Source organism: Parabacteroides sp. AF18-52 (assembly GCF_003479145.1).
GTDB lineage: Bacteria > Bacteroidota > Bacteroidia > Bacteroidales > Tannerellaceae > Parabacteroides > Parabacteroides faecis.
In genome coordinates this window covers 230,686-288,356 of sequence record NZ_QUGR01000003.1, presented here as the reverse complement: position 1 = coordinate 288,356, position 57,671 = coordinate 230,686, and the positions used below count along the sequence as shown (strand labels likewise).

The 57,671-nt window shown below is 44.1% G+C and carries 45 protein-coding genes (2 of these 45 only partly in view); 27 read left to right on the top strand and 18 right to left on the bottom strand.

Annotated features, from left to right (window positions below):
- Positions 1-2,494, top strand: the 3' portion of a protein-coding gene (locus DWX23_RS07965; RefSeq protein WP_122374083.1) for an SUMF1/EgtB/PvdO family nonheme iron enzyme. Its footprint begins 839 nt before the window's first position; only the last 2,494 of its 3,333 coding nucleotides appear in the window; the start codon falls outside the window, past its left edge; the stop codon is at positions 2,492-2,494.
- Between the two features lie 498 nt (positions 2,495-2,992).
- Positions 2,993-4,210, top strand: a complete 1,218-nt coding sequence (locus tag DWX23_RS07960; protein WP_122374082.1) for a DUF4925 domain-containing protein — start codon at positions 2,993-2,995, stop codon at positions 4,208-4,210.
- A gap of 76 nt (positions 4,211-4,286) precedes the next feature.
- Here DWX23_RS07960 and DWX23_RS07955 read toward each other — a convergent pair whose 3' ends face one another.
- On the bottom strand, positions 4,287-7,259 hold the full coding sequence (locus tag DWX23_RS07955) for an AAA family ATPase (protein ID WP_122374081.1): 2,973 nt from the start codon (positions 7,257-7,259) through the stop codon (positions 4,287-4,289).
- Complete coding sequence (locus DWX23_RS07950; RefSeq protein WP_122374080.1) at positions 7,256-8,506, bottom strand: exonuclease SbcCD subunit D; 1,251 nt, start codon at positions 8,504-8,506, stop codon at positions 7,256-7,258. Before DWX23_RS07950 ends, DWX23_RS07955 begins: the two co-directional genes overlap by 4 nt.
- A 109-nt stretch (positions 8,507-8,615) precedes the next feature.
- On the opposite strand from DWX23_RS07950, the gene DWX23_RS07945 reads away from it, so the two are divergent.
- Entirely contained in the window at positions 8,616-9,923 is a 1,308-nt protein-coding gene (locus tag DWX23_RS07945) for a S41 family peptidase (RefSeq protein ID WP_122374079.1), read from the top strand.
- A gap of 54 nt (positions 9,924-9,977) precedes the next feature.
- Positions 9,978-11,648, top strand: coding sequence for a putative transporter (locus tag DWX23_RS07940; RefSeq protein WP_122352983.1), 1,671 nt, complete (start codon positions 9,978-9,980; stop codon positions 11,646-11,648).
- A gap of 3 nt (positions 11,649-11,651) precedes the next feature.
- Here DWX23_RS07940 and DWX23_RS07935 read toward each other — a convergent pair whose 3' ends face one another.
- Positions 11,652-12,548, bottom strand: a complete 897-nt coding sequence (locus DWX23_RS07935; protein ID WP_122374078.1) for a 1,4-dihydroxy-2-naphthoate polyprenyltransferase — start codon at positions 12,546-12,548, stop codon at positions 11,652-11,654.
- An 88-nt stretch (positions 12,549-12,636) separates the two neighbouring features.
- Here DWX23_RS07935 and DWX23_RS07930 point away from each other — a divergent pair, with 88 nt between their 5' ends.
- The 6 genes from DWX23_RS07930 (at position 12,637) to DWX23_RS07905 (ending at position 16,882) form a co-directional block, all read left to right on the top strand.
- A complete protein-coding gene (locus tag DWX23_RS07930) occupies positions 12,637-13,035 on the top strand; it encodes a hypothetical protein (RefSeq protein ID WP_122374077.1) in 399 nt (132 codons plus the stop codon).
- Between the two features lie 148 nt (positions 13,036-13,183).
- Positions 13,184-13,396: a hypothetical protein gene (locus DWX23_RS07925; RefSeq protein ID WP_122374076.1), complete on the top strand. Its 213-nt coding sequence runs from the start codon at positions 13,184-13,186 to the stop codon at positions 13,394-13,396.
- A 39-nt stretch (positions 13,397-13,435) separates the two neighbouring features.
- Positions 13,436-13,642, top strand: coding sequence for a hypothetical protein (locus tag DWX23_RS07920; RefSeq protein ID WP_122374075.1), 207 nt, complete (start codon positions 13,436-13,438; stop codon positions 13,640-13,642).
- 202 nt (positions 13,643-13,844) lie between these two features.
- On the top strand, positions 13,845-14,792 hold the full coding sequence (locus tag DWX23_RS07915; protein ID WP_122374175.1) for a calcium/sodium antiporter: 948 nt from the start codon (positions 13,845-13,847) through the stop codon (positions 14,790-14,792).
- An 82-nt stretch (positions 14,793-14,874) separates the two neighbouring features.
- Positions 14,875-15,576 carry a DUF5020 family protein gene (locus tag DWX23_RS07910; protein WP_122374074.1) on the top strand — a complete coding sequence of 234 codons (702 nt, stop codon included), beginning with the start codon at positions 14,875-14,877 and terminating at the stop codon, positions 15,574-15,576.
- Between the two features lie 10 nt (positions 15,577-15,586).
- On the top strand, positions 15,587-16,882 hold the full coding sequence (locus DWX23_RS07905) for an NCS2 family permease (RefSeq protein WP_122352976.1): 1,296 nt from the start codon (positions 15,587-15,589) through the stop codon (positions 16,880-16,882).
- Between the two features lie 75 nt (positions 16,883-16,957).
- Here the strand turns inward: DWX23_RS07905 and DWX23_RS07900 are convergent, their stop codons facing one another.
- Positions 16,958-19,003: a M13 family metallopeptidase gene (locus DWX23_RS07900; protein WP_122374073.1), complete on the bottom strand. Its 2,046-nt coding sequence runs from the start codon at positions 19,001-19,003 to the stop codon at positions 16,958-16,960.
- Positions 19,004-19,159: 156 nt separating this feature from the next.
- Here DWX23_RS07900 and DWX23_RS07895 point away from each other — a divergent pair, with 156 nt between their 5' ends.
- A complete protein-coding gene (locus DWX23_RS07895) occupies positions 19,160-21,499 on the top strand; it encodes a beta-galactosidase (protein ID WP_122374174.1) in 2,340 nt (779 codons plus the stop codon).
- 113 nt (positions 21,500-21,612) lie between these two features.
- Here the strand turns inward: DWX23_RS07895 and DWX23_RS07890 are convergent, their stop codons facing one another.
- The gene (locus DWX23_RS07890; protein WP_122374072.1) at positions 21,613-22,623 is read right to left on the bottom strand and encodes an AI-2E family transporter; all 1,011 of its coding nucleotides are present in this window, start codon (positions 22,621-22,623) and stop codon (positions 21,613-21,615) included.
- An 804-nt stretch (positions 22,624-23,427) separates the two neighbouring features.
- Here DWX23_RS07890 and DWX23_RS07885 point away from each other — a divergent pair.
- Positions 23,428-23,946, top strand: coding sequence for an HdeD family acid-resistance protein (locus DWX23_RS07885; protein WP_122352973.1), 519 nt, complete (start codon positions 23,428-23,430; stop codon positions 23,944-23,946).
- A 9-nt stretch (positions 23,947-23,955) separates the two neighbouring features.
- Here the strand turns inward: DWX23_RS07885 and DWX23_RS07880 are convergent, their stop codons facing one another.
- The gene (locus DWX23_RS07880) at positions 23,956-24,858 is read right to left on the bottom strand and encodes an AraC family transcriptional regulator (protein WP_122352972.1); all 903 of its coding nucleotides are present in this window, start codon (positions 24,856-24,858) and stop codon (positions 23,956-23,958) included.
- 237 nt (positions 24,859-25,095) lie between these two features.
- Between DWX23_RS07880 and DWX23_RS07875 the strand changes: the two genes are divergently transcribed.
- The 12 genes from DWX23_RS07875 (at position 25,096) to DWX23_RS07820 (ending at position 37,017) form a co-directional block, all read left to right on the top strand.
- Positions 25,096-25,713 carry a TetR/AcrR family transcriptional regulator gene (locus tag DWX23_RS07875; RefSeq protein WP_122352971.1) on the top strand — a complete coding sequence of 206 codons (618 nt, stop codon included), beginning with the start codon at positions 25,096-25,098 and terminating at the stop codon, positions 25,711-25,713.
- Positions 25,714-25,746: 33 nt separating this feature from the next.
- Positions 25,747-27,138 carry a TolC family protein gene (locus tag DWX23_RS07870; RefSeq protein ID WP_122352970.1) on the top strand — a complete coding sequence of 464 codons (1,392 nt, stop codon included), beginning with the start codon at positions 25,747-25,749 and terminating at the stop codon, positions 27,136-27,138.
- Between the two features lie 39 nt (positions 27,139-27,177).
- On the top strand, positions 27,178-28,200 hold the full coding sequence (locus DWX23_RS07865) for an efflux RND transporter periplasmic adaptor subunit (protein ID WP_122374173.1): 1,023 nt from the start codon (positions 27,178-27,180) through the stop codon (positions 28,198-28,200).
- 13 nt (positions 28,201-28,213) lie between these two features.
- Positions 28,214-31,339 carry an efflux RND transporter permease subunit gene (locus DWX23_RS07860; protein ID WP_122360594.1) on the top strand — a complete coding sequence of 1,042 codons (3,126 nt, stop codon included), beginning with the start codon at positions 28,214-28,216 and terminating at the stop codon, positions 31,337-31,339.
- A 114-nt stretch (positions 31,340-31,453) separates the two neighbouring features.
- The gene (locus DWX23_RS07855) at positions 31,454-31,747 is read left to right on the top strand and encodes a PG0541 family transporter-associated protein (protein WP_122360595.1); all 294 of its coding nucleotides are present in this window, start codon (positions 31,454-31,456) and stop codon (positions 31,745-31,747) included.
- A 5-nt stretch (positions 31,748-31,752) separates the two neighbouring features.
- Positions 31,753-32,310, top strand: a complete 558-nt coding sequence (locus tag DWX23_RS07850) for an STM3941 family protein (protein WP_122374071.1) — start codon at positions 31,753-31,755, stop codon at positions 32,308-32,310.
- Between the two features lie 19 nt (positions 32,311-32,329).
- Complete coding sequence (locus DWX23_RS07845; RefSeq protein ID WP_183670794.1) at positions 32,330-33,091, top strand: DUF1295 domain-containing protein; 762 nt, start codon at positions 32,330-32,332, stop codon at positions 33,089-33,091.
- A gap of 37 nt (positions 33,092-33,128) precedes the next feature.
- Positions 33,129-34,355: an NADH:flavin oxidoreductase gene (locus DWX23_RS07840; RefSeq protein ID WP_122374070.1), complete on the top strand. Its 1,227-nt coding sequence runs from the start codon at positions 33,129-33,131 to the stop codon at positions 34,353-34,355.
- Between the two features lie 2 nt (positions 34,356-34,357).
- Positions 34,358-35,209, top strand: a complete 852-nt coding sequence (locus tag DWX23_RS07835; protein ID WP_122374069.1) for an SDR family oxidoreductase — start codon at positions 34,358-34,360, stop codon at positions 35,207-35,209.
- Positions 35,210-35,341: 132 nt separating this feature from the next.
- Positions 35,342-35,932 carry a 50S ribosomal protein L25/general stress protein Ctc gene (locus tag DWX23_RS07830; protein WP_122374068.1) on the top strand — a complete coding sequence of 197 codons (591 nt, stop codon included), beginning with the start codon at positions 35,342-35,344 and terminating at the stop codon, positions 35,930-35,932.
- A gap of 90 nt (positions 35,933-36,022) precedes the next feature.
- Complete coding sequence (gene pth / locus DWX23_RS07825; RefSeq protein ID WP_122353103.1) at positions 36,023-36,586, top strand: aminoacyl-tRNA hydrolase; 564 nt, start codon at positions 36,023-36,025, stop codon at positions 36,584-36,586.
- A gap of 2 nt (positions 36,587-36,588) precedes the next feature.
- Positions 36,589-37,017: an RNA-binding S4 domain-containing protein gene (locus tag DWX23_RS07820; RefSeq protein ID WP_122374067.1), complete on the top strand. Its 429-nt coding sequence runs from the start codon at positions 36,589-36,591 to the stop codon at positions 37,015-37,017.
- 147 nt (positions 37,018-37,164) lie between these two features.
- Here the strand turns inward: DWX23_RS07820 and DWX23_RS07815 are convergent, their stop codons facing one another.
- The 3 genes from DWX23_RS07815 to DWX23_RS07805 all read right to left on the bottom strand — a co-directional run bounded on the left by DWX23_RS07815 (position 37,165) and on the right by DWX23_RS07805 (position 42,186).
- Positions 37,165-37,638: a toxin-antitoxin system YwqK family antitoxin gene (locus DWX23_RS07815; protein WP_122374066.1), complete on the bottom strand. Its 474-nt coding sequence runs from the start codon at positions 37,636-37,638 to the stop codon at positions 37,165-37,167.
- 117 nt (positions 37,639-37,755) lie between these two features.
- Complete coding sequence (locus DWX23_RS07810) at positions 37,756-39,351, bottom strand: Ig-like domain-containing protein (protein WP_122374065.1); 1,596 nt, start codon at positions 39,349-39,351, stop codon at positions 37,756-37,758.
- Positions 39,352-39,390: 39 nt separating this feature from the next.
- A complete protein-coding gene (locus tag DWX23_RS07805) occupies positions 39,391-42,186 on the bottom strand; it encodes a TonB-dependent receptor (protein ID WP_122374064.1) in 2,796 nt (931 codons plus the stop codon).
- 164 nt (positions 42,187-42,350) lie between these two features.
- On the opposite strand from DWX23_RS07805, the gene DWX23_RS07800 reads away from it, so the two are divergent.
- Positions 42,351-43,616 (top strand): DUF3843 family protein, encoded by a 1,266-nt coding sequence (locus DWX23_RS07800; protein WP_122374171.1) that lies wholly within the window; start codon positions 42,351-42,353, stop codon positions 43,614-43,616.
- A gap of 328 nt (positions 43,617-43,944) precedes the next feature.
- On the opposite strand, the gene DWX23_RS07795 is transcribed toward DWX23_RS07800, so the two are convergent.
- Complete coding sequence (locus tag DWX23_RS07795; RefSeq protein WP_122374063.1) at positions 43,945-44,970, bottom strand: Gfo/Idh/MocA family protein; 1,026 nt, start codon at positions 44,968-44,970, stop codon at positions 43,945-43,947.
- 35 nt (positions 44,971-45,005) lie between these two features.
- Complete coding sequence (locus DWX23_RS07790; protein ID WP_122374062.1) at positions 45,006-45,725, bottom strand: 2-phosphosulfolactate phosphatase; 720 nt, start codon at positions 45,723-45,725, stop codon at positions 45,006-45,008.
- 236 nt (positions 45,726-45,961) lie between these two features.
- On the opposite strand from DWX23_RS07790, the gene DWX23_RS07785 reads away from it, so the two are divergent.
- Positions 45,962-46,552, top strand: coding sequence for a DUF4251 domain-containing protein (locus DWX23_RS07785; RefSeq protein ID WP_122352958.1), 591 nt, complete (start codon positions 45,962-45,964; stop codon positions 46,550-46,552).
- A 136-nt stretch (positions 46,553-46,688) separates the two neighbouring features.
- On the opposite strand, the gene DWX23_RS07780 is transcribed toward DWX23_RS07785, so the two are convergent.
- The 3 genes from DWX23_RS07780 to DWX23_RS07770 all read right to left on the bottom strand — a co-directional run bounded on the left by DWX23_RS07780 (position 46,689) and on the right by DWX23_RS07770 (position 51,750).
- Entirely contained in the window at positions 46,689-48,683 is a 1,995-nt protein-coding gene (locus DWX23_RS07780) for a glucosamine-6-phosphate deaminase (RefSeq protein ID WP_122374061.1), read from the bottom strand.
- 128 nt (positions 48,684-48,811) lie between these two features.
- A complete protein-coding gene (locus DWX23_RS07775) occupies positions 48,812-51,223 on the bottom strand; it encodes an ABC transporter permease (RefSeq protein WP_122374060.1) in 2,412 nt (803 codons plus the stop codon).
- A 59-nt stretch (positions 51,224-51,282) separates the two neighbouring features.
- Positions 51,283-51,750, bottom strand: coding sequence for a nuclear transport factor 2 family protein (locus DWX23_RS07770; protein WP_158607058.1), 468 nt, complete (start codon positions 51,748-51,750; stop codon positions 51,283-51,285).
- A gap of 251 nt (positions 51,751-52,001) precedes the next feature.
- Between DWX23_RS07770 and DWX23_RS07765 the strand changes: the two genes are divergently transcribed.
- Complete coding sequence (locus tag DWX23_RS07765) at positions 52,002-53,414, top strand: PLP-dependent aminotransferase family protein (RefSeq protein ID WP_122374058.1); 1,413 nt, start codon at positions 52,002-52,004, stop codon at positions 53,412-53,414.
- On the opposite strand, the gene DWX23_RS07760 is transcribed toward DWX23_RS07765, so the two are convergent.
- The 4 genes from DWX23_RS07760 to DWX23_RS07745 form a co-directional block, all read right to left on the bottom strand.
- Complete coding sequence (locus DWX23_RS07760) at positions 53,406-54,602, bottom strand: PLP-dependent aminotransferase family protein (RefSeq protein WP_122374057.1); 1,197 nt, start codon at positions 54,600-54,602, stop codon at positions 53,406-53,408. The genes DWX23_RS07765 and DWX23_RS07760 overlap by 9 nt on opposite strands.
- Positions 54,603-54,773: 171 nt before the next feature.
- Positions 54,774-55,940: an N-acetylglucosamine-6-phosphate deacetylase gene (nagA, locus tag DWX23_RS07755; RefSeq protein ID WP_122352952.1), complete on the bottom strand. Its 1,167-nt coding sequence runs from the start codon at positions 55,938-55,940 to the stop codon at positions 54,774-54,776.
- A gap of 33 nt (positions 55,941-55,973) precedes the next feature.
- On the bottom strand, positions 55,974-57,140 hold the full coding sequence (gene nagA / locus DWX23_RS07750) for an N-acetylglucosamine-6-phosphate deacetylase (RefSeq protein WP_007658849.1): 1,167 nt from the start codon (positions 57,138-57,140) through the stop codon (positions 55,974-55,976).
- 154 nt (positions 57,141-57,294) lie between these two features.
- Positions 57,295-57,671: the 3' portion of an ABC-F family ATP-binding cassette domain-containing protein gene (locus tag DWX23_RS07745; RefSeq protein WP_122352951.1), read on the bottom strand. It continues 1,570 nt past the right edge of the window; the window shows 377 of its 1,947 coding nt (coding positions 1,571-1,947); its start codon lies beyond the right edge, outside the window; it ends in the stop codon at positions 57,295-57,297.

Genomic DNA, 57,671 nt, shown 5'->3' with positions numbered 1-57,671 from the left:
ATTCGACCAGGACGGAAACTGGGCACCGATCGTTATCCCGAACGGCCGCCTGATGTACACCCGCTGGGAATACACCGACCTGACACATTATTTCTCCCGTATCGTGATGCACATGAATCCGGACGGTACAGAAAATAAAGCCTTATACGGAAGTGGTTCTTATTTTCCGAATAGTACGTTCGATATGAAACCGCTTTCCAAATACAACAGCCGTTTTATCGGCATCATATCCGGCCATCACGGGACTTCACGTTCAGGACGGTTGATCATCTTCGATCCGGCCAAGAGTCGCAAAGAAGAAAAAGGAATGATACAGGAACTCCCTTTCAGCAAACGTCCCATCGTCCCGATCATCAAGGATGAACTCGTAGAAGGCGTTTGGCCCCAGTTCATGAAGCCTTATCCGTTGAATGAAAAATATTTCCTGGTAGCTTGTAAACCGGCACCCGATGCACTTTGGGGTATCTATCTGGTGGACGTATTCGATAACCTGACCCTGATAGCCGAACAGGAAGGCGAAGGCCTCACCGCCCCTATTCCTCTGAAGAAAACGGAAACGCCCCCTATCATCCCGTCCAAGATCAAACCGGGAGAAAAAGAGGCTACCGTATTCATTCAGGACATTTATGAAGGGGAAGGAACGCAGGGAGTACCCCGCGGAACAATCAAAGCGCTTCGTATCTTTGCCTACGAATATGCTTATATCCTCGCTCCGTCCGACCACGATGCGCAAGGTATCCAGAGCGGATGGGATATCAAACGTATCCTCGGCACGGTTCCGGTCGAAGAGGACGGTTCCGTCATGTTCAAGATTCCGGCCAATACGCCTGTTTCTATCCAGCCGCTGGACAAAAACGGAGCTGCCATCCAATGGATGCGAAGCTGGCTGACGGGTATGCCCGGCGAAATCGTATCCTGTACGGGCTGTCATGAAGACCAGAATACAATCGCTATGCCCAAGCGTACGATCGCCTCGACAATCACTCCGCATCAGTTGAAAATGCCTGAAGGAGGCATCCGGCCGTTCACTTTCCGCCTGGAAGTGCAGCCGGTGTTAGATCGTAACTGCGTTTCCTGTCATAACGGTACGATAGCTCAGCCGGACTTCCGCAAAGACCAGATGGTCACTTACAAACGAGGTGTCCTGACCAAGCTCGAACGTCCTTATGACCAGAGTTATCTGAACCTCCATCCATACGTATACCGCCAGGGACCGGAATCGGATATTTACGTACTCCGCCCTTATGAATATTACGCGAATAACAGCGAACTCATCCGTATCCTGCAGGCAGGCCATCATGGTGTAAAAATCCCGGAACAAGATATGAAGACGTTATATACCTGGATCGACCTGAATGCTCCTTATTTCGGTGCGTTCACTCAATTGGATTTAAAGAAGGAAGCACCAAAGAACCAGGTAGAACGCCGTATGGAACTGGCAGAAAAATACAGTGGCGTACGGGTTGACTGGCAACAGGAAATCAAAGATTACGCTGCCTGGTTAAAAAACAAAGAAGACAATGTTGTCGATGCGACTACCGGCGCGAGTACATCCGCAGAAACCGGTTCTTTGAAAGAGGCAAAGAAAATAAAAACAGTCAAAGTCAAAGGTTTTCCTTTTAGCCGGGAAGAAGCAGTAAAGAAGCAGACGGCAGATAACAAAGCAAACCGCCAGCTGACCGTAGCTCCCGGTATCACCCTCGACATGGTCTGGATACCTGCCGGTACATTTGTTATGGGTGATAACAATGATCCGTCAGCCTCCCCAGCTTTCAAGACACAAGTCAGGAAAGGATTCTGGATGAGTACAACGGAGATCACGAACGAACAGTTCGGTGCACTGTTTCCCGAACATGACAGTCGTTTCATAGGTCAGACCTGGAAAGACCATACAACTCCCGGTTATGCAGCCAATCTCCCCAAACAACCGGTTATCCGTATCAGCTGGGATGAAGCAAACGATTTCTGTAAAAAACTGGGTGAAAAGAATCAATGTAACGTCACCCTCCCTACCGAAACACAATGGGAATGGGCAGCCCGTGCCGGATCGGCAAACGATTTCTGGTTTGGAGACCGTCATGCAGACTTCGGTTCCTATGAAAACCTGGCAGACAGTACGACCGTCGACCTTGCCGTTACCGGTGTAAACCCCAAACCGATGCGCCCGAATGACCCAATGCGTAAATTCTGGGATTTTCTGCCGAAAGAGCTGGCTGTAAACGACCATCATCTGATCTCCGCAGATGTGGCATCGATGAAACCGAATCCCTGGGGTGTATATGATATGAACGGAAATGTGGCAGAATGGACACGTTCCGACTATGTTCCTTATCCGCTTAAAGAAAAAGCAGAGAAAGTGAAAGCAGAACAGAAAGTCGTACGCGGCGGTTCATGGCGCGAACGTCCGAAGTATTCCACTTCGGCTATCCGTAAGGCTTACTATCCGTGGCAACGTCCGTTCAATGTCGGATTCCGTATTATCATAGAAGATTAAAAGCACATCACTACAGTATAATTCAAAGTACCCTTCAGCCTTCAGGACATCGTTAAGCATTGTTATTCAAAGCTAGATACCTGAAGGCTGTTTTTTTTAAACGGATAACTATCCGTACATTCATCGACAGGCACCGGAACCATTTCCGGCAGGCAGCGAGAAACATAAGTCTTTTGAATGTAAACATATATGTTTTACATTCAAAAGACTTATGTTTTGTGATCTAAATACTTATGTTTTTGTAGACAAATACTTAAGTATTTTCATCAGAATATGCATTGTTTCCTTTCAGGTCAAAACGATTGTAAATCAACATTCTGAAAACAGCTGAAAGCTGAAAGGTCTATATGAAATAAACCGTAGGACAAGCACTATTTCTTAAATCTTAAATTTGGAACACTCATTCTTCAAAATAGCCATTGCCAGATAATAAAGAAAGCTGTTAATTTGTCATGTTTTTGATGAACTTTATTTTATAATTAATTAAACGAATTTATTATGAGCAAAAAATTACTGTATCTACTTACACTGATTTGTTCTATCAGTTTATTTACAGCATGTAGCGATGACGATGATGAGAAGAAAGAAGAAGAAGTAGATAATAGCTGGGAACAGGTAGTCGGCGATTACAACGGAGAAAAGCTGACATTCTCATACGGTGAAACGACTCTGACAGGAAAAGAAGTGAAATTTTCAGCAACAAACGGAACAAACGGCAGTCTTTTACTAAAGAATGTAATCCCGGGTGAAAACGAAACGACAATCTCTAATATAGCTGTTACCAAAGGCGAATTCTCCGGGACAGCGACTACAACCAATGCAAACGTCGAATATACCGGCTCTGTAAAAGATGAGGTTATGACGTTGAAACTGACTGTGGTTATGAATGATCCGAATGGATGGGCAAAAAAATATAATCTGGCGGACTATACCACAGGAGAACTTGAATATAACGGACATACAAATCCTAGCGCCGTTCTATCCGGTGCAGGTTATGTAAACTATGTTTGCGTGACTTCTTCTTCCGATTACGGTACTTCTTACGGAGCCATGTTCAGAGGATTGTTCGGCGTATTACTTCCACAGGTATTAAATTCTGTTACTTTAGGTGCAGACGGAACAATCACAGCCGAATATGTAAAAGGGAAAGGGGTTCAATTCGAAACGAACTGGATTTTCCAGTCTCCTGAAAAAGAAATAGCAGAAGCACTTTTCCCTACTTCCGGTTGGGAAGAAGCTCCTAAACACCTGGCCTACTGGTATCATAAAGATGGCAAATTCTATACAAAGCTTGATCTAGGAAACATCATAGGACAAGTAATGGGAAGCAACGCAGAAGGCATGTCTGCCATCATCAACTCTGTATTAACAAGCGAACCCGCTCAATTAAAACAGATATTGGCTGGTTTACTTGGTGTTAGCGAGATTCCGGTGAGTGATGAAACCATTGCTTTATTACAGAATTGGACTATTAACGGGATTCCTATGAATGTAAAAACAGCGAATGGTCATACTTATATTTATCTCGATAAAGCAACATTAACCCCAATTATGAAAATGCGTAGCGGATCTTCTGATTTGCAGAACCTATGGAATATGCTGAGTGCAGCAGGCGTCATTCCGGCAGAAGCCGCTATGGCAGGTATGTTGTTAACTGCGATCAGCAGCAATTGGGATGCTACGGAGACGTTCGATCTAGGTCTTGATCTACAGTAAAAGAATTTATCTTATCTAAATAAAACAAAAGGATGTGGCGCATACCACATCCTTTTGTTTTATTACCTCAATCTTTCTATACGACTTCCAGATAACTCCTTCCATTCCCTGCCCGATTCACGCGGATCTGTACCGGAATACGCTCCGTCATCTCCTGCACATGTGAAATCACACCGATTTTACGACCCTGGGTACGCAGGCTTTCCAATGCATCCATAGCAATACGTAACGTATCGGCATCCAAAGATCCGAAACCTTCATCGATAAAGAGACTTTCTACCTTCATCCGGTTTGAAGATAAAGAAGATAACCCCAATGCCAGCGCCAGCGAAACCAGAAATGACTCCCCGCCTGACAGACTATGTACCGTACGTATTTCATCGCACATATCACGGTCGATCACCTGCAAGGCCAACGTTTCGGGTACCCTCTCCAAACGATACCGACGGCTCAGGTCACGTAACTGGACATTGGCATAATTAAGCAAGACATCCAGTGTATAACCCTGCGCAATACGGCGGAACTTGGCTCCATCCGCAGAACCCGCCAGGTCATTCAGTTTCGCCCAACGTTCACTCTGTACACGGCATGCCTCCAGTTCCTTTTGCTGACTGGCTATTTTTTGTTTGTTCTCTGCATTGGAGCGGAGACGGAAAGCATACTCATTTTTCTCCTGGGTGACACGAGCCAATAAAGCATCCAGGGACTCCCCTCCGTGTTTCTCATTCCAGGATTCGGACCAATCGGACAACGCTTTCTGACGAAGCAACAAATCCTCCGATGCTTTTTCAAGATCACGGGCGATCTGGTCGGAAATTCCTTTCAACTGATCGGCAATGCCCGATTGTTCAGTCTGGACGGTTTGCAGACGTTTCAAACGTTCTTTTAATTCTTCTTTACGAAGGTTATACTCCTGTTCAACCTGATCGGCAGGTTTACCGGACAAGAGTTTTGAACGTTCCGCCTGTAGTGCGGACAACTCCGTTCGGTTTTTCTCATGGCGCAAGGTAGCCTCCTCCGTCTCCCTGATCAATGAAGGAAGAAAAGAAGCATACGATTCGCACTCGGCTTTCTGAGCGCTTTGCTCCCGTTGCAGTTGCTGTAACTTCTCCGTATTTTCATGCCACCCGCGAGCAAAAGTCGTTAATGTTTCCCGGAAAGAATCCGGGTCCTGTAACCATGCTTTCTGCCATTCATCATTCCCGAAAAGCCGGTTTGCGGCAGAGAGGGATTTATTGAGTGTTTCCTTGCTCTCCGCACAGATGGACTCTTCGCGGGTGATCTGGGTTTCAGCCAGTTTCTGTCGTCCCAGAATATCCGTACGGGATTGTTCAGCCTCGGTCAGTTCCTTATGGAGTTGCAAAAGCTGCTGACGTAATTGATTCAGCTGCTTTTCACCTGCTCCATAAGCCGCTTTACGAGCCGTCAACTGCTGAAGTTGCAAAGTCAAAGCAGCGATCAACTTCGGCATTTCAGATACGGCAGCATGTGTCACAGCAGGATGATGCAGGCTTCCACATACCGGACAGGGACTACCTTCCTGCAGTTTTTTCCGCAACTCCATGATATCGCCGCTGGCCGTTTGCCGTGCCTGTTCGATCAACAGATTTTCGCGCTCCACACGAACCGACTCTATCTGTTTATCGAGGATCTCCATATCCTGCGATTTCAGTTCTTGTTCCTGTTTGCCGATAGCTTCCTCCGTTTTCCGGAGAGCTACCTGCTTATTTCCGGCTGTCCTCTGAACTGTCTCCAACTGGACAACCAGGCGGGAGGCCGTTTGTTTAATGCTCTCTATCGTCTTTGTCGATTTCTCAATGGTTTGCCGTGCGCCAGAAGCTGTATCCAGATGCAGTAATAAAGCAGAAAGTTGTTCCGCGATACTCTCTTTACGCTCATATCGTTTCCGCCAGTCGGTCAAACGGTTGATCTCTGCCATGCTATGCTCCTGTCTGGTCCGGGCGGCTTTCAATTTATCCTCACCTTCCTTTTTCCGTTGAAGCGCATCCCGAAGACGAGTCTCCGTATCTTTGACGGAACGGATAGCTTCATCTAACCGGACATCCAACCTGCGAGCCTGTTGCAACTCCTGCTGCAAAGCTTTGAAGTCAGCATCCGAACGCTGTTCATCCTGAATACCTTGTTCATATTCTTTACGGGCAGTATTCAAAAGTTCCGTTGCCCGGAGCAGTTTACCGGCAGCCTCCTTTTGTTGTATCTGACGGGTAGCGATCTGTTGCCCGGTGGCTTTAACCCCTTCTTGTAACGCCTGTTGTTCAGCTTTCGACTTCTCCAAATCCGACAAGGCTGCTTCTGATTCTTTCAGGCGTGTTTGCAACTCCTGTTCCGCTTCTTCCGTCAGCAACTCGATGCCCTGGATACGGGCTTGTATCTTATCATAAGCCTCTTTGGCGACAGCATTCTTTTCAAAGATCAGACGGGAGACCGAAGAATAAAGTTCGGTACCAGTCAGCTTTTCGAGCAATGAGGCCTTTTCCCCCTGTTCCGCTTTCAGGAAAGTAGAAAAATCATTCTGTGCCAACAGGACAGAGCGGGTAAACTGTTCAAACGTCAAGCCGATCAGTTCAACCACACGCGATTGTAATTCCGAGCGGGTCCCCTGCTCCTCCTTTTCCTGATCTATATTATATAAGGCAACACGGGGACTTTGCAAACGTCCGTTCTCTTTGTCACGGGCACGTCCAACCGACCAGCGCGAACGGTAACGATGTCCGTTCAACGCCAGGAAATCGACTTCGGCATAACCGGAAGCCGTCCCTCTCCGCAACAAAAAGCGGGGGTCGCTTTGCGGAAGTACTTCCTCATTCACATCCCGTAGTTTCACATTGTTCTCTTTTGCCTGATCCGTACGTGGCGTACGGGCAAACAAAGCGAGGCACATGGCATCCAATATGGTAGATTTTCCAGCTCCCGTCGGTCCCGAGATAGCAAAGATCCCGGCAGACAACAAAGGTTCGACAGTAAAATCGACTTCAAATTCTCCTTCCAGCGAGGCCAGGTTACGGCCCCTTATCGCTAATACTTTCATAGAGAGACCTCCCGCATTACATCGTTGAACAATGATTCGATATCCTCCGGCAACTCCCCGCCATATTTACTGGTAAAAGCATGTCTCAGCATATCCAGCGGGGCAATCCGTTGCAGGTCGCCGTAAGACAACGGACGGACCGTATCTTCCCCCTCCCGTTTCGGGTAAGAAGGAACGATAGAAGTCAGACGAACCGCCTTACCGGCAAGCGTCTCCTCTACCCTATGACGAAATCCCGGGTCGGGTTCGGTCAGTAACACCCGTACTTCGACGTATGGCCAACGACTCGGATTATCGGAATCTTCCTCTTCGGCAACAGGCAATTCTGCCAGCCGGGCAATTACTTCTTCCGGGGATGCGGGATGTTCCGGAATCCGGTGCAAGTCGACAAGCAAGGGCACAGGCACCGGTTCGACCGCCGACAAGCATCCGTTATCGATTGTAACGGCAACAACCTGATGACGATAATTTGTCTCCGAAAAAGACATCGGTAACGGACTACCGGAATAACGCAGGTTCTCCCGGCCACCTATACGCTGTGCCTTATGAATATGTCCGAGAGCAGTATAAGCCAATCCCTCGTCGAATGTATCGGAAGATACAGATTCCAAGCCTCCCATAATGATACGTTCACTCCGGTCGTCTTCCGACAGTTCGGCTCCGGTTGCATGCAGGTGCCCCATAGCGACCAAGGCTTCGCCCGGTTGCCGCTTTCCATCGGCATAATCATACAGTTGCCGGTACATACGGTTTATACCGGCGATATAGGTATCGTGTGTCTCTTCCGAAGCCGGATAATCACCCTGCCGGAGATAAGGGACAGCCAGGCACCAGGCTTCACGCTTCTTTTCCTTATTATACAAAGGTATCAGCAGGGAGTCAAAATCAATCTCTCCGGTTTCCGTGCGCCGGATAATTCCGACGATAGAAGTATTCAACTCTTCCAGCAAAGGGACAGGAGATTCTAACCGGGCCGCCGAATCATGGTTTCCGGCAACAACCACAATTTGCAGGTGCGGATTACGCCGGTTCGCCTCTTTCAGGAAATGAAAGAAACGCCGCTGGGCCGCGGCAGACGGATTAGCGACATCGAATACATCTCCGGCAATCAACAGTACATCAGTCTGATGCTGCGCCAAGGTATCGACCAGCCAGTTCAGAAAAGCATCGTGTTCCTCCTCCCGGTCGTAACCGAAAAAGGTCTGCCCGAGATGCCAGTCGGCAGTATGTATGATCTTTAAAGACATCGTTTGTTTATCTTATTTTCATCAAATGAATATCAAAGATATTACTTTTTCTAAATAAACCTTATATTTGTAACTAAGTAATTTAAAGTACGCATAACAAGATATATTTATGAAAAAAACAATCACATCATTACTGTTCGGTACAATACTCTGCATCGTCCCGGCCTGCGGTCAGAGTGAAAAGAACGAACTCGATGCCACCCAAAAAGCTTTCATCGTTTCCCGCTTCTGTACCGAAGTAAAATACAATTTCGTCCACTACAACAATCTCACATACAACTGGGACAGCCTGTGTATAACCAGCTTACCTTCACTTACCGCTACTCAATCAGACGAGGACTTTATAAACGGGCTGAAACAATTATGCGCACAACTCCATGACGGGCATACGTTTATCTACCAGACAAAGTGGTCGAAAAATTCCAAAGAATGGCTCCGTCCTTTTCCAATAACAACCAAACGTGTCGGCAACCAGGTCTTTGTCACCTCCGTCCATAACTCAGAATTCAAAAAACAAGGCGTATCCTATGGTTGCGAAATATTGGAGATCGATGGCGAGAACGTACTGGAATATGCAGATAAACATATCACTCCATACCTTGCCTCCTCCACTCCACAATGGTCTGACCACGCTCCGTTCAGAGGATACGAGCTGACTAACGCAAAAGGGACCAAGGTTTCACGCATGTTGCTGCGTACCCCTGAAGGCAGAACATTCACAATAGAAAGCGATCGCAATATACCCTGGGATATCCCTGCCGACTCGTCCGTATTCGAATATAAAGTGCTTGAAGGTAATATCGGATTACTATCCGTCAAAAGCTTTTTAACAGAAGACTTTCATAGGGATGAATTTGATAAGATATACGAAGAAATTTTAAAGACCAATGCCCTTATTATCGATATCCGTGACAATGGAGGTGGTAATTCAGACCATGCTGACTATATAATCCGGCATTTCGATGACAAACCTGTGCGGTTGGGCCGTTGGAGTAGCCGGATGTATATTGCAGCCCATGGTTCATGGGACTATCCTCAGGAGTGGTTTACGGAAAGTCCGGATCCGATGGAGCCTGTTAAAGACAAGCCCATTTACAAAAAACCGATCGCATTGTTGGTAAATGCCACGACATTTTCTTCGGCAGAAAACTTTTGTGTCACATACCGAGGACTTAACCGGGGTAAAATAATTGGAACTCCGACAGGTGGAAGCACCGGAAATCCGATATTTATAGACCTCGGATTTGGTTTAGGATGCAGCATCTGTACCAAAAACGAATGGGATGTGGATGGCCGCGAATTTATTGGAATCGGTATCGTCCCTGATATCGAAGTAAAAGAGAATACCGATATGTTTCTGAAAAACAAAGATGTAGTCATAGAAAAGGCCCTCGAGGTTTTAAAAGATTCATTATAAGCGAAAGCTAACTTAAAAAGCCCTATCTTTGTACCTTCAACAAATAACACTGGTATGGATTGGTTGCAGGAAGCTTTTTTTGAGCCGACGATGTTGCAGGCTGTTATAGTGATCTCACTGGTTTCGGCGGTGGGGTTATTTCTGGGAAGACAGAAGATATTCGGTATCTCACTGGGTATCACTTTTGTTTTCTTCGCCGGGATTTTGGCCGGACATTTCGGGATTGTAGTCAATAAGGATATGCTGAACTTTGCACAGAGCTTCGGTCTGATCCTGTTTGTCTATTCCCTCGGATTGCAGGTCGGTCCGGGTTTTTTCTCGTCTCTGAAAAAAGGTGGTGTCGCCATGAACATGATGGGGCTAGGCGTGGTACTGCTCGGATTGATACTGACACTTGTCCTGCACTGGACTACAGGCGTTTCGCTTCCCAACATGGTCGGATTACTCTGTGGAGCTGTCACCAACACACCCGCACTGGGAGCCGCACAACAAGCCCTGTTACAAGTAAACCCGGCGGACAGCAAGGAAGTGACAGACATGGCACTGGCTTGTGCCGTGGCTTATCCGTTAGGAGTCGTTGGCGTTATAATGGCGATCATCCTGTTAAGAAAAGTGTTCGCCAACAAGAATCTGCCGGACGATAAGGAGAAACACAACACGAAACCCAACATCACAGAATTCCATATCAGTAACCCTGCTATCTACGATAAAAGTATCAAGGATATCATGAAACTGACAGAGAAACATTTTGTTATCTCCCGTGTATGGCATAACGGGAAAGTCAGTATTCCCACTTCCGACACCATACTTCGTGAAGACGACCATTTGCTTATCATCTCCCATAAATCGGACGTAGAAACGATCAAAGTTCTTTTCGGGGAACAGGAGAACGTCGACTGGAACAAGGAAGATATCGACTGGAATGCAATCGACTCGCAACTGATTTCCCGCCGTATCGTCGTCACCCGTAACCGCGTGAACGGGGTAAAACTCGGATCACTCCGCCTGCGTAACCTGTATGGAATCAATATTACCCGCGTAAACCGTGCCGGTATCGACCTGGTTGCAGACTCTGCCCTTCATTTACAGATAGGCGACCGCCTGACGATCGTCGGAGAAAAAAATGCGATAAACAATGTCGGTAAAATCCTCGGCGATGAGATCAAACGCCTGGATAATCCGAATCTGTTAGCCGTATTTATCGGTATCTCGCTGGGAGTCCTGTTAGGTTCTTTGCCAATTATGCTGCCGGGCATGAATACACCGATCAAACTGGGTATTGCCGGTGGTCCGATCATTGTCGGCATCCTGATGGGAGCCTTCGGTCCGCGTTTCCATCTGACCACCTATACGACGATGAGTGCCAATCTGATGCTGCGCCAGCTAGGTATCGTAATCTATCTGGCAGGGCTGGGTATAGACTCGGGTGCCCACTTCTTTGAGACGGTATTCCGGGCAGAGGGGCTGCTTTGGGTAGGTCTGGGGTTCCTGCTGACAATCGTACCTGTTCTGATAGTCGGTTTCATCGCTTCCCAGTTCCTTAAACTCGATTATGCCCATAACGTAGGAATGCTCTGCGGCAGCATGGCAAATCCGATGGCACTAACCTATGCCAACACAACGGTCGAAGGCGATGAGCCTTCGGTGGCCTATGCGACTGTCTATCCCCTTTCCATGTTCATCCGAGTGATATCGGCTCAGTTGATCATTATGCTATTTATGTAAAGCTTATACCAAACAGGTCCGGATCAACAATACCGATAGCAGAAGAGTAAAGATGAAAACATTCCGCGCCGTATGTCCCAATGTTTTGTTGAGCTCACGCCCTTCAAAACGGTAGAGTTCACGCCAGGTCGCATAGAAAAGGGCGAAAAAGGCAGCGAACAGAAATAATATCCACCACGGGGCATCAAACAGGAGCGGCATTGCGAGCATAAGAGCGACCACCCCATTCAACAGATAGAATATCCGACCGAAGCCACGCCCAAACAAGACGATCGTAGTCCGTTTCCGGGCTGCCTTATCCTGGGCATAGTCACGGTAATTATTCACAATCAGAATATTTGTGGATAGTAATCCGACCGATAATGATAAAAGGAACGATAACAAAGAGAACGATAATGCCTGCACGTAATAAGTAAAGCACACCGGAATAACCCCGTAAAATAAGACCACACAAACATCTCCCAGCCCGTTATACGCCAAAGGAAAAGGTCCTGCAGAATAGGCTAACACGCAAATAGCGATAGCAATCCCGACAGGGATCAGTTCCCAACCGGCATAAAATAAAAGCATGCAGCCGCATAAGCAAGACAACCCCAATGTTATAAAGGTAGCCTTCAGCATCGCTTTCGGAGTGATCCATCCCTGGGCTACCGCACGTTCAGGTCCCAGACGATCTTCCTTATCCGCTCCCTTCTTAAAATCGAAGTAATCGTTTGCAAAATTACTGGCTATCTGTGCCAACAAAGCCACACCAAAACATAAAAAAGCCGGTACTAACCGGAATACTCCTTCACACCAGGCTAAAACACAAGCTAATAACACCGGACTTAACGATGCAGGCAGTGTTTTCGGCCGGGCTGCTTCCACCCATGATTTCAAAAGGCTCTTCTTCTCTTTCATCTTCTCTCATTCATAATTAACAGGCAAAAGTATAAACAAAAACTACAATGATTTGTTATTTTATTAAGAATTCGTATATCTTTGCAGCATGAAAAATTTTCTGTTCATACTGACTCTGCTTTTCGGCATCTTGCTTTTCTCTCCACAAGAGGAGACTGGAAGCAACGATATTGCCGTGTCTAAAAAAGAGGCAGTCATGAAAGAAAAAAGTTCTGCCGATGTACAATATTACCTCACTGTCTTGAGCACAGACCTCAAAGAAAGTAAAGGCCTGACTGCACGCAGAACCGTTCAACTGACAAATAATACATTTCATTTACGCACGCTGAAAATAGCGGAAAAAGTACTTCAGGACATTCGCCTGAAAGAAATGAATGCACAACGAAAAGTGTTGGAGAATGTATCGGAATGTCAAACTATAAATCTGTCCACCCTTCTCTGCCGTACGGCGCAACATGTGTTTGCCCTGCGGAAACTCATTATTTAATTTTTAAAGGATAACTATGTCTTCATGTATGGTGGTTTCGCTATACATGCTATCTGGCGGATCCATGGTCCGTTCTCTTGCTGTATGCCGGTTCATTACTTGCTGCAGTAAAACAAGCATTATTTATTCATTTAAAAATTATAATATTATGTCTACAAAAAAATCAAATAAAACACGTATTTATCTGTCAGTTATTATCACAATTATCGGTTGCGTATTAGCTTGTAGTTCCATCATTCCTAATGACTATCTGAAGTTATTGGTTGTAATGTGCGCTCTGGGATACGGATTGTTCGGTATCATGAAAGGATTGAGCAACTCCGGTTCTACCGAAGAAACAGCTATTGAAGAAAAAGAATAAGTTCGATTGAACAAAAGTAACCTTTAAAAAGTTTATAAAATGAAGATAAATAAAGATTTGGTAGACGCCGTCATGATGGTATCGTTTATCATATTGGTTTTGATCGGTACAACCGATTTTGAAAATGCAATTGTTAAAGATGTAACAATGGGAGCACTAGGGTTATTGACAGTCAGTATGGTCGTACTTCGTGCCATACAATTAAGACAAGCTGCCAAAGAGCCGAAGGAAGAATACGAATATTAAATCACTAATACGAATATTCCTAACAACCCTAACTAAAATGTCTAGTTGCTTCCTGCTGTTACTCCGAAGCGATTCCGGGGTTATCCAAGGTACGTTTTTCTGCCTAAAAAATAACTTGCTGTTTACTTGGTTACGGTAATCTTTGATTATCGGACAACAGGAAGCCGGACATTGTAATAAAAAGATTAGTAAATTTGCAGCCATGATAACAAGCGTTACATTATTAATTCTTTCATTGTTTGCTCTTTATATCGGAGCAGGCTGGTTGGTAAAAGGGAGTACGGAATTAGCGCTGAAAGCCAGAATATCCAATCTGGTGATCGGACTTACGATCGTTGCATTCGGGACCAGTGCTCCGGAATTGGTAGTCAGTCTGAATGCCTCCTTGTCCGGACAGGGAGATATAGCAGTCGGTAATATTATCGGTTCCAACATTTTCAACATTGCCGTCATTCTCGGTATTTCTGCCGCCATCCATCCCTTACAAGCCAAACGCCAACTCACCCGTCTGGACATTCCTATCCTGATCGCCGCAACTGTTGTTTTCACCCTCCTCTTTTGGAACGGGACTCTCAACAGGCTGGAAGGTTGCCTGTTCCTGGTAGGTATCATCATCTATACTGTATTCAGCCTGTATTACTCACGAAAACATGAAAAGAAAATAGAAGAACAAGCCGGGGAACTGGAAAAACAACCTGAACCCTGGCATAAAGATCTCCTGTATATCGCAGGTGGACTGGTCATCCTGATATTTGCCTCCAACCTACTCGTCGATAATGCCGTTTCAATCGCTCAGGAGTTAGGTGTCAGCGAAGCTGTGATCGGACTGACAATCGTCGCTGCGGGCACAAGCTTGCCGGAACTGGCCACATCGGTTGTCTCAGCACTCAAGAAGAACCCGGATATTGCGATCGGAAATATCGTAGGTTCCAACTTATTCAATATCCTGGCGATCGCAGGTACCAGTTCGGTGGTCAATCCCATTGTAGCGAAAAACGTGAATTACATCGATTTGCTGGTCATGCTGGGACTGTCCCTACTCCTGCTCCCACTGGCAAAAAGCGGACAAAAAATATCCCGAACCGAAGGATGGGCACTGATAGTAATGTATTTATGTTACCTGGCCTGGTTGCTCAGGGATCTGATCTGATAATGTAAAAGCAGGACTCTTTGAAGGTCTTGCTTTTTTTATACCTTTGTGGCTTCCATACATATTATTTTAAACGATCAGCATGAGAAAGTTTTTTACCCTGACGATTTTATTGCTTGCTGTTTTCTGTGGGAAAGCACAAAACATTCAGTTACATTATGATTTTGGAGGAGCCCTCTATGACAAGGATCTGGACGGACGTCCGGCATTGACCTCCACGGTGGAAATGTTCAAACCGGATAAATGGGGAAGTACTTACTTCTTCGTGGATATGGATTATAAAAGCAGCGGAGTAGCTTCAGCTTACTGGGAGATTGCCCGCGAACTGAGTTTCTGGAAACCGCCTTTCTCTGTCCATTTAGAGTATAATGGCGGTTTGATGAAGGGAGCCTCCTATAATAACGCCTATCTGGGTGGTGCGACTTATACTTACAACAGTAAGGATTTCAGCAGGGGGATCACCTTCACTGCTATGTACAAATATATCCAGAAACATAAAACACCCAACAACTTCCAGTTGACAACGACCTGGTATCTTCATTTTGCGAAGAACGGATTGTGCACTTTCAGCGGCTTTGCCGATTGGTGGCGGGAAAAGAACGATCACGGAAACTTTATCTTCCTGTCTGAGCCTCAGATATGGGTAAACCTCAACAAGATAAAAGGGATAGATGATAAATTTAAGTTGAGTGTTGGTAGCGAAGTCGAGTTAAGCCATAATTTCGGAGGACGGAACGGCTTCTATACCATTCCGACACTCGCTGTAAAATGGACATTCGATTAAATAAAGTTGTATGATACAAAAACTATTAGGGTTTGATAAACAGACCATGACAATCCGAACGGAAGTCATTGCCGGCATTACTACATTCCTTACAATGAGTTATATCCTAGCTGTCAATCCGTCTATCCTCGGTACAACCGGCATGGACAAAGGTGCGGTTTTCACAGCTACGGCATTAGCCTCCGCCATAGCGACGCTTCTCCTTGCTTTCATGGCAAAACTACCGTTCGCACAAGCTCCGAGCATGGCATTGAACGCTTTTTTTGCATTCACTTTGGTTCAGGGGATGGGATATACCTGGCAGACAGCCATGACAGCCATGTTTGTAGAGGGCGTGATATTTATCCTTATTACCTTTCTTAATATCCGGGAGCTTATACTCAATAGTATCCCCATGAATCTGCGTTATGCTATATCATCGGGGATCGGTATATTCATCGCTTTCATAGGATTGAAAAATGCAGGGATCATCGAGTCAAACCCGGCAACCTTCGTGATGTTCGGGGCTTTTACACCATCTTCTGTTCTGGCGATGGTCGGTATATTATTAAGTGGCATACTGATTGTCAAGAAGGTAAAAGGGGCCTTGTTCTACAGTATCCTGATCTGTACCCTGATCGGCATACCACTCGGGGTGACGGAAATACCGGAGGGGTTCCTTCCTGTTTCCATGCCTCATTCGATGGAGCCTACCTTCTGCAAATTCGATTTTTCCGAGTTCTTCACGTTGGATATGGCAGTCGTGATCTTTACTCTATTGTTCATGAATATCTTCGATACGGTAGGAACATTGGTCGGTTTGGCTTCCAAGACCGGGATTATGGGAGAAGACGGACATATCCCACATGTGAAAGAGGCGATGATGTCTGATGCGATAGGTACTACTATCGGGGCGATGATGGGTAGCTCTACCATTACAACGTATGTGGAAAGTGCCTCAGGTATCGCAGAAGGCGGCCGGTCCGGTTTCACATCCCTGGTAACAGGTTTACTGTTTATCCTGGCGTTGTTTTTTGCACCGTTGTTCCTGCTTATTCCCAGTGCGGCAACAAGCGGGGCTTTAGTCCTTGTCGGCGTCTTCATGATGGATTCGATCTCCAAGATAGATATGGAAGATATGTCGGAAGCGCTTCCGGCTTTCATTACCATTATAATGATGGTTCTTACTTACTCCATCGCCGACGGAATGGTGTTAGGGTTGCTTTGCTACGTGCTGATAAAATTATTCTGCGGTAAGCACAAGGATATCAGTATTACGATGTATATACTGGCTGTCCTGTTCTTATTGAAATTCATATTTGCATAAGAGAATATTTTCCAGATATAAAAAAGGGGATAATCTGCATAAGATCATCCCCTTTTCTACTTTTATATATCAGTGTTACCAGATCACTACCCGTTCAGCCGGCATCATATACATCGGATCGCCTTCTTTAATATCGAATGCAGAATAGAAAGTATCGATATTACGTAAAGCTGCATTTACACGCCATTTACCCAAAGAATGCGGGTCGATCTTAGTCAAACGCAGGATCTCTTCCGGACGGATATTCTGCCCCCAGAGGGTTGCATATCCCAGATAGAAACGTTGTTCGTTTGTAAACCCGTCGATCGGAGCCGGAGTTTCTTTTCCTTTCAATGAATTCAGATAAGCCAGATGCGAAACTAACAGACCACCCTGGTCGGCGATGTTTTCACCTAAAGTATAACGTCCATTGGCATGAACACTGTCTACGACGATGATATTGTCGTATTGTTGTACCAAACGGTCGGCACGTTCTGTAAACCGTACAGCATCTTCCGGAGTCCACCAGTCGGTCAGGTTACCGTCTTTATCGTAGTTACGTCCCTGGTCGTCAAATCCATGTGTCATTTCATGACCGATCACCACACCGATAGCTCCATAATTGACAGCATCGTCGGCTTCCGGATTGAAGAAAGGAGGTTGCAGGATAGCGGCAGGGAAACAGATTTCATTTGTTGTCGGATTATAATAAGCATTCACTGTCTGCGGAGTCATTCCCCAGCGAGCTTTGTCGACCGGCTTTCCAGCCTGTTGCAACATATAATCCATTTCAAAGATATTTGAACGGCATACATTTGCCCAGTAAGAATCGTCTTTGATCTCCAATGCCGTATAATCGCGCCATTTATCCGGATAACCGATCTTTACGACAAAAGCAGACAGTTTTTCCTGTGCTTTCACCTTCGTCTCATCGCTCATCCATTCAAGACCGGCAATACGTTCCGACAAAGCTTTCTGTAAATTACCTACCAATTCCAACATCTTCTCCTTGGAAGAAGCCGGGAAGTATTTAGTAACATACATTTGGCCTACAGCCTCACCCAAAGCATCATTCACAGTTGACAAAGAGCGTTTCCAACGAGGCTTCTGCTCCTGTTTTCCTGACATTATTTTTCCATAAAAATCAAATTCGGCAGATACAAAATCATCGCTCAGGTAGGGTGCTCCCGCATTCAGCAAGTTGAATGCCAGATAATATTTCTGTTCGTCGATGGATACATTTTTCATAAATTCACCCAATGCGTCATAGAACGGAAGCTGTTTGGCATCCAGATATTCTATTTCCATCAAACCCATGCTCTCGAAATAGACATCCCAGTCCAAAGGATTATTCCTGGCCTTAAATTCTTCCAGTTTGATCTTATTATAATTCTTCTGTGTATCGCGGAGATCCTCACGGCTAAAAGAAATTTCAGCAATGCCGGTTTCTATTTTCATCACAGCATTTACTGCTGCATCTGCCTGTTCCGGAGATGCTCCGGTCAAAGTAAATAGTTGTTTGATGAATTGCTTATAAGCATCACGGACCTTCACCGTTGCCTCATCGTCAAGCAGGTAATAATCGCGGTCGCCCATGCCTAAACCGGCTTGATACATTTGAACGATATTCATCGAACTGTTCTTTTCATCGGCATCGACAAACAAAGCAAAGAAAGGAGCCATTCCCTCTTTATGCAGAACGGCGACCATTTTAGCAACATCCGCTTTTGTTCCCAGGCGTTGGATGGCTTCCAGCTGTTCTTTGACAGGGGCCATTCCGTCCTTATTCAACTTGATACTGTCGAGACCCATTTCATACAACATACCGATTTTCTGGGCAACACTTCCGTCTTCCTGCGGAGTTGTTCCTAATTCATTGATAAGAGTACGTAATTGTTCCTGATTATCTTCATTCAGCTGGTCGAATGTTCCAAAGCGTGAATACTCCGGTTTAAGAGGATTGTTCTTTATCCATCCTCCACAGGCATACTCATAAAAATCAGTACCGGGAGCTACTGTTGTGTCCAGATTTGCCAGATTGATAGCGTCCACTTTTGCAGTTTCCTTCACAGGTGATTTACTGCACCCCGTCATTGCCATCATACCGGCAGCAACCAACGGAATTACTATTAACTTCTTCATTTTTGTTCAACGTTTACTTGAATTATGCCGCAAAGGTACATAAATTCAGATAAATAGAACCGATTTTAGCCTAATATGACCGATTATTATACCTCTGATCTTTCTTTTTTTACCTACTTTTACCATCGGAAAATATTTATAAACTTAATTTTTATCATGAATCACCTTATGAAGACCGTAACATTTCTAATGTTCATGTTAATTTGCGTACTGTCCGGATGCAAAAACCAATCCGGTGGTAACAGCTCCTTTGAAATCGGAGACAAAACATTCCTGCTGGATGGAAAGCCGTTCGTTATAAAGGCTGCCGAAATTCATTACACCCGAATCCCCGTAGAATATTGGGAACATCGCATACAGATGTGCAAAGCTCTGGGCATGAACACCATCTGTATTTATGCTTTCTGGAATATCCATGAACAGAAACCCGGAGAGTTTGATTTCAGCGGACAAAACGATATTGCGGCATTCTGCCGCCTGGCACAGAAACAGGGTATGTATATCATGCTCCGTCCTGGCCCGTACGTTTGTTCTGAATGGGAAATGGGAGGACTGCCCTGGTGGTTACTTAAAAAAGAAGACATACAACTGCGTACCAACGATCCCTATTTTATCGAACGTACACGTATCTATATGAATGAGATCGGAAAACAACTGGCTGATATGCAGATCACACGAGGCGGTAATATTATTATGGTACAGGTCGAGAACGAATACGGCTCATACGCAACGGATAAGTCTTATATAGCCAAGAACCGCGATATTCTGCGTGAGGCCGGGTTCACAGATGTGCCACTATTCCAATGTGACTGGAGTTCCAACTTCCTGAACAATGCACTCGACGATCTGGTCTGGACCGTCAACTTCGGCACAGGAGCCAATATCGAGGAACAATTCAAAAAACTGAAGGAAGTCCGCCCGAACACACCGTTGATGTGTAGTGAATTCTGGAGCGGCTGGTTCGACCACTGGGGAAGAAAACATGAGACACGCGATGCAGAAACAATGATCGCCGGTCTGAAAGATATGCTGGACCGCAATATCTCTTTTTCCTTATATATGACGCACGGAGGTACGACATTCGGACATTGGGGAGGTGCAAACAGCCCTGCCTACTCGGCCATGTGCAGCTCGTATGATTACGATGCTCCGATCAGTGAGGCCGGCTGGGCCACTCCCAAATATTACAAGTTACGCGAATTTATGGCAAATTATATGGAACCGGGAGAAGTACAGTCCGATATTCCGGAAGCATTCCCGGTTATTGAAATCCCGGAATTCGAACTAAAAGAAACGGCTTTAGTTTTTGATAATTTACCGGAACCCAAAACCAGCCACGACATCAAACCGATGGAACAATTCGACCAGGGTTGGGGCAGCATCCTGTACCGTACGACCTTACCGGCCGTCAAAGCAGGCACGACCTTATTGATAGACGAGGTACACGACTGGGCACAGGTTTTCATAAACGGCAAATTGATCGGTCGTCTGGACCGCCGTCGCGGAGAATTCACGATCAAATTACCGGCTACCACTGCCGGAGCTCAATTGGACATCCTTATCGAAGCAATGGGACGTGTTAATTTCGACAAAGCGATCCATGACCGGAAAGGTATCACAAATAAAGTGGCACTTATCACCGAGTCTTCTACGGATGAATTAAAAGATTGGCAGATTTACAACTTGCCTGTGGATTATTCATTTGCAGAAAATAAAAAATATGTACCCGGAACAAAGGTAGACGGTCCTGCTTACTACCGTGCCACTTTCAATATCGAATCTCCCGGCGACGTATTCCTGGACATGCAGACATGGGGAAAAGGAATGGTATGGGTTAACGGAAAGGCCATGGGACGTTTTTGGGAAATAGGTCCCCAGCAAACTTTATTCATGCCGGGATGCTGGCTTAAAAAAGGGGAAAATGAAATTATCGTCCTCGACCTGAAAGGACCTGAAAAAGCGGCTATTAAAGGTTTGAAGACTCCGATCCTCGACATGTTACGCCCGGAATCGCCACTTACCAACCGTAAAGAAGGAGAAGTTCTGAACCTGAAAAACGAAAAACCTGTCGGACAAGGATCTTTAAAAGCCGGTAACGGCTGGCAGGAAGTAAAATTCGATGCACCTGTTCAGGCACGTCACTTCTGCCTGGAAGCAATGAACGCACAAGACGGAAAAGATAATGCCGCTCTTGCCGAATTTTATTTGCTGGATGAAAACGGTAAACCGCTCTCCCGCCAGCATTGGAAAATTGCTTATGCGGATAGCGAAGAGACATCCGGCGGAAATTTCACTGCCGATAAGATATTCGATTTACAAGAGTCAACTTACTGGAGCACAGCCAGAGGAGCAAAATATCCTCATCAAGTGGTTATCGATCTGCGTGAAAACGTAACAATATCCGGATTCCGTTACCTGCCCCGTGCAGAAGAGGGTTATCCCGGAATGATCAAAGATTATAAAGCGTACGCGAAAATGACCCCGTTCAGTTATTAAAACGGCCCGTTGTTTTTCAGTTGACAGATGACAGTTGACAAGTGACAGTTTAGCTTCGCGCTCTATAAATCGGCTGAAAGCCGAAATAACTGTCAACTGTCACTTGTCAACTGTCAACTATCTTTATCCAAGTATTCTTTCTTAAACATGCTGAAGCAAAGTATAAAGACAGAGATCAGGAGCGGTCCGAATATAATCCCCATAAAACCAAACAAAGACAGTCCGATGATTACGCCGAAAATGGTAATCAACGGATGAGTATCCGCCATTTTCTTCTGAAGGACGAAACGTATCAGATTGTCTACATTCGTTATAACGATCAACGCATAGACTACCAATCCCAGACTATTCACCCAGTCTCCGGTCAAAGCCATATAAACGACAAGCGGCAACCAGACCAAAGCCGTTCCAACCACCGGTATAATAGTCGCAAAACAGGTTAGAAAACCGAACAGGAACGGACTCGGCGCATTAAATATCCAATACCCGACCATCGCAATAGCACCTTGAATAATAGCCAGCAAAGGAATACCGATCGCATTGGAGGTTACGATCATGTTGATCTCTTTCAATACTTCGCGTTTATTTTCTTTACTGAAAGGAAGGATATCATAAATATATGTCTCCATCTTACTTCCTCCGATCAGCATAAAGTAAAGAATAAGGACAAGAACAGCAATGTTCACGGCAAAGCCGCTGATCCCTCCCATCAAAGCCTGGCCGATTTTAGGCAACACCGATACGATGGATGCTATATTATCCTTTTCCAGCAAGTCATAACCTGTTTTCTGCCGGATCAGATCAGCGATATGTTCAAAAGAACTGACCAGTTCGGAAGGATTCAGGTTTATATTCTGTAACTTATTGACAAATAGCCAGACAGCCAGGGATAACGGAATAAGAAAACATAAAATAGTTTCCAGCAATAACAGGATAGCTACCAGGCTACGATTCAGACGTTTCTTTTCCGTCAGGTATTGCAATTGTTTTCTCAATAAAATATAGATGGTGAATGCTCCTAATATACCTCCCAGGAACGGAGTAAATTCAATAAAAAGTATGATTCCCATCACCACGATAATAGTAATCAGGGAATATTTCCAGTACGATTCTTTCAAGCTCATATTTGTTTACAATATAATATTCGACATCCTATTTAAATTCATAACTTCCGGTCATTTTATATAAAACAAATTATTTGCCGGAGTTGTTAAGGTTATCATAACAAAATATCAAAATGACAATTTAAGTATTTCATTACTTGAATATAAGACCCGGGAACATACACTGGCAATTTTATACGATTCTCCAGATATTGGATTTTATCAAATTGAATCACCCAAGAAGAATAAAGACTTCTTTTTAATAGATACATTCAATATATGACAGCTATTTATTCTTAAATATCACTTTTCACAAGATACACTAAAGATTATTTCAGTCAACTCCAGGACATCATCCGTAGAAGAAACATGCCAAAAAACATAAAATAAGAGACAACAAAATGAACAAACCCATCAGGAATAAAGCATATTTAACACTTTTTTCTGCTTAACCGAACCCCTATTTCATTTAAAATGAAAAAAAATTCGTTTAAAACGAGATGGATTTTTATTTAAACTAAATTCAATTGGACGAAAAAATCGGGAATCAGAAAGGTATATATTAAATAATGTATTAAAGACTTCTCTAAAACTGTTATTCCGGACAATATACACGTAAGCAATTTTGAGAATATAAAATCCATTTGACACAAATAAGCGATATTATATATCCATTCGTAAACACTAGCCCAAACATCATTCTTGATGTATGAAACAATACATAACAAACCACCGGCAATAAAAACCATCCAAATTTTCCACAAGTATAAAAGAAATTAGTGTATCTTCGTTGTTATATATAAAGAACTATTAAAATATACTCATATGAAAAGAATTAACAACTCAGTCCTGCGAAGCGCATTTGCTATGATTCTGGGGTTTGTATTGGTTTTATGGCCGGAAGCAGCTATTACCTACCTGGTAATTGCGATCGGTATCTGTTTTATTATACCGGGAATATTTTCTCTACTGAACTACTTCACAAGGGAAAAAGTGGAGGGTGAGCCCTCTCCCATGTTCCCCATCGACGGAGCCGGAAGTATTTTATTCGGGGCATGGCTCGTGGTCATGCCGGAATTTTTTGTCAATATATTAATGTATATTCTGGGAGCATTACTGGTCATTGCCGGAATTCAGCAAATAGCCATGCTGGTATCCGCCCGCAAATGGAGTATAGTACCGTTAGGCTTCTATATCATGCCGGCATTGATCTTATTGACAGGTATCATGATCATCGCCTATCCGTTCGGAGCTGCGGCTAACACATTCGTTATCTTTGGCGTAGCCAGTATCTTCTATGGAGTCATAGAATTAATCAACTGGTACAAATTCCGCCAAAGATAAAAGAGTAGATTAGGACTTGCGGTATTCCATCGGGGAAATACCCATGTGCTTTTTAAAGAATTTTCCAAATGTAGACTGATCGGAAAAATGCAGAATGTCTGCAACCTGTTGCACAGTTGCCTGCGGAGCCTTCAACAAGATCTTCGCCTCAACGATCAATGCATCGTCAATCCATTTATTAGCAGATTTTCCGGTCAGTTCCTTTAAGATCAAAGACAGATATTGCGGAGTGATAAAAAGCTTCTCTGCATAGAAAGTAACCACATGCTGCTCCTTACAATGTTCAAACAGCAATTGAAGGAACTGTTCGAAAAGTTCTTCTTTACGGGAAAGAGCCGGCATTAACAGACCATCTTTTTTTCCCATAAATATATTGGCAATCTCCAGAAGGAACCCGACAAAAGAATTCTGCATCACTTCTTTCTGAAAAAAATGAGTCCGGTTCTTTATTTTAGTCCTCAGCAACTCGATGTAATTGTCTACTAACTCCGTTTCCTCCGGTTCGAAAGTCGTACAGGGGTTTTTTCTCAATTGCATATAATTAGCCATTGAAGGGCTACGCTTCGCCGTATTACATTCATCAAGAAATTCACGGGAGATAACCAAAAGCTTCCCTTTAAAATCTTTACTGATCTTATTGAGTTGTATCGTATGCGTCGGCATAATAATAGTAAAGCTATTAGTTCCTATAGTATAAGGGACATAATCCAATGCTATTTCCGAAGAGCCTTCCAACACCAGGACCATCAACAGTGCATCCAATCGCATCGGCATAGTATGTTCATACACTTCCTGATCATCAACTCCCTGATTACCATCAATATCGGCTATCAGAAATATATCCTGGAAACTGTCGCGAATTATTATACCCCTATTTAACTCTGCGAACTTTATTAAAGGGAGATTTTCCATAATTTTATATTTTACTCATCATTATAGTCTGCACAAAGATAGGTATTGTTTACAATCCCGCAAGGAATTTGTTTCATTTTTCACCAATTCAGATGTTTTTTTTACCTATAAACCTTTATTTATCAAAAACATCTTTCGTTTCAAACCAATCCTGTAACAGAATAAACCTTTTGAGTTTTCTAAATTAGACAGAACTTTGTCACCGAGCATAATGGCTGATGATTCAAAAAAATAAATATGACAAAAGAACAAGTTATGACGACGGCATTGGATCTGTTCTCACAATACGGTATCAAGAGTGTGAGCATGGACGATATTGCCCGGAATATCGGTATTTCAAAACGTACGATCTATGAATTCTTCGAAGACAAGGAAACATTATTACAGGAAGCTATCAAATCCTATAATAATAGCATGCGAAGCACACTTGCCGAACTGGAAAAAGGTCCATACACGGCTCTCGATGTTTTCGTCCTGTTCTACGAAGATTTTATGAAACGCCCCCGTTGGTACAATAAAAAATATTATGATGATCTGAAACGTTATCCGAAAGCATTGGAACAGGTTGAGAAAGACAAAGCGGATTTCACTAAAAGATGTATCAAGTTACTTAATCGGGGAGCTAAAGAAGGTGTTTTCCAAAAAGATGTAAATATCGAAATATTAGCTTTGCTGGCAAAAGAACAATTGAAAATGATCCGCCCGTCGAAAACATTTCTGAACCATTCGGTGGCAGAAGTATTCCAGACGGTATTGTTTACCTTCCTCCGGGGTATATGCACAGAGAAAGGCCTGACGATTTTGGAGCGTTATGCTTTGAAACACTCGCAGGACATATTATTAAGTGAAGAGTAATAGGAATTTTATTCAAAATCAAATCTAGTTTAAATGAAACGAGTATTAATTACTAAGAAGATGATGTGGGTAGTCATGATGTTGCTGCCTTCTCTGGTCTTTTCTACGGTGAAAGCACAGGATGTCCTGAAGCTCGACCTGGAAAAAGCATTGGAGATAGCGTTAAGTGAAAACCCGACCGTAAAAGTCGCTGACAAAGAGATCGAAAAGAAAAAGTATGCACAGAAAGGTACATATGCCGCTCTGTTCCCTCAGATTAATTTTACAGCCGATTATACCCGCACATTGAAAAAGCAGGTGATGTATATGGATGGTTTCGATATGGGTGGCGGCAGTGACGAACCGACGCCTGGTATGGAAGGTATCGATATGAGCAAAGGTATTGAGGTTGGCCGTGATAACAACTGGACTACCGGCTTCAATCTATCGATGCCCCTTGTCAACGCTACATTATGGAAAAGCCTCAGTATATCCGCCCTCGACGTGGAACTGTCTATAGAGCAGGCACGGTCATCCAAAATATCGATGGTAAATCAGGTCAAGAAAAGCTTCTATGCCGTTTTACTGGCAAACGATTCTTATCGTGTTTTCAAGGAAAGCTATGACAACGCGATGGAAAACTATCTGGATATCAAAAAGAAATATGACCAGGGAACGGTAGCCGAATACGATCTGATCCGTGCAGACGTGACCGTAAAGAACAGTGAACCGAATATGCTCCAGGCAGAAAACTCGCTGACATTGGCTAAATGGCAATTAAAGGCACTCCTGGGAATGGATCTGGAAATGGCTATCGACTGCGAAGGAGAACTGGCTGATTTCGAATCGGTCCTGTTTGCGGACTATATGGCAACCGATACGACATTGGCTGGCAACACCGATTTGAAACAGATCGATCTGCAGATGCAACAGTTGAAAAAGACTTTGACCATGCAGAAGTTCGACTATCTGCCTACATTATCGCTCACAGGTATGTACCAGTGGAATGCCATGAACAATGATTTCAAGTTCAAGAACTACAACTGGACTCCTTACTCGATTGTCGGTGTATCGCTTACGGTCCCTATCTTTTCCGGAGGCAGCAAATATCATAAGATCAAGCAGACGCAGGTATCCATGCATCAGATGGATTTGCAGCGCGACGATACGAAACGCAACCTGCAGTTGGCTATCAAACAATATCTGGATAATATGAAAACCTGCGTGAAACAATTCGATGCCGCCCAGAAAGGTGTCGAACAGGCAAACAAAGGATATAAGATCGCCCAGAAACGCTATGACACAGGAGCCGGTACATTGCTTGAAATGAACGATGCGGAACTGGCACTGACACAAGCGAAGCTGAATCTGAACCAGTCCATCTACAATTATATGGTAGCTAAATCGGATATGGAAAAAGTCTTAGGTCAGGAACAAACGAATTAAGAAACAAGAATGAGAACAAAAATAAAAACAGTTTACAATATGAAAACACGTGAAATGCTGAAAGTTGTACCGCTCGTAACATTAGCCCTGCTGATGTCATGTACAGGTGAAAAGAAAGACTCTGAGGCAGATACCCATGATGAAAAAGTAAAAGTGAAGATTGAGCAGGTATCGGCTCAGGATGTAGACCAGCTGGCGGAATTTACTGCAACCGTAGAGGCAAATATAAAGAACAACATTGCGCCTCAGTCTCCGGTTCGTATTGAGAAGCTGTTCGCAGAAGTGGGTGACCATGTAAAAGAAGGCCAGGTACTTGTCAAGATGGACGAAACAAACCTGAAACAGGCCAAAATACAATTGGACAATCAGGAAATTGAATTTAAGCGCATCGACGAACTGTATAAAGTCGGCGGAGCCTCCAAATCGGCCTGGGATGCCCAGAAAACACAGTTGGACGTAAGCCGCGCAAGTTATAAGAACCTGCAGGATAACACTCAGTTGCTAAGTCCGATCAGCGGTATCATCACTGCCCGTAATTACGACAGCGGCGATATGTACAGCGGTGGCAATCCTATATATACAGTAGAACAGATCCGCCCGGTCAAACTGTTCGTAAATGTTTCCGAAAGTTATTTCACACAAGTGAAGAAAGGCAATGAGGTAGATATCAAGCTGGATGTATATGGCGACGAAGTATTCAAAGGCAAAGTAAGCCTGGTCTACCCGACCATCGACTCCTCCACCCGTACTTTCCCGGTAGAGATTAAGATTGCCAACGCCGACGAACGTGTACGTCCGGGAATGTTTGCCCGTACCACCATGAACTTCGGAGCACGCAACCACGTAGTTGCACCGGACCAGTCCATTGTAAAACAATCCGGATCGGGTGACCGCTACATCTATGTTTACAAAGATGGAAAAGTATCCTACCAGAAGGTAGAACTGGGACGCCGCATGGGAAACAAATATGAGATCGTATCCGGCGTAGAAAATGGCGACCAGGTGGTAATAACCGGTCAGAACCGTTTGACTAATGGAATGGAAGTAGAAATTGACAAGTAAGAAATAATACTATATGAGTTTATATGCAACAGCGGTAAAAAAGCCGGTAACCACCGCCCTCGTATTCGTGGCTGTGGTGATTATGGGACTTTTTTCCTTAACCCGATTATCAGTCGACTTGCTCCCGGAGATCGAGACCAACATGATCATGGTCATGACGGCCTACCCCGGAGCCAGCGCCACCGATATTGAAATGAACGTATCCAAACCATTGGAGAACGTATTGAACAGTGTGAGTGACCTGAAACACATCACCTCACAGTCCCGCGAAAACATCTCTATCGTTACACTGGAATTTGAATACGGTACCGATATCGATGTCGCGACCAACGACGTCCGGGATAAACTGGACATCGTAGAATCGTCTCTGCCGGATGACGTGGAAAACCCGATCATCTTTAAGTTCGGTACCGACGATATTCCAATCCTGTTGCTTTCGGTAACAGCAGAGGAAAGTACCAACGCCCTTTACAAAATCCTGGACGATAAAGTATCCAACCCACTGGCACGTATCAGCGGAGTAGGTGCCGTATCTATTTCCGGTGCTCCGATCCGTGAAGTACAGGTATATTGCGACCCTTACAAATTGGAAGCTTACGGGCTGACCATCGAGGGAATCTCCTCTATCATTGCACAGGAGAACCGCAATACACCGGGTGGTAGCATAGACATCGGTTCAAACACCTATACGCTCCGTGTACAAGGTGAATTTACCAATGCCAACCAAATGCTGGACCTGGTGGTAGGAAGCAATAACGGTAAGAATGTGTATCTGCGCGACGTTGCACAGGTAAAAGACTATATCGAAGAACGTGCCCAGGAAACCTTCAACAACGGAGGTAAGGGGGGTATGATCGTTATCCAGAAGCAGTCCGGAGCAAACTCTGTGAATATCGCTAAGAAAGTTCACGAAAAACTGCCGGAAATACAGGCCAGTTTGCCATCCGACGTACAACTGGGTGTGATCGTCGATACCTCGACCAACATTCTGAATACGATCGACAGTTTGCAGGAAACGATCATGATCACTTTCATTGTCGTTATGTTGGTGGTATTCATCTTCCTGGGACGCTGGAGAGCGACATTTATCATTATCCTGACGATCCCGATCTCACTGATCGCCGCATTCGCCTATTTGCTGGCATCCGGCAATACACTGAACATTATCTCGTTAAGTTCATTGTCTATTGCAATCGGTATGGTGGTGGATGACGCCATTGTGGTATTGGAGAATGTCACGACGCATATTGAAAGAGGTAGTAAACCGAAGCAGGCAGCCGTACACGCAACCAACGAGGTGGCTATATCCGTAATTGCTTCTACATTGACTATGTTGGCAGTATTCCTGCCATTGACAATGGTGACCGGTATGGCCGGTATCCTTTTCAAACAGTTAGGCTGGATCGTTAGTATCATCATGATCGTATCGACAGTCGGAGCTTTGACTTTGACACCGATGCTTTGTTCTCAGTTGTTACGTCTCGATCCGAAGAAAGGACGTCTGTACGTTTTGTTCTTCACTCCTATTGAAAAGGCACTGAATGCACTGGACGTTGCTTATGCACGTTTCCTGGACTGGGCAGTACGTCATCGTAAAACAGTTATTGCCGGAGCCTTCCTGATCTTTGCAGGCAGCATGATGATGATCCCTATGATTAAGACTGAGTTCTTCCCGACCCAGGATAATGCCCGTATCGGTATCACGATCGAAATGCCCATCGGTACCCGCCAGGAGATCACACGCGATCTGGCTTTGCGTATCGACAAACAGTTCCGTGAGAAATACCCGGAAATTCTGGTACTGAACTTCACCGAAGGACAGGCTGATACGGATAACACATTTGCCCAGTTGAGCGACAACGGTTCGCACATCATAGAAATGAATGTCAACCTGAGCAGTGTCGGCGACCGTGAAAGAGGTTTGATCGAGATTTGTGATATGATGCGTCAGGACCTGGCTGAATACTCCGAGATCAAAGAGTACAAGGTTTTGGCTGGCGGTCAGTCCGGTTCTATGGGTGGTGAGAATGCAGTAGATATAGAAATCTACGGTTTCGACTTTGCCAAGACCGATGCTGTTGCTGCAGATCTGTCAAGACGCCTGGAAGGATTAAAGGGATGTTCACAGGTTAACATCAGCCGTAAAGATTATATTCCGGAATACCAGGTAGACTTCGACCGCGAAAAACTGGCAATGAACGGCCTGAACGTTACGACAGCCTCTTTATACCTGCGTAACCGTATCAACGGTTCCACCGCTTCCAAGTATCGTGAAGACGGTGACGAGTATGATATCAAAGTACGTTATGCTCCCGAATTCCGCCAGTCTATCGAAGATATCGAAAATATTATGATCTATAACAATGCCGGACAAGGGGTTCGTATCCGCGATGTAGGTAAAGTTGTAGAACGTATGACACCGCCGACTATCGAGCGTAAAAACCGTGAACGTCTTATCACTGTATCTGCCGTTGTCGGTCAGGGTGCTGCATTAAGCGACCTGGTGTCTGCCGTTCAATCCGAGCTGAAGAAGATGGATATCCCGTCTGATGTAAGCTGGCAGCTGGGAGGTACATTTGAAGACCAGCAGGATACATTTACCGACCTGGGTATATTGATGGTATTGATCATCATCCTGGTATTTATTGTGATGGCAGCCCAGTTCGAGTCGTTGACCGACCCGTTCGTGATCATGTTTTCCATCCCGTTTGCTTTTACCGGTGTAATTCTGGGATTGGCAATCACACAGACGCCACTCGGGGTGATGGCTTTGATCGGTGTAATCATGTTGATGGGTATCGTTGTAAAGAACGGTATCGTGCTGATCGACTACACGATCCTGTGCCGCGAACGCGGAATGAGTATTCTTACTGCTGCAGTTGCTGCCGGTAAATCCCGTCTCCGTCCGGTATTGATGACCACCCTGACTACCGTACTCGGTATGATCCCGATGGCTATCGGTACAGGTGAAGGTGCTGAAATGTGGCGCTCGATGGGTATGACGGTTGCATGGGGACTTTCAGTATCCACTTTAATCACACTGGTTATCGTACCGACGGTATATTGCGTATTTGCCGGAAACGGTGTAAAACGCCGCCGCCGTAAGATCGCAAGGTTGAATCATCTGGAACAATTATAAACGAGAAAAGAAAGATAAGTCAAAAAGCTATTACTGACCGCAGACAATGCAGAGTCTGCGGTCAGTAATACAAACTTTTTGACACAGTCTCTAATTAACAAAAATAGAACGAACATGAAAGCTATATTCATATCATTCAATCAGGCTTACTACGAAATGATCCTCAGCATTATGGATCGCAGCAACATTCGCGGATTTACTTTCTGGGAAACAGTGCAGGGACGCGGCAGCCAAAAAGGCGAACCTCATTACGGTAGCCATGCCTGGCCAACCCTCAACTCAGCCATACTGGCAATGGTAGACGACGAAAAAGTCGATCCTTTCCTCGATCTGCTCCACAAAATGGATATGCAGACAGAAGCTCAGGGACTACGTGCATTCGTATGGAACATTGAAAAATCAATTTGACGGTTATGGAAGCACCTTCTACAACCACATTCAAATTGAGCAGGCATAAAAAGAGAGGGTTGTTCCTGACAACGGTCCTCTCTGCCCTGATCGGTGCCGGAGCTTTGTATGCTGCTCATGACCTCAAATATGGGGAAGGACGTTTTGTCTTTATCTTCATCGGTGTCTTTGCTTTACTCACGACATTTTTCTGCTTAATCAGCTATTCATTCCTGACTCGCGAAAGTTTCAAGGCGATCTATATCTCCGACGAGGGAATCAATGATATATCGACAGGCAACCGGATAGGCACAATTTTGTGGAAAGATGTTGACAATATCAAAATAATGGACGACCTTAGCAATCTGAAACGTAAATATATCGTGCTGAAGGTAAAAAATCCGAACGAATATATTGACCGGGAGCCCACACGTAGCAAGAAGCGTTCCCTGGAACTGAAGCTTCAATACTACGGATCGCCTATTTGTATTTCCGACCGTGCGTTGGATTGTACATTTAAGGAACTCGAAAAGGCTGTATTCGAGAAATACAACCACTATAAAACGTTACATAAAGAAGCATAATCTTATTACTCGATTTGAAATGACCCTTGATGAGTTTAATATATTGCTGATTATAATGGCGGTCATTGCCGCCATTGTTTTTGTTACCCTTTACTTCGTAGAAGCCGGATACGGTATGTTATTCGACAAAAAATGGGGTATCCCTATTCCAAACAAAATAGCCTGGATCTGTATGGAAGCACCTGTTTTCGGGGTGATGCTCTTCCTCTGGAGCCAGTCCGAACGGCAACTTGAAACCGTTCCTCTACTCTTCTTCCTCTTCTTCGAACTGCATTATTTGCAACGGGCATTCATATTCCCCTTACTGATCAAAGGCAAGAGCAAAATGCCTGTGGGTATTATGACAATGGGGATTGTCTTCAACCTGCTGAACGGTTATATACAAGGTATGTGGATATTCTACCTCGCCCCGGAAAATATGTATTCAACCCAGTGGCTGACCACTCCGCAATTCATTATCGGAACGCTGATGTTCTTTAGCGGCATGTGGATCAACTGGCGGTCAGACTATATCGTCCGCCACCTCCGCAAACCGGGCGACACCAATCATTATCTACCTAAAGGAGGTATGTTCAACTACGTAACCTCGGCCAACTATTTCGGCGAACTGGTGGAATGGTGCGGCTTTGCCATCCTGACCTGGAGTGCCAGCGGAGCCTTGTTCGCCTGGTGGACATTCGCCAACCTGGTACCACGTGCCAATACGATCTGGCACAAGTACAAAACCATGTTCGGTAAAGAGGTCGGAAACCGGAAACGAATCATTCCATTTATTTACTGATTATATAAAATACAACTATAAATAACTGGTTATTAATATGAATAAAGAATCTATGCTATTCACCCCGGCCTCTATCGGTCCGCTCACACTCAGGAATCGTACGATCAGGGCGGCCGCTTTCGAAAGTATGTGCCCGGGGAACGCTCCGTCGGAAATGCTATATAACTACCATACCTCTGTGGCAGCCGGCGGAATCGGCATGACTACTTTAGCCTATGCCGCCGTAACGCAAAGCGGACTTTCATTCGAACGTCAGTTGTGGTTACGCCCTGAAATCATACCCGGTCTGAAGAAGATCACAGATGCCATCCATGCCGAAGGTGCTGCCGCTTCCATACAAATCGGACATTGCGGGAACATGTCTCACAAAAATATCTGCGGATGTACTCCTATCTCTGCTTCCACCGGATTCAATTTATATTCGCCGACTTTCGTCCGGGGAATGCGGCAGTCTGAAATAGCCGCCATGGCGAAAGCCTTCGGCCAGGCAGTCCACCTCGCCCGCGAAGCCGGAATGGATGCCGTCGAAATACATGCCGGACACGGCTATCTGATCAGCCAGTTCCTCTCTCCTTATACCAACCGCCGGAAAGATGAATATGGAGGAAGCCTGGAAAACCGGATGCGTTTCATGAAGATGTGTATGGAAGAGGTAATGAAAGCTGCCGGTTCGGATATGGCAGTCCTGGTAAAAATGAATATGCGCGACGGTTTTAAAGGCGGTATGGAACTCGACGAGACGTTGGAAGTCGCCCGTACCCTGCAAAACCAATGCGGCGTACATGCCCTGATACTGAGCGGGGGATTTGTAAGCCGTGCTCCGATGTATGTTATGCGTGGTGCAATGCCTATCCGCACAATGACTCATTACATGCCGAACGGATGGTTACCAATCGGTGTACGAATGGCAGGGCACCTGATGATTCCTACCGAACCGTTCAAGGAAGCATATTTTCTTGAAGACGCGCTGAAATTCCGGGCAGCCCTGAAAATGCCTCTCGTATATGTCGGCGGCCTTATCTCCCGTGAAAAGATAGAGGAAGTACTCGGCCACGGATTCGAGTTTGTCAGCATGGCACGTGCACTGCTCAACGACCCGGCTTTCGTCAACCATATGAAAGAAGACGAACAGGCCCGTTGCGACTGCGGTCACAGCAACTATTGCATTGCCCGTATGTATTCGTTGGAAATGGCTTGCCATAAACATATGCAGAATCTACCTAAAAGTATTGTCAAAGAAATAGAAAAACTGGAGTATAAATAATAATGGAAAAAGGAATAGCCATTATAACCGGTGCCGACGGGGGCATGGGACAAGAGATCACCCTGGCACTGGCCAAAGACGGTTTTCAGATCATCATGGCGTGTAAAGAACCGGAGAAAGCATATCCGGTCTGCGAACGTATAAAAAAAGAAAGCGGGAATGAGCAAATAGAGGTCCGCGGGATAGACCTCTCCTCTTTATCATCCGTCCATGCTTTCGCACAAAAGATACTGGCGGAAGGACGCCCGGTCAGCCGGTTAATGAACAATGCCGGAGTTCTGACCACCCATATCCGTCCTACGGTAGACGGATTGGAAACGATTGTCAGCGTTAATTATGTCGGTCCGTATCTGCTCACCCGGTTGCTGCTTCCCCTGATGCATAAGGAAACCCGTATCGTCAATACGGTATCCTGCACGTATGCCATCGGTAAAATAGAATCCGACTTCTTCACCAAAGGGAAGAACGGACGTTTCAACCGGATATCGGTGTACGGAAATACCAAACTGGCCTTATTGCTCTTTACACGCGAATTGGCGGAAAGGGTAAAAGAAAGAGGAATTACCGTCAACGCCTCCGACCCTGGTATCGTCAGTACGAATATGATCACGATGAATGCCTGGTTCGACCCGCTGACAGATATCCTGTTCCGTCCTTTCATCAAAACACCGCTGCAAGGAGCGGCAACAGCCATACATCTCGCCCTGTCGGAAGATGTGAACGGTAAAAGTGGTGCATGCTACGCCAACTGCAAAGAGAAAAAGCTGTCGGAACGTATCCGGAACCATCCGGCACAAGTCAAGCTCTGGGACGATACGGAGGCATTGCTTCGTTCCCGTAATCTACTGGATTAAAAAAATATACACGGGACAGTTGGAACGTATTAATAAAAAACATACCTTTGCACCGCTTTTAACCCCCGTACGTGTGATGGGAAAATTAGGAAGCATAAATACTAATTTTGAGTAACACAAAAAATTAAAGAAATGAAGACATTCCAATTAGAAGGAAAAGGAAGAGAAGTAGCTGCTACTTCTGCTGATCAGAAAAGAGCTTTGAAAGCTATGCGTAAAAATCAGGAAATCCCTGCTGTATTATACGGTGGCGAAAAAGTAACTCACTTTACAGTAACTGTCGACAGTGTACGTAAACTGGTTTATACTCCGGAAATCTTCGCTGTTGAACTGAACATCGACGGAACAAAGACTATGGCTATCGTTAAAGATATCCAGTTCCAGGCAGTAACCGATGCTATCATGCACATCGACTTCATGGAAGTTTCTGACAGCAAACCGGTAACAATGGAAGTTCCTGTTGTTCTGGAAGGTCACGCCGAAGGTGTTAAAGCCGGTGGTAAGCTGACATTGCGTATGAGAAAGCTGAAAGTTAAAGCTATCTATACTCAGATCCCTGAAAAACTGACTATCAACGTTGATCACCTGGGCTTAGGTAAGTCTATGCAGGTTGGTGCTTTACACTTCGAAGGTCTGGAACTGACAAATGCAAAGAACGCTGTTGTTTGCGCCGTTCAGTTGACTCGTGCCGCTCGTGGTGCTCAGGCTACTGCTGGTAAGTAATCTGAAAAAGATAATACCAAATAACGTGAGGGAGGAATATTCAGGAGAATGTTCTTCCCTTTCTTATATTATATAAATAATGCAAGAATCATGAAATATCTAATAACCGGACTTGGTAATATAGGCTCTGAATACTGGGGCACACGGCATAACATCGGTTTCCGTGTCGTGAATGCTTTGGCTGAAGAAGCCGGAGTGCCTTTCACGGAAGAGCGTTACGGGGCAGTTGCCCGGATGCGGGTGAAGAACTGCGAGTTGATCCTGCTCAAACCGAATACATTTATGAACCTGAGCGGAAATGCCGTCCGTTACTGGTTACAAAAAGAGAATATTCCAGTGGAGAATCTATTGGTGGTAGTAGATGACCTGGCTCTTCCCTTCGGCACTTTACGTCTGAAACCCAAAGGCAGTGATGCAGGACACAACGGATTGAAAAACATACAACAACTCCTGGGAACACAGGAGTATAACCGTCTGCGTTTCGGGATAGGCAGTGACTTTCCTCGCGGCGGACAAATAGATTATGTATTAGGCAAGTTCCCTTCTGAAGAACTGGAACTGATGCCGGAAAAATTGAAACGGGCCATCGAGATCGTCAAGAGCTTCTGCCTGGCAGGGGTACAGATTACGATGAACCAATACAATAATAAATAGTTATGAACGAAGTAAGAATAGATAAATGGATGTGGGCTACCCGCATCTTCAAAACTCGGACGATCGCAGCAGAAGCTTGCAAGAAAAGCCGGGTCATGATAAACGGTGTCACCGTAAAACCATCCCGTATGATCAAGGTGGGAGAAGTAATTCAGGTACGTAAACCGCCTGTGACTTTTTCCTTCAAAGTATTGGCATTGACAGAACGCAGAATGGGTGCTAAACTGGTGCCGGAATATCTGGAAAATGTCACGACTCCGGATCAATACGAAATACTGGAGATGAATAAGATATCCGGTTTCGTAGATCGCGCCCGTGGCTTAGGCCGTCCGACCAAGAAAGATCGCCGTGAAATGGAGCAATTCACTGATCCGGGATTGATGGATGATGGTTTCGACTTTGATTTCGATTTTGATTCGAATGATGAATAATAAAAATAAAGGACAAAGTTCAATTATTGTCAGATGTGAACGTAGGGGCGGGGTCTGCCCGCCCATCTTCACCGGTTGTTATATTATCGTCGCAAAGGGCGGGCAAACCCCGCCCCTACAGAACCTGTTATTTGGGTTCAATTATTTCTATAACTGTTTCTCTTCTGTCAACAATTTCCCCTCATCATTCCATGTCCGCCAAACCCCACTCTTCTTTCCGCGGGTGTAGAACATTTCAAAACGCATGACACCTTTGTCATTCCAGATACGCCAGGGACCATCTTTCTCACCATCTTTATAAGAAGCCAGACCGATCAGTTGCCCTGCCTCATTATAGGTTCGCCACTCCCCGTGAAAAACGCCATGATAATACGAGCGGACCTCCGCAATCTTCCCATCGGGGTAATAGATTACATACGTACCCTCCGGACGCCCATCTTTCAGATACAACTCCATCTTCAGCATACCATCGTCATAAAACTCCGTATAACGACCCGTATAAGGTGTAGTCTGTGTCTCGTCCGTATAATACTGACCTTCATTAAGTACCAGGTCCTGTGCCTGGATAGCAAAGGTACTTCCGGCAACCAATGTAGATGTTAATAGCAATTTTTTTATCATTTGTATATGTTTTTACTGTTCCCACCCTCCTGCAAGAAAGGTAAAAGGGCACAGGAAAATGTAACATATCCCGGCCCCTGAACCATTATTCAAAAATTCGAGTAAGAAACAATCTGATTAATAAGCTGTATTCTGTGGATCCCAGTTTACCCATCCGGCTGTCCAGTCGTTAGTTCCGTCGAATGCGCCTTTGTAAGTAACCTTATCGAAGAAGGTGTCAGACAAAACAGAATCAGAGAAATCCGCACCACCGATCTTGTCGACTACCACTGAAGAATAATCAGCGTTTGTTGCAATCAGGTCGTTGCTGGAAGCATATACCTGATTTTTCAAATTCTCTGTTTCAAAATAGCTCTTGCTGTCATCATCCTTGAAGTTTTCCCACATACCGGCAAAGATCACATTCTTTACTGTTGTACCGGCATTTGCATTCTGCAGGTACAGACCATAAGGCCAACCAGTGAAGACAGAGTTGTAAACATTCAAAGAAGAGTTACGGCGAATATGCATAACAGCCTGGAACTGTCCACCCTTCGCACCATTAGCTGCATCATCCGTTGTATAAAGGATTTCACTTTCCGCTTTACCGGCTGACTCGCCATAGAACGGACCGATCAGCGTTACGTTAGAGAAAATAGGCTTCGTAATAGGCTCGTCTCCGGAGCCATTCGCATCGTTGTCCGACTCAAAACCGTTGGACTTGGAGGTATCGGCAACCTTCGGATCACGAACACCCAGCAAGAACTGCAATTTTCCGGTATAACCGTAATCCGTATCGAATTCATCATCCCAACCTTTATAAGCAATCAGGTGTTTTGCATTCACCGTTCCGCCAAACCATTCGAAAGAATCGTCACCACAATAAGATACCTGGATATATTCCAGTGTCGTTCCGTTACCGACTCCACCACAAGTCAAGCCATTGATCTCTTTATTCGGTTCCAACGGATAACCGGCAAACTCGATACGTACATACTTCACTATACCGGAATTATCTTCAGGCTTGTTTCCACCATAATGAGTACGCGGACCACCTTCTATCTGCGGATCATTTGCATTAACCGGAGCATTACCACATAAGATCAAACCACCCCAGTCGCCATAAGCACGTGAACCGGCAGGCTGGTTCGAAGTAAAGACGATCGGTTTATCAACCGTACCTTCGGCAATGATCTTGCCCCCCGGTTCAACGATCAGAGAACCTTTTGTGGCTTTTTCCCCTTTGATCACCGTACCCGGTTCGATAGTCAATGTTACACCGGAAGGCACATAGACATATCCTTTCAACAAATTATTATCCACAGCACGTAGAGTCATATCGGAAGGAATATCTCCTTCCAGCGTTACGTCTTGGCTTTCCGGAGCATCGGCATCAACCGTTACAACACAAGTCGCCGTTTTACCACCGTCGTCAGTCTTAACAGTGATAGTAGCCGTACCTTCTGCTACAGCCGTAACCGTTCCATCGCTAACGGTAGCTACCTTATCATCGGAAGAAGTCCAGGTCACACTTGTCGTAGTAGCATCCGAGGGAGTAATGGTAGGAACCAATTTAGTTGTCGATCCCGGTTTCAACGACAAGGTCGTTTTATCCAATGCAACCGCAGTAACACTGATTGTCGCCGAGTCGTCATCGTCGCTACAAGCTACGTTTCCAAACATTGTGGCTATGCATACTAAGGCAGCCACACCTTTCAATAAAAACTTGTTCATAATAATAAACTAATTTAGTTTGTATATAAGTGACATTATTTAAAATTTAACCGATACGCCCAGATTAACAGTCACGCCCGGACGGTAGCTGCGAACCAACTGTTCCACTTCCCGTTTCGCACCGGAAGTTTCCGTCAGTTCCAGAAACTGTTTATACTCAATCTTCGAGTTCAACAAATCTTTGATACCCCCTTTAATCTCCACATACTTGCCCACTTTCTTCGAGAAACTCAAATCCAATGCGTTACGTGGCATTTCATAGATATCAGGGATATCGTCATTCGGGTTCTGGGCAGGGACACCCACTGTTTCGATACGCTTTCCGATGCGGTTATAGAGCACGGAAGCAGAAAAACCTTTATCTTCCAGTTGGTAGAATAACCCGGTATTGATCAGATAAGGAGACTGCCCCTGCATCGCCCGGTCGCGCTCAAAAGAGCCTTCGGCAAAATAGACCTTACTATGAATATAGGCGCCATTGAAAACCAGGCTCAGGTTTTTCAGCCCGATAAAATCCAACTGCTTCTTAATATCCACCTCCACACCAAAAGTCCTGGCATGATCGGCATTGTGATAGGTGTATTGCAGGCCGGAACCAGCTTCACTATACGTCTGCTCGATCGGGTCTTCAAAATATTTATAGAATCCCCCTATCGTCACTGTCTCGCCTGTCGACGGGTAAAACTCATAACGCACATCAACATTATTGGTATAGGCATTCTTTAAATTGACATTCCCGGTAATATTGGCATCTAGTGCAAAGTCATAATACACGTAAGGCACCACTTCACGAAATTCGGGACGGTTGACCGAACGCCCATAAGCGACCCGCACCTGTTGTTTATCAGTCAGGCTATAGGCGACATTCAGGGAAGGAAAGAACTCGGTCGAACTTTGGTCCAGATGGACCGCTTTGATACCATCCGATTCGTAGCCATCCAGTTTCAGCTGGTAATATTCCATGCGGACACCGATATTCGCATTCAGTTTCTCTCCATAATTCAACCGGGCTGCCACATAAGCTGCCCCCAGCAGATTCTTAGAAGTATAAGAGTCGCTTTTATTGGTGCTTTCCTTCATATAAATACGATTTTCGGAAATATTTTCATCCGAAAAGATCGAACTGTAATCCCACTCGGCAAAGCGGTTATATCCACTTCCCAAAAGATTGTAGAGAAAACGGCGCGCTTCAAACGTACGGTCTTTATATTCTCCATATACACCGGCATTCAAGACGGGTTTGAAAAGCTCCGATACACTGAAAATATGCTCGTAATTCGTTCCGAGGGAGAAACTGTTATCCGTCAGATCCTGATAATAACGGGTCGGGTCGGATACATAATATTTAAGTTCGTCATCCTGCTTCCGCTCCATCGACTTGACGACCTTACGGTCCGGCTCCTTGTAGGCGGCATAAGCATACCCCACCGTCCAGTCCAGCTTGTCGGCTTCGTCATGCCATTTATGTTCGCCGCTCAACTGGCCGGCATAGGTGGTACGTCCGGTGTAAAGTGATTCCCATTTCCGGATATTCTCTTCAGAATAGTAATCTGTACCCTGGCGTTGGGAAAGCGAAGAAGTTCCCCGCTGGTTGAAGAAGTTACGGAACTCGAACTTGTTGTTCCCGTTCAAGAAAGACCAGTTGAACAAGGCACCGAGCTTGGTTGTATTCTTATATTGCACATCATCGTATTTATAACGGTAAGACGATTGGTCGTTCGTCATATCATACGACAGGTAGTTATTGTTCTTCATCTCGTAATAATCGTAGCCCGTACTGTAATTCACGTTCGTTATATTACCGATCCGCCAGTCACCCAAGTCGAAAAGGCGATTCATGGTGAAAGTCAGCTTCTGTTCCGGGAGTGCCGTGAAATGGCTGATATCCCACCCCGTATTCACCCGGCGGGTAAATGTAGCAGCGTCGGAAGTACTTACATCGTTCAGGTGAGCAGGTGCATTGGGAGGTAGCGTGCGTTTACCGGCACCAAAGCCTAGATAATCGACCGCATGCCCTTTCGTCAACTGGAAATCGCGGAAAGTTGCATTTGTATTAAAACCCAGTTGATAAGAGAGATTGAAGGTATTCCCTTCCGGCACATTCTTCGTCAGCAAGCGGACGAAACCACCCGAGAAATCAGCCGGTAACTCTGCCGACGGACTTTTGTAGACCATCATATTATCGACCAGGGAAGAAGGCAGCACGTCAAAGGAAAAAGCACGGCTATCCGTCTCGCTCGACGGTGTTGTGGCATTGTTCAGCCACACATTATTGTAACGCTGTGCCAGGCCGCGGACAACAATGAAGCGGTCGTCTACGATCGTAATACCGGGTATACGGCGAAGCACCTCAGCGGCATCGCTGTCCTGCGTCTTGCTAATCTGCTGGGCAGATATTCCGCTCACTACAGGAAGGCTTTTGCGGACGGTATTCAGTACGGCTGTTTCTGTCCCCAGTTTTCGTTGGGCCACTACCACAACGTTTTGTAGTTGGAGGTCGGCGTCCGATAGTTCGATACGCACGACTGCTTCCTGATGAGCTATCACAGCCACATCTTTTATGGTTTGCGTTTTATAAGATACATAAGAAGCGACCAGTGTATATTTACCCGGTTGTACCTTTTCGATACGGAAATTTCCATCTATATCCGTTATAGCTCCGATTGTCGTTCCTTCGATAGAGACAGTGGCACCGATCAGTGGTTCCTTGAATTTAGCATCTGTCACGGTTCCGCAGATAACACCCGTTTGTGCCCGGGCCGTCAGCGCAAGAAAACTTCCAAACAGCAGGAGAACCAACATCAACAGTCCTCTCTTTTCACGCTTATTTCTCATTCCTTTACTTGTTGTTACATTTATTTGCCGCAAAAGTAGAGGCGCGATGTTTCAGCCAAATTTAAAAGAGATGACAATACGGTAACGGTTATTACAATTCGTTGACAAATAAATTTACTACATTTGTACCTTTATTAATCAAAAGCGTAAATGACGATTATAAGATGAAAAATACTAAGATTTTTCCAAAAGACTGGCTGCAACTGCATCCATATAAACAATCCGGACCAACCGACCTTTATTATACCCGTATCGCCAATCAGATACATGATATAATGTTACATACCGACCTGGCAAACTCATTCGACAAAGAAGATGTCATCCAGATCAGTATGCGTATGGCGGCTTATTTCGAGGATGTAATCTCCGGCCTCAACATCTGGCACTCTTTCATCACGGAATATAAGAAACAGACAGGCAACTATCTCCCTTTCTACACTATCAGCGACCATTATTACGATGATGAAGCCAACCTGGAAGATGTCCGTTTCCTGCTCTGGCACTACACCCAGCAGTATCACGGTGCCAAGAAAGGTACTTTCGTCAATCCGGACAACCCGACGAACGAAGAGACAGGCCGCCTGATCTACCAGCTATTCTGCCAGGAGTGGACTACCGCTCCGGAAAACAGTAAGATGCAGGCTTTATTCGCCCCGGAAACGTCCTATGAGACACCGGAAGACTACGAAATACTATTGCATTGGTTCCATTACGATTCGTATTTATTCACGGACACAAAATACAACCTGAGCGAAACGATCAAGGAGTTCTGGCGTCAGAACCCGGGTAATAAGGAGAATACGGAGGTGATTATGACAATCCATAATTCGCTAGCTCACATCGACCGTACTGCATTCCTGGCCTATACGTCGCCCAAATGGTTGTCGCTCATCCTACCGGAAACACACCCGAATCACACTTTCTTCGCGGAACAGGCAGAGCAATCGGAAAACTTCATCGACCCTGCTATCAAAGAAAGGGAAGAAAGCAACAAAGATGCCTACAATAAATTTACCGAAGTGGCCAATGGTAAATTGTTATTCTATATGAAGAGCAAGCAAGAGTTCATCGATTTCGCCTCGCAGCAGTTGAAACTGGAAGAAAACGAATATACTCCGTTGGCGAACTGTATCGAATTCGACAAGTTTGCTGTATATGCTTCTCCCAGAGAGGGGCTGCAATTAGTGGTGGACGGTATCGAATATATCAAAGACGAACAGAATCCTTTCTACAATGAGAAAAAGGCTTCCGAACAGGCATTGGCATTCTTCATCGTCAAACATTGCAGCATGGACTTACTGAAAGCCCTCGAAGAACGCGGTATGCTGGCAGATGCGCAGACAAAGAGCCTGTACAGCCCGGAACGCGGGAAAGATATTATTCATGGGAATTGGGAGTTCCTGGCGAAGTATTTTATAAGAGAGATTTAAAAAGAATTATTAGAAAAAGGTTTCACCTTTTTCAGTTGATAGTTGACAAGTGACAGTTGACAGTTAGACTTTGCGGTCGAATATGTTTTGTACGCGGATGACACGGATTTATAAATTCCAATAAACAGGAGGACTTGCTTGTTACAGGTTTATTTGCCGTCTGCTTCAGCTGACGGATTAGTTAATAACTATTTCTTTGGACTTTAGTCACATTTTAAACACAATCTCTATGTGAAAAAATGTGGCTAAAGCCGAAAGGGAGAAACAACTTGTAAACCGTCAGCTGAAGCAGACGGCAAATAAACCTGTTATAGAGAATCTCCCTCCACTACCTGTCAGCCGGATAGATAATCCCCAACTGCTTCCGTATTTCGTCAATAACCTCCAGAGTAATCAATGAATTCTCATGACTATTAACAGATGACTCGCGTTTACCCGCCTGTATCAGATCCATAAACTCCGCCACCTCATAATAATATTCATTCTTATCTGTCACTGCGCTTATATCTATCGGTTCCGAAACTGCCGTCTTTCCGGCACCTGTCGGGATACGAGGTGTATAAGTAACCTTTCCTATTATATTTATACGATCCAGATTGATATTCCCCTCCTCACCCTGTATCTCCGTAGGAAGATAAGAGTTCGCAATCTTTGAATAAAGAATAGTCGCATTCATATCGTCATACAGAAAACTCACTGCCCCTTGTCCGTCCGTTCCTGAGGAAAGCACGATACCGGAAGCTTCCACCTTTTTCGGCCGTCCGAACAGGACTACCATCGGATAAAGCGTATAGATACCTATATCCATCATCGCCCCATTCGACAATTCCGGCTTAAAGGCATTCAACACGATCCCTTCCTTATACTTATCATAACGCGATGAATACTGACAATAACAAGAGAAATAACGGCGTATCGTCCCCAAGCGGCTCAGATTATCACGAACAGCACGAAAATTCGGAGTCAATGTCGGCTTCATCGCCTCCATCAACGTTACATTATATGTATGGGAAGCTTCGATCATCTTTTTCGCTTCCAACGCATTCGATGCGAAAGGCTTCTCACACAAAATATGTTTGCCATGTTTCATGCAAAGAATACTCTGTGCCGCATGCAGGAAATTAGGGGATGCGATATAAACAGCATCGATCAGCGGACTTTGTGCCATTTCCTCCAGAGAGGTAAAAGTATGGGGAATCTGATGTTTGGCTGCAAATTCAGCCGCCCGCTCCTGTGTCCGCGAATAAACAGCCACCAACTCAAAACGTTCATCCTGCCGTGCCCCGGCAATCACCCAGTCTGTTATAAAGTTCGTCCCGACTACTCCGAAACGTATCTTGTTATTTTTTGTCATTGTTCTTATCTTTCAATTGTTTACCAATGTCGGTATTATCTGGTTCTCAAAACCAGGATTCCCTCCTCTATCGTCAATTCCGGCACAACCGCCGCACTGTTCAATGTCAGGCAATAAGGAACCGAATCTGCTAAATGATTTGCTTTCAAACGAGCCATATGATCCGTCGGATCGATATATGTCAGTAAGTTATTCCGATTATTCCTCCACATATCACGGGCTATGATTGCTGCATCGGTAGCCGGTTCATATTCACCGGTAGAGACAAGGACATCGACCAAAGCGCCTCCGAACAAAGTATCTTCTATATTCACCTTATCCTGCCAGCCGGAACACAATACGACAACGTCCCGCCCATGCTTCCGGCAAAAGTCCGCCACTGCCTGTAAATTGATAAATGCCCCGGTGATAACTCGATAAGCCGATTTAGCGATCGTTATCGCCTTCGTTCCGTTGGTTGTCGTAAAAATCACATCCCGACCGGTCACCTTCTCCGGTGTATAGTCGAATGGTGAATTTCCGAAATCAGCAAAATCACATCGTTTCACATTGCGTTCGGCGCCAACCAACCAGCCTTTTCTCTTATATTCCATCGCTTCCTCCACAGATGCAACCGGGCGGATACTACTTACTCCATTCTGAAAAGCCGCCGCCATCGTTGTCGTTGCACGGAATACATCCACCACAACAACGATCGCCTCCGGATCATGATATACCGGATACAGAGCCGGCGAAAAACAAACATCAATCTTCATATCTTTTCATTTTTATCATCTTATATCATCCACAAAAATACTGGATAATTCGCTGAATACCTAATTCGGAGACTTCGCAACTACCTATTATATAAAAGATTCTATAATAAAAATGAGGATTAACCAAATTACCCTGATAAAATGTTATAGTATCTGCAATCGTCTATTTATTAGAAACCTTTTTATCATCCGCTTGTTTTTTTACTACATTTTGAAAACGTTTTAAACTAAATCGTATGAAAAGAATTGTATCTTTTATCGTCGTTTTCACTCTTGTTATAGGGGGAATGACACATGTACAGGCTCAGAGTAAAGCCGCAGAAAAAGCAGAGAAAAAGTTAGAAAGAGAAGCTAAAAAAGAAGCCAGAGAAGCTAAAGACGCTATCATGGATGAACAGGAATTCAACACCGCCATGCAAGCTATCAGCGACCAGTCTTTCGTTTTGGAGGCCAACTCCGTACAACCAATGAATGGAATGGTTTACTATGTGAACTCAAACACCAACTTCGTCTCATTGAACAATGGCCAGGCAATGGTACAGATCGCATCCAACTCACCGTACCCAGGTCCTAATGGATTAGGTGGTGTAACAGTCCAGGGTAGCGCATCAAACATTCAGACAAAGCAGGATAAAGACGGAAATGTCTACCTGTCCATGAGTGTTCAGGGTATCTTCATCTCTGCCACAGTAAATCTGACACTGATGAACGGCAGCAACAAAGCAACCGTAACAGTAGACCCGAACTTCTCAGGAAGAGACTTGACTATGGTAGGTACATTGATCCCATACGCTCAATCAAACATTTTCCAGGGAACAACCTATTAATTTAGTATCAACTCAGAATTAAATGAAGAAGATGTCTCTAAAATAGGACATCTTCTTTTTTGTTATCAGCTCCGGTCAGGACATAAAAAGAAGGTATCCTTTTTGGGGATACCTTCTGTATTTTTTAATAAGATTCTTATTTATCAAACGGGATCATATACTGAACAAATGCTTCGATCGCTTCATAAGAAGCCAGGCCCAAATCCTTGTACAGTTCAGCAGTAGCACGGTTACGGTCTTCAGCACGTTGCCAGAACAAACGTTCGTCATCGCCCAAGAACGGTGCGCTTTCTGCCTGTGACTGGTGTTTCAGAATCGCATTACGTTTGAAACGTAATTCTTCCGGACTGATAGGAACTGCCATTTCGATGTGGTCCATTTCCCATTCTGCCCATGCTCCGCGATACATCCAAACACGGCAATGTTTCAGCCATTCTTCGTCTTTCAATTCGTCGATAGCAGCCAATACAGCATCCAGACAAACCTTATGTGTTCCATGCGGGTCAGCCAAGTCACCAGCAACAAACATCTGATCCGGTTGGATTTCCTGCAACAGTTTCTTCACGATAGCCACATCGGCATCTCCCAGATCGTTCTTCTTTACAAGACCTGTTTCGTAGAACGGCAAATCCAGGAAGTGAACATTTTCATCTTTCACGCCCGAATATCGGCAACCGTGACGGGCTTCTTCACGACGGATAGTACCCTTCATGAACAGAACATCTCTCTTTTCCGGTTCTCCGTTTTCTACTTTCTCGAAACGCAGATATTTGATGATCTCTTCCGCCTTATCCTTAACGCCCGTATCATTCGGAGAATATTTGTCACAAACATCACGCAGGTATTCGCAGTAACGGATTACTTCGTCATCACCAACAGCGATGTTACCGGAAGTTTCATAAGCGACATGTACATCATGGTGCTGGTCACACAAACGACGTAATGTACCACCCATAGAGATCACGTCATCATCCGGATGCGGACTGAATACGATCACTTTCTTAGGATACGGAGTAGCACGTTCCGGACGGTTGGAATCGTCTGCATTCGGCTTTCCACCCGGCCAGCCGGTAATAGTATGCTGGATATCGTTGAAAATCTTGATATTTACATTATAAGCAGATCCGTACAGGGCCAACAGTTCGCCCAAACCATGTTCGCTATAATCTTTGTTTGTCAGCTTCAGGATCGGTTTACCCGTTAACTGGCACAACCATACGATAGCACGACGGATCAGCTTGTTATCCCAATCGCAGTTGGTAACCAACCAGGGATGACTGATTCTTGTCAGTTCGTAAGCAGCAGACAGATCGATAACAGCTTTCGCATTCATATGAGTCTGCAAATAAGTAGAAGGAACTGTTTCGCTCACTTTTCCTTCAACCGTATTAGCAACAATATGCGCCTTATCTTCACCCCAAGCCATCAAAATCACATTTTTAGCTTTCAGGATCGTTGAAATACCCATTGTGATCACACTTGCCGGAACATTTTCGATCGATTTGAATGTGCGGGCAGCTTCTTTACGGGCATCGTTATCCAGCAATACCAGGCGAGTACCCACATTTATAGAAGAACCCGGACCGTTAAAGCCGATATTGCTTGCATGACCTACACCCAACAGAATATAGTCTATACCTCCGAAGCTCTGGATATGCTGTTCATATTGTTTGCAGAATTCGAATATATCATCCTTCGGCATAGAACCGTCAGGCGAATAGACATTCTTCGGATCGATATCCACATGATCCAACAACGACTCTTTCAGATAAGCGAGGTTACTGTTTGTTGAAGCGCTCAACGGATAAAATTCATATACATTAAATACAATCACGTTACGGAAGCTCAATTGTTCTTCCTTGTGCATACGGATCAATTCTTTAAAAACACTCTGAGGAGAACGGCCTCCGGATAATGCAAGAACAAAAGGCTCTCCGGCTTCCTGTTTCTTACGTATTTGTGATGCCAGTTCCTTTGCGATCGCAAAGGATCCTTCATTTGCCGATTCGTAGATGTTTGTCGGAATCTTTTCCAAACGGGTTAAAACAGATTGCTCATAAGCGTTTTCCGGACGATAATACCGGGTAGGTATACGTGTCAGGGTAATTTGAGAACTAAGGTTCGTCTTCATGTTTAATTACGATTTAGTACAACTTTTTTACTTGAATTACAAATATAACAATTCTCCGGCAAATAATGATTAAAGAACCCTATCAAAAATATCTATTTACCTATAAGTCGGTATAACTCCCCTGCCCACTACTTGATATGAATGGATTCGACAGGATCTTTTTTAGCTAAAGAATACGTTATGAATGAAATAGTTATAAAACTAATAACCAATGCAGCGACTCCCGGCAATAAAAGTATCATAGGATCCATATTGATTCGATAAGCAAAAGACTTCAACCATTCTCCGAGTGCAACCCAGATGATGGGTATCGCGATCAAGAAAGACAGCGCAATCCATTTAACAATTGAAACATTCAACAAAACGACAACTTCACTTATTGCAGCTCCAAAAACTTTCCGGATCCCAATTTCTTTTGAGCGGCTACTCGTGGAAAACCAGGTTACCGACAACAAATTGATAAAAGCAATGATACAAGCCAATATGACAAAATGCTTCAGAATCAAATTAAGATGAATTTCATCCTTGAACTGTTGATTGAAATAATCGTCAACATAGTAATATTGAAAAGGGAAATTATCGAAGGTTGCGTTATATCTTTCTTTTACATACGAAATCACATCCGCTTTGTTGTAATTCTCATTTACCTTGATCACATAATATCCCCAGAGCATATTTGTCCAGTTCACCAATATCAGTGAATGTGGTGTTTCAAACATTGAAACGAAATCGAAATCAGAACAAACACCAACTATTTCAGTTGTGTATGAGATCATTCCACTTTCCTCATCTAATGACAAGAGCCGCCCTACCGCCTCTTCAGGTTTTTCATATCCAAGGTTTTTCAAGGTTTTCATATTTATCATACAAGGAAAATTATCGGTTCTTTTATTGTCCGTAAAATTTCTCCCGGCTAAAAGCTTAATGTTATAATTACTCAACAAACTTGAATCAGCTATTATTATACCCGCTTTACCGCCCGATGATTTACCTACTTCTGTAAAACTGTAGTTGTATGGAGGCAAATCTCCCGGAATAATATTAGTGCTTGTCAACATTTCAATTCCGGGATAATTCATAAGATCATTGTCAAAGGCATTAAGATTTTTAACAAGTCGCGATTCTCTGCTAATATTTTTCGGTACGGCGATCGCAATAACATGATCAATATCGTAACCTTTATCCTTGTTTATCAAATATTTAATCTGTGTATCGATTCCTATAATAACTCCAATTATTGCAATTAACGTAACAAATTGAACTACCGTTAAATACATTCTTAGAGTACTCTTTGAATTGTTATTAATCAACCGCAGGCAATTGTTCCGGCTTAGAGTATAGAAAGGAATAAATCCATTCAGGAAAATACTAATCAGGAAGACCATCGTAAAACCAATCCAAAAACTATGATTGGCAAGCGAGAAACTCAGCGAAAAGCCGAGGTTGTTCAACAAGTATCCTTTCATCAAAATCACCAGAATAATCGAACAGGCAAGGGCAACCACATGAATGATGAAAGATTCTAAAACAAAACTCACAAGAATATTCTGTTTATCAGCTCCTAACAATTTCTGAAGACCAAGCTTCAGTGAGTTTTTCGCCATACGTGTATAGGCAAAATACACATAGTTAAAACCGGCAAGAATGACAATTAATACACTAATAGCTAAAAGAATATTCAAATAACTGTTTTGAATATTTTCTGATAACTCTTCGCTCAAATGTGATTTTGTATGAATTTCGGTAAGAGGTTGAAGATGATATTTATGAACTGTGCCGGTGCTTTCAAAATAATGTCTCTTTTCGCTACTCACTAATTGATTCATGTTATCCTCAATCTTTTTAATATCTGTACCATCATTCAGTTCCAGGTATGTATAAAATTCAGCAGCCCCCCATTTATCCAAAACCGGCGGAGGTAAACGCATATTCTTATCGAAAGAAAAAAGCATTTGTGGCCTAAAATGTGCCTGTTTAGGAAAATCTTTGTAAACACCCTGAATTTCAACATTAAATGCCGGATACATAAAGATCATCTTTCCACGGGGATCGTCATTACCAAAAAAATTATGTGCAAAACTCTCTGAGAGTAAGACTTTGTACGGTTCATTCAACAATTTAGAATGATCGTCGTTATGTAGAACCGTGACATTAAGTATGTCTAATATTGAGTTAGAAGCATAAAAACTGTATTCCTCAGAAAAGATATCATCATCAATCCGAAAATTTGAACTCGACAGTTTTCCTACGAAACCGGAATTTTTTACCTCTGGGTGTTTTTCTTTTAAAATCTCCCCTATACCCCTCTCACTTTTTGGTTTGGTTAAAACTTGTCCATTGAGAGAACAAAATTCGGTATAAATACGATAAATGTTTTCATGGTTATTTACATACTTATCGTAACTTCTTTCATAACCAATATAACTTGATAGTACAATAAATGTAAATATCCCAACTATTATTGAGAATATCATTGTCACTGTCGACAATTTATTCTTCTTAAAATTCCTGAAGACAAGCACTGCATCTAACCTATTCATTTTTTTACACCTTTCTCTTTGTTTCCAAATCAATCCAACACATTCCGCCAATGGGTATTTTACATATGGCTATGGACGATTTTCCATTGTCCGTTTATTTTCGAATAAACAATAGTCCATGCAAATTTGCCGGTTAGGGTACGCCCGTCTTCGAGGTATAAAGAATAATCTCCGGATGCGGTGAGCAATGCGGTATTCTCTCCTAAAACGGTAATCTTTTTATTAATGACGGCCAATTTTTGGGACTTACAACCTATCGCCTTTCCATTAAAATCGTCCATTACTCCTTTAAAAAGCGGGAAGAAACGTCCATTGATAATGAAGCCGGATTGAAAGCTATCGTCTACACAATCTGCCAGTAATTTTGCATCGAGGTTTTCTGCAGCATTAATACTATTTTCAAAAGCCGTTACAATCTCAGAAGTGATCTTTTCTTTTTGTTCAATCGTCAGTTCCTGTGAATATGCATTTAAACCGACACAACAAGACATAATCAAGATAGAAAATAAGCAAAATAAAGTTCTCATACTTTTCGTTTTATTCATTAGTAATAATATCAGAATATCTTTATCTGTATCCACAAGTTACTCAGGTCAATAGTAAACGGATATTTTACAAATATATCAGATTAAACCAGAAATAGGGTTATCTTCTTCAATTTTTTTGTTTAGCTACATAAAAAACGTTCCTCTCGTAAGTCTTCCATTATAACCAAATTAATTCCGCGTCTTATCGTTCTTCGAAAGTCTTTCATATCTTTGCAGGACACATACAGAATATGAAAGGTGAAATTTTATATCAGAAGATCGCAAAGACGATCGCCTGGCAAATAAAAACAGGAATATGGAAACCTGGAGACAAACTTCCTTCTCTACGCACGATAAGCAGAGAATACGGTACAAGCCTGAATACGGCCATACAAGCCTATTATGAATTGGAAAAAGAAGGTTTTATCCTCGCCTCCCCCAAATCCGGATATTTCGTTAATTACAAGCCTTTACATCTATCTGCCCCTACTACGACCCAGCCCAGGATCAAATATGCTGCCGAAGAAAACAACGATTTGATATCGGAAGTGTATCGAACCATAGAAGGTTTGTCGATCACCCGTCTCTCTCTGGGCGTACCGGAAGATATATTATTGCCGATAGCCAAACTTAATAAGGAGCTGGTCAGAGCGATGCGTTCACTTCCTGGCTCCGGAACAAGATACGAGGATACACAAGGCAGTCCTAAATTAAGAAAGTACATTGCCCGGTTCACATATAACTGGAACGGACTTTTGAGCGAAGACGACATCGTAACTACGTCAGGAGCTAGCCATGCTGTCTCATTAGCCTTGTCGGCCACCACACAAAAAGGAGATACAATTGCTGTCGAAAGTCCTGTATATTTCGGTTTACTTCAACTGGCAAACAGCATGGGACTCCGTGTTATAGAGTTACCGACAAATCCCGTTACCGGAGTCGAACCGGATGCTTTAAAGAAAGTCCTGCCACAAATTAAGGCATGCATACTGATCAGCAATTTCAGTAATCCGATAGGAAGTTGTATGCCCGAAGAGCATAAAAAGGCTGTGGTGAAAATGCTGGCAGACCATCATATACCGCTGATCGAAGACGATCTGTATGGTGACGTCTTTTTCGGAAATTCCCGTCCCAGTCCCTGTAAAGCTTTCGATGAAGAAGGGCTAGTGTTATGGTGTTGTTCCGTCTCAAAGACATTGGCGCCCGGGTATCGTGTCGGTTGGATCGCTCCGGGCAAATTCAAAAAGGAAGTTCTTCGACAAAAGAACATTACATTAATATCCACACCGCCTTTGAATCAGGAAACCATCGCCAACTTTATGGAAAATGACAGATACGAAAACCACCTGCGCAAATTGAGACAAGAGTTACACGCCAATAGTCTCCATTTTGTACAGTCCATTATAGATTATTTTCCGGAAGAAACCAGAATCATTCATCCACAAGGTGGATTTATGATGTGGGTAGAACTGGATAAAAAAGTCGATACAACCAAACTATATTATCAGGCGATGCAGCAAAAGATCAGTATTGCTCCCGGAAGAATGTTTACCTTACAGGATCAATTCAATAACTGCATGCGCCTGAGTTACGGACATCAATGGACTCCTATCCTCGAAGAACGTTTAAAGACCTTGGGAGAGATCATCAAAAAATCAATGTAACCCATCGATATATTCTCTGATTACCTCTCCGATCATTCGAAGACCGGCATCTATTTTCTCCTCCGGCATATTAGAGAAATTGATCCTGAAGGTATTCTCTTTACCTCCATTGGGGAAAAAGGAATCTCCGGGCACAAAAGCAATTTTCTTCTCTATACATGTATCCAAAATCGTGCGTGACGAAATATTTTCAGGTAGTTCTACCCACGTAAACAAACCTCCTTCCGGCCGGGTATATTTTATATTGTCAGGAAAATATTTCCCTATACATTCTATTGCCACATCTCTGCGTTTCCGATAGATCGCTATGATTTTCCTAATATGTTCGTCTATATCATACTGATTCAGATATTCGGCAATGATCATTTGAGCAATTGTATTACATTGTAAATCTGCCCCTTGCTTAACTAAAACATATTTCCGGATAATCTCTTTATCTCCGGCAATCCAGCCGATACGGAAACCGGGACAGAATATCTTGGAAAAACTTCCTGTACACAAGACATTCCCTTTTGCATCGAACGACTTGACAGAAGGTAATGATTCTCCTTCAAACCTCAACTCGCCGTACGGATTATCTTCTACTACAGGAATACTATATTTAGCTGACAATTCCGCCAATCGTTTCCGTCTTTCCAGACTCCAGGTTTTTCCCGTCGGGTTCTGGAAAGTCGGTATTACATATATCAGTTTAATGCCGTTGGTTTTCTTTAAAACATCTTCCAGAAAATCCATGACCATGCCATCCCCATCTGTAGGTATTTCGATAAAATGGCATCCGTATGCTTTAAATGCGCTAATAGCAGCCAGATATGTCGGACTTTCACACAGAACAATATCCCCTTCGTCCAGAAAGACTTTACCGGATAAATCCAATCCCTGTTGCGAACCATGTGTAATAAGGATATTATCCTCATCGAAAGAAGTACTTAACCGGGTATTCATCCGGTCGGCAATCCACTTTCTTAAAGGGGCATACCCTTCTGTCGTAGTATATTGAAGTGCCTTCGTTCCCGACTCTTTCAAAACGCCCCGGCTAACTTCATCAATTTCTTTTATTGGAAAAAGTTCAGAAGCCGGAAGTCCCCCCGCAAAAGAAATAACATCTTCCTTCTCTGTCACTTTAAGTATTTCTCTTATTTCCGAAGCCTTTATATCGGACATCCTTCTTGCAAACTGTAACTGCATACTATTTATCTGTTTATTGATTAAAACCTTATTATATAGGTAGAGATTGCAAAGTAAACCACAAAAGCAAAACAGAAACAGATATAATTTTATCTATATTGATAGGTACAGATAAAATGAAATGAGCCCGGTACAATACCGAGCTCATTATATAGAATCATAACGCTTTGATTAAGCCAATGTATTCGTTCCTTCCACCAAATGTCCCATCGACCAAACAGAACGGACATTCAATTTGCGGTCCAGAATAACGATATCAGCATCTTTGCCACGTTGTAAAGAACCTTTACGATCACTAACCCCCATCAGGCGGGCAGGTGTCTCGGAAGCCATACGAACCGCATCAGCCAAAGGTACACCCGCATTCTGTGCCATGGTGCGAACCAGCACATCCATCGTAGCTATACTTCCAACCAACGAAGAATGGTCTGCCAGTTTACAAACGCCATCCTCGATAATAATACGGGGATCATCTATCGGCTTTCCTTCATTAGCTGCATAAGCCAAAGCATCTGTAGACAAACAAGTACGTTCCACACCTTTCAGTTTGTAAACCAGACGCAGGATTGTTGAAGGCAAGTGACGGCCATCGGCAATCACTTCCACTGTCATATCATCTTCCAGGAACACACTTTCTACCGTTCCTTCATATTTATATTCACGCCGCTTGTGGAACCCGGGCATAGCATTATAAAAATGAGCCGCATGCGTAAAACCGGCTTCATAAGCTGCTTTAATATCTTCAAATTCAGCCTCTGTATGAGAAACGGCTGCCAAGAGACCTTTTGAACGGACATAACGGGCAAAATCCAAAGCTCCCGGTAATTCTGGACTTGCATCCCAACGTTTAATACAATTCGTACTTTCCAGTAACGATTTATATTCATCCGGATCAGGATCTTTCAAAGCATCCGTCAACAAACTGCCTGCCATCTTCGGATTCAGATAGGGGCCTTCCAACTGTAATCCCAACACAGGACTATTTTTCTCTGCCATCACACTTTCACATAAAGCAACCCCTTTCCTGACTTCAGTCATGGGAAGCGGGGCCAATGTCGGGAAAATACAAGTCGCACCATATTTCATGTGTGCGTTCACTGCTCCGTGGAAAGCTTCTTCCGTACATTCTTTAAAATCATAACCGCCGCCGCCGTGTATATTCATAGCAACGAAACCCGGAATAATATACATTCCTTTGGCATCTACCACCGTAGCCCCTATCACTGCCAGGTCACTATTTGTTACTTCCAGTATTTTACCATCACTGATCAGAACAGAACCGTCTTTTAACCAACCTTGTGGAGTCAGGATCTGTCCGTTTATTATTTGTGTTAACATAACTTTCAATTCTCAATTTTCAACTTTCAATTCTCAAAACAGCTTATTGGTACCTTCCACCAATTTTCCCATAGCCCAGACAGCACGTACATTCAAATCTTTGTCCAAGACCATCAGGTCGGCATCCTTACCACGTTGCAAAGAACCTTTCCGATCGTAAACTCCCATGATACGGGCAGGTGTTTCAGAAGCCATACGAACAGCATCTTCCAAAGGAATTTCTGCTTTCTGTACCACTGTACGGATCAAACGGTCCATAGTAGCCACACTACCGGCCAAAGCCGAACGGTCGGCTAATTTACAAACCCCGTCTTCGATGATCACACGAGGATCGAAAGCCACCTGGCTGTCACTTGCAGCACAAGCCAATGCATCCGTGATCAAACAAGTACGTTCCACCCCTTTTACTTTATATACCAGACGAAGGATCGTCGGAGGAACATGAATACCGTCAGCCACCACTTCCACTGTCATATCATCGATCAGATAGATACTTTCCACCGTACCTTCATATTTATACTCCCGACGTTTATGGAAACCAGGCATCGCGTTATAGAAGTGCGTAGCATGTGTATAGCCGGCTTCGTAAGCAGTCTGGATATCCTCATACTCAGCCTGTGTATGACCGACAGCAGCCAGCACACCTTTAGAAGTAATATATTTACCGAACTGCATAGCTCCCGGCAGTTCCGGAGCTGCATCCCAACGTTTGATGCAATTCGTTTCTTCCAGTAAAGGAATATATTCTTCGGGATCCGGATTCTTGATATTTTCAGGGATCTGACCGCCTGCCATCTTCATATTAAAATAATGACCTTCCAGATGCAAACCCAGGATAGGGCTATCCTTTTCAGCCATTAACTTTTCAGTAGTAGCTGCTGCCGCACGTATCATCGGGATCGTTGAAGAAGACAAAGTCGGGAAAATACTGGTCGTACCATGTTGCATATGGGCAGCCACCGCACCACGAAACGCATCTTCCGTTCCTTCCATAAAGTCACGTCCACCCCCACCGTGAACATGGATTTCCACTCCGCCCGGAACGATATACATTCCTTTGGCGTCAATCAGGTTCGCACCAACTATGGCCAGGTCACAGTTGGTCACTTCCAGAATCTTGTTATCACTAATCAGAACAGAACCATCTTTCATCCAGCCCTGTGGTGTCAGGATACGACCGTTAATAATTTGAGTCAACATAATATTTTGTCTATATAAATTAGGCGTTTGTTATTTATCAATCAGTTCAAACTCATGGTATAATAAGCCGAAGCTTACCACTGACAAATGTAAATACTTTTTATTTAATGCTATCCCTCTTCAATCAATATATTTCAAAAAAAGCGCCGCCGGATCACCGGGACGCTTTTTCATTCAATTCTTCCAACTCTATGGTCAACTCTGTCCATGTATCCATCGTGTCAGATAATTCTTTTTTCAATGATGAATAATCATTATATAAAGAGGTATCGGATGCACCTTCCGGAGTAGCCAGCCTGGCTTCGATAGCAGCTATGGAGTTTTCCAGTTCAGTTATTTTATTTTCGGCTTCAGCGACAGCTTTTTCTACTTTCTTGATCGCTTTACTCTGCTCCTTGCGTGCTTCATACGATAACTTATTTTGCGTAGGCTGCACTTCCGTATCCGTTGTAGAAGAAGCGACCTGTGCAGTACGCTCCAATTCGCGTAGACTGTCCATTTTCTTTCTTTCCAGAAACTCGTAGATACCAC

Bases quoted from the DNA above. Each gene is read 5' to 3' on its own strand.
- DWX23_RS07960 (WP_122374082.1), top strand. From the start codon at position 2,993: ATGAGCAAAAAATTACTGTATCTACTTACACTGATTTGTTCTATCAGT.
- DWX23_RS07955 (WP_122374081.1), bottom strand. From the start codon at position 7,259: ATGAAAGTATTAGCGATAAGGGGCCGTAACCTGGCCTCGCTGGAAGGA.
- DWX23_RS07950 (WP_122374080.1), bottom strand. From the start codon at position 8,506: ATGTCTTTAAAGATCATACATACTGCCGACTGGCATCTCGGGCAGACC.
- DWX23_RS07945 (WP_122374079.1), top strand. From the start codon at position 8,616: ATGAAAAAAACAATCACATCATTACTGTTCGGTACAATACTCTGCATC.
- DWX23_RS07940 (WP_122352983.1), top strand. From the start codon at position 9,978: ATGGATTGGTTGCAGGAAGCTTTTTTTGAGCCGACGATGTTGCAGGCT.
- DWX23_RS07935 (WP_122374078.1), bottom strand. From the start codon at position 12,548: ATGAAAGAGAAGAAGAGCCTTTTGAAATCATGGGTGGAAGCAGCCCGG.
- DWX23_RS07930 (WP_122374077.1), top strand. From the start codon at position 12,637: ATGAAAAATTTTCTGTTCATACTGACTCTGCTTTTCGGCATCTTGCTT.
- DWX23_RS07925 (WP_122374076.1), top strand. From the start codon at position 13,184: ATGTCTACAAAAAAATCAAATAAAACACGTATTTATCTGTCAGTTATT.
- DWX23_RS07920 (WP_122374075.1), top strand. From the start codon at position 13,436: ATGAAGATAAATAAAGATTTGGTAGACGCCGTCATGATGGTATCGTTT.
- DWX23_RS07915 (WP_122374175.1), top strand. From the start codon at position 13,845: ATGATAACAAGCGTTACATTATTAATTCTTTCATTGTTTGCTCTTTAT.
- DWX23_RS07910 (WP_122374074.1), top strand. From the start codon at position 14,875: ATGAGAAAGTTTTTTACCCTGACGATTTTATTGCTTGCTGTTTTCTGT.
- DWX23_RS07905 (WP_122352976.1), top strand. From the start codon at position 15,587: ATGATACAAAAACTATTAGGGTTTGATAAACAGACCATGACAATCCGA.
- DWX23_RS07900 (WP_122374073.1), bottom strand. From the start codon at position 19,003: ATGAAGAAGTTAATAGTAATTCCGTTGGTTGCTGCCGGTATGATGGCA.
- DWX23_RS07895 (WP_122374174.1), top strand. From the start codon at position 19,160: ATGAATCACCTTATGAAGACCGTAACATTTCTAATGTTCATGTTAATT.
- DWX23_RS07890 (WP_122374072.1), bottom strand. From the start codon at position 22,623: ATGAGCTTGAAAGAATCGTACTGGAAATATTCCCTGATTACTATTATC.
- DWX23_RS07885 (WP_122352973.1), top strand. From the start codon at position 23,428: ATGAAAAGAATTAACAACTCAGTCCTGCGAAGCGCATTTGCTATGATT.
- DWX23_RS07880 (WP_122352972.1), bottom strand. From the start codon at position 24,858: ATGGAAAATCTCCCTTTAATAAAGTTCGCAGAGTTAAATAGGGGTATA.
- DWX23_RS07875 (WP_122352971.1), top strand. From the start codon at position 25,096: ATGACAAAAGAACAAGTTATGACGACGGCATTGGATCTGTTCTCACAA.
- DWX23_RS07870 (WP_122352970.1), top strand. From the start codon at position 25,747: ATGAAACGAGTATTAATTACTAAGAAGATGATGTGGGTAGTCATGATG.
- DWX23_RS07865 (WP_122374173.1), top strand. From the start codon at position 27,178: ATGAAAACACGTGAAATGCTGAAAGTTGTACCGCTCGTAACATTAGCC.
- DWX23_RS07860 (WP_122360594.1), top strand. From the start codon at position 28,214: ATGAGTTTATATGCAACAGCGGTAAAAAAGCCGGTAACCACCGCCCTC.
- DWX23_RS07855 (WP_122360595.1), top strand. From the start codon at position 31,454: ATGAAAGCTATATTCATATCATTCAATCAGGCTTACTACGAAATGATC.
- DWX23_RS07850 (WP_122374071.1), top strand. From the start codon at position 31,753: ATGGAAGCACCTTCTACAACCACATTCAAATTGAGCAGGCATAAAAAG.
- DWX23_RS07845 (WP_183670794.1), top strand. From the start codon at position 32,330: ATGACCCTTGATGAGTTTAATATATTGCTGATTATAATGGCGGTCATT.
- DWX23_RS07840 (WP_122374070.1), top strand. From the start codon at position 33,129: ATGAATAAAGAATCTATGCTATTCACCCCGGCCTCTATCGGTCCGCTC.
- DWX23_RS07835 (WP_122374069.1), top strand. From the start codon at position 34,358: ATGGAAAAAGGAATAGCCATTATAACCGGTGCCGACGGGGGCATGGGA.
- DWX23_RS07830 (WP_122374068.1), top strand. From the start codon at position 35,342: ATGAAGACATTCCAATTAGAAGGAAAAGGAAGAGAAGTAGCTGCTACT.
- pth (WP_122353103.1), top strand. From the start codon at position 36,023: ATGAAATATCTAATAACCGGACTTGGTAATATAGGCTCTGAATACTGG.
- DWX23_RS07820 (WP_122374067.1), top strand. From the start codon at position 36,589: ATGAACGAAGTAAGAATAGATAAATGGATGTGGGCTACCCGCATCTTC.
- DWX23_RS07815 (WP_122374066.1), bottom strand. From the start codon at position 37,638: ATGATAAAAAAATTGCTATTAACATCTACATTGGTTGCCGGAAGTACC.
- DWX23_RS07810 (WP_122374065.1), bottom strand. From the start codon at position 39,351: ATGAACAAGTTTTTATTGAAAGGTGTGGCTGCCTTAGTATGCATAGCC.
- DWX23_RS07805 (WP_122374064.1), bottom strand. From the start codon at position 42,186: ATGAGAAATAAGCGTGAAAAGAGAGGACTGTTGATGTTGGTTCTCCTG.
- DWX23_RS07800 (WP_122374171.1), top strand. From the start codon at position 42,351: ATGAAAAATACTAAGATTTTTCCAAAAGACTGGCTGCAACTGCATCCA.
- DWX23_RS07795 (WP_122374063.1), bottom strand. From the start codon at position 44,970: ATGACAAAAAATAACAAGATACGTTTCGGAGTAGTCGGGACGAACTTT.
- DWX23_RS07790 (WP_122374062.1), bottom strand. From the start codon at position 45,725: ATGAAGATTGATGTTTGTTTTTCGCCGGCTCTGTATCCGGTATATCAT.
- DWX23_RS07785 (WP_122352958.1), top strand. From the start codon at position 45,962: ATGAAAAGAATTGTATCTTTTATCGTCGTTTTCACTCTTGTTATAGGG.
- DWX23_RS07780 (WP_122374061.1), bottom strand. From the start codon at position 48,683: ATGAAGACGAACCTTAGTTCTCAAATTACCCTGACACGTATACCTACC.
- DWX23_RS07775 (WP_122374060.1), bottom strand. From the start codon at position 51,223: ATGAATAGGTTAGATGCAGTGCTTGTCTTCAGGAATTTTAAGAAGAAT.
- DWX23_RS07770 (WP_158607058.1), bottom strand. From the start codon at position 51,750: ATGAGAACTTTATTTTGCTTATTTTCTATCTTGATTATGTCTTGTTGT.
- DWX23_RS07765 (WP_122374058.1), top strand. From the start codon at position 52,002: ATGAAAGGTGAAATTTTATATCAGAAGATCGCAAAGACGATCGCCTGG.
- DWX23_RS07760 (WP_122374057.1), bottom strand. From the start codon at position 54,602: ATGCAGTTACAGTTTGCAAGAAGGATGTCCGATATAAAGGCTTCGGAA.
- nagA (WP_122352952.1), bottom strand. From the start codon at position 55,940: ATGTTAACACAAATAATAAACGGACAGATCCTGACTCCACAAGGTTGG.
- nagA (WP_007658849.1), bottom strand. From the start codon at position 57,140: ATGTTGACTCAAATTATTAACGGTCGTATCCTGACACCACAGGGCTGG.